General features: G+C 44.4%; 57 protein-coding genes and 3 tRNA genes (1 of these 60 running past the window's edge). 30 read left to right on the plus strand and 30 right to left on the minus strand.

The genetic code is table 11. The features are described 5' to 3' along the window. Positions 1 to 1056: the 3' portion of a serine--tRNA ligase gene (gene serS, locus GY843_RS02450; RefSeq protein ID WP_297306149.1), read on the plus strand. Its footprint begins 219 nt before the window's first position; the window shows 1056 of its 1275 coding nt (coding positions 220-1275); its start codon lies beyond the left edge, outside the window; the stop codon is at positions 1054 to 1056. Between the two features lie 53 nt (positions 1057 to 1109). On the opposite strand, the gene GY843_RS02455 is transcribed toward serS, so the two are convergent. Beyond that, positions 1110 to 2078 (minus strand): integron integrase, encoded by a 969-nt coding sequence (locus tag GY843_RS02455; protein ID WP_297306151.1) that lies wholly within the window; start codon positions 2076 to 2078, stop codon positions 1110 to 1112. Between the two features lie 241 nt (positions 2079 to 2319). Between GY843_RS02455 and GY843_RS02460 the strand changes: the two genes are divergently transcribed. The 8 genes from GY843_RS02460 to GY843_RS02495 all read left to right on the plus strand — a co-directional run bounded on the left by GY843_RS02460 (position 2320) and on the right by GY843_RS02495 (position 5975). Next, a complete protein-coding gene (locus GY843_RS02460; protein ID WP_297306153.1) occupies positions 2320 to 2682 on the plus strand; it encodes a hypothetical protein in 363 nt (120 codons plus the stop codon). 51 nt (positions 2683 to 2733) lie between these two features. Then, entirely contained in the window at positions 2734 to 3021 is a 288-nt protein-coding gene (locus GY843_RS02465; protein WP_297306155.1) for a hypothetical protein, read from the plus strand. 58 nt (positions 3022 to 3079) lie between these two features. Continuing rightward, a complete protein-coding gene (locus tag GY843_RS02470) occupies positions 3080 to 3847 on the plus strand; it encodes a hypothetical protein (protein WP_297306157.1) in 768 nt (255 codons plus the stop codon). 129 nt (positions 3848 to 3976) lie between these two features. After that, complete coding sequence (locus tag GY843_RS02475) at positions 3977 to 4174, plus strand: CPXCG motif-containing cysteine-rich protein (protein ID WP_297306159.1); 198 nt, start codon at positions 3977 to 3979, stop codon at positions 4172 to 4174. Positions 4175 to 4285: 111 nt separating this feature from the next. Continuing rightward, the gene (locus GY843_RS02480) at positions 4286 to 4441 is read left to right on the plus strand and encodes a hypothetical protein (protein ID WP_297306162.1); all 156 of its coding nucleotides are present in this window, start codon (positions 4286 to 4288) and stop codon (positions 4439 to 4441) included. A gap of 86 nt (positions 4442 to 4527) precedes the next feature. Next, on the plus strand, positions 4528 to 4944 hold the full coding sequence (locus GY843_RS02485) for a VOC family protein (RefSeq protein WP_297306164.1): 417 nt from the start codon (positions 4528 to 4530) through the stop codon (positions 4942 to 4944). Between the two features lie 176 nt (positions 4945 to 5120). After that, the gene (locus GY843_RS02490; protein ID WP_297306166.1) at positions 5121 to 5666 is read left to right on the plus strand and encodes a hypothetical protein; all 546 of its coding nucleotides are present in this window, start codon (positions 5121 to 5123) and stop codon (positions 5664 to 5666) included. Positions 5667 to 5681: 15 nt separating this feature from the next. Beyond that, on the plus strand, positions 5682 to 5975 hold the full coding sequence (locus GY843_RS02495; protein ID WP_297306168.1) for a DUF1330 domain-containing protein: 294 nt from the start codon (positions 5682 to 5684) through the stop codon (positions 5973 to 5975). Positions 5976 to 6108: 133 nt separating this feature from the next. Here the strand turns inward: GY843_RS02495 and purB are convergent, their stop codons facing one another. Further along, a complete protein-coding gene (gene purB, locus GY843_RS02500) occupies positions 6109 to 7473 on the minus strand; it encodes an adenylosuccinate lyase (protein WP_297306170.1) in 1365 nt (454 codons plus the stop codon). A gap of 175 nt (positions 7474 to 7648) precedes the next feature. Here purB and GY843_RS02505 point away from each other — a divergent pair, with 175 nt between their 5' ends. After that, on the plus strand, positions 7649 to 7882 hold the full coding sequence (locus GY843_RS02505) for a hypothetical protein (protein ID WP_297306172.1): 234 nt from the start codon (positions 7649 to 7651) through the stop codon (positions 7880 to 7882). Between the two features lie 38 nt (positions 7883 to 7920). Here the strand turns inward: GY843_RS02505 and hflD are convergent, their stop codons facing one another. The 3 genes from hflD to GY843_RS02520 form a co-directional block, all read right to left on the minus strand. Further along, positions 7921 to 8589: a high frequency lysogenization protein HflD gene (gene hflD, locus GY843_RS02510; RefSeq protein ID WP_297306174.1), complete on the minus strand. Its 669-nt coding sequence runs from the start codon at positions 8587 to 8589 to the stop codon at positions 7921 to 7923. Positions 8590 to 8651: 62 nt separating this feature from the next. Beyond that, a complete protein-coding gene (mnmA, locus tag GY843_RS02515; protein ID WP_297306176.1) occupies positions 8652 to 9764 on the minus strand; it encodes a tRNA 2-thiouridine(34) synthase MnmA in 1113 nt (370 codons plus the stop codon). Positions 9765 to 9778: 14 nt separating this feature from the next. Further along, positions 9779 to 10225, minus strand: coding sequence for an NUDIX hydrolase (locus tag GY843_RS02520; RefSeq protein ID WP_297306178.1), 447 nt, complete (start codon positions 10223 to 10225; stop codon positions 9779 to 9781). A gap of 155 nt (positions 10226 to 10380) precedes the next feature. Between GY843_RS02520 and moaE the strand changes: the two genes are divergently transcribed. After that, positions 10381 to 10839, plus strand: a complete 459-nt coding sequence (gene moaE / locus GY843_RS02525; RefSeq protein ID WP_297306269.1) for a molybdopterin synthase catalytic subunit MoaE — start codon at positions 10381 to 10383, stop codon at positions 10837 to 10839. Positions 10840 to 11073: 234 nt separating this feature from the next. Further along, the gene (locus GY843_RS02530) at positions 11074 to 11469 is read left to right on the plus strand and encodes a CBS domain-containing protein (protein WP_297306180.1); all 396 of its coding nucleotides are present in this window, start codon (positions 11074 to 11076) and stop codon (positions 11467 to 11469) included. Between the two features lie 81 nt (positions 11470 to 11550). Here GY843_RS02530 and GY843_RS02535 read toward each other — a convergent pair whose 3' ends face one another. From GY843_RS02535 to GY843_RS02550, 4 genes are read right to left on the minus strand one after another with little or no spacing between them, the layout of a single operon-like run. After that, positions 11551 to 12246 carry a response regulator transcription factor gene (locus GY843_RS02535; RefSeq protein WP_297306182.1) on the minus strand — a complete coding sequence of 232 codons (696 nt, stop codon included), beginning with the start codon at positions 12244 to 12246 and terminating at the stop codon, positions 11551 to 11553. After that, on the minus strand, positions 12243 to 13277 hold the full coding sequence (locus tag GY843_RS02540) for a HAMP domain-containing sensor histidine kinase (RefSeq protein WP_297306185.1): 1035 nt from the start codon (positions 13275 to 13277) through the stop codon (positions 12243 to 12245). Before GY843_RS02540 ends, GY843_RS02535 begins: the two co-directional genes overlap by 4 nt. After that, positions 13278 to 14066 carry a hypothetical protein gene (locus tag GY843_RS02545; RefSeq protein ID WP_297306186.1) on the minus strand — a complete coding sequence of 263 codons (789 nt, stop codon included), beginning with the start codon at positions 14064 to 14066 and terminating at the stop codon, positions 13278 to 13280. Between the two features lie 15 nt (positions 14067 to 14081). Beyond that, positions 14082 to 15431, minus strand: a complete 1350-nt coding sequence (locus GY843_RS02550; RefSeq protein WP_297306188.1) for a VWA domain-containing protein — start codon at positions 15429 to 15431, stop codon at positions 14082 to 14084. 204 nt (positions 15432 to 15635) lie between these two features. Here GY843_RS02550 and GY843_RS02555 point away from each other — a divergent pair, with 204 nt between their 5' ends. Beyond that, positions 15636 to 16001, plus strand: a complete 366-nt coding sequence (locus GY843_RS02555) for a hemerythrin family protein (RefSeq protein WP_297306190.1) — start codon at positions 15636 to 15638, stop codon at positions 15999 to 16001. Positions 16002 to 16110: 109 nt separating this feature from the next. Further along, a complete protein-coding gene (locus tag GY843_RS02560; RefSeq protein WP_297306192.1) occupies positions 16111 to 16497 on the plus strand; it encodes a hypothetical protein in 387 nt (128 codons plus the stop codon). A gap of 37 nt (positions 16498 to 16534) precedes the next feature. On the opposite strand, the gene GY843_RS02565 is transcribed toward GY843_RS02560, so the two are convergent. Both GY843_RS02565 and GY843_RS02570 read right to left on the minus strand, forming a co-directional pair. Next, positions 16535 to 17194: a TIGR02466 family protein gene (locus GY843_RS02565; RefSeq protein WP_297306194.1), complete on the minus strand. Its 660-nt coding sequence runs from the start codon at positions 17192 to 17194 to the stop codon at positions 16535 to 16537. A gap of 82 nt (positions 17195 to 17276) precedes the next feature. Further along, complete coding sequence (locus GY843_RS02570; RefSeq protein WP_297306196.1) at positions 17277 to 18071, minus strand: FRG domain-containing protein; 795 nt, start codon at positions 18069 to 18071, stop codon at positions 17277 to 17279. A gap of 334 nt (positions 18072 to 18405) precedes the next feature. Between GY843_RS02570 and GY843_RS02575 the strand changes: the two genes are divergently transcribed. After that, a complete protein-coding gene (locus GY843_RS02575) occupies positions 18406 to 19929 on the plus strand; it encodes an aldehyde dehydrogenase family protein (RefSeq protein ID WP_297306199.1) in 1524 nt (507 codons plus the stop codon). Between the two features lie 437 nt (positions 19930 to 20366). Here GY843_RS02575 and GY843_RS02580 read toward each other — a convergent pair whose 3' ends face one another. The 3 genes from GY843_RS02580 to GY843_RS02590 all read right to left on the minus strand — a co-directional run bounded on the left by GY843_RS02580 (position 20367) and on the right by GY843_RS02590 (position 24297). Next, positions 20367 to 21905, minus strand: a complete 1539-nt coding sequence (locus GY843_RS02580; RefSeq protein ID WP_297306201.1) for a lytic transglycosylase F — start codon at positions 21903 to 21905, stop codon at positions 20367 to 20369. Between the two features lie 11 nt (positions 21906 to 21916). Next, the gene (locus tag GY843_RS02585; RefSeq protein ID WP_297306203.1) at positions 21917 to 23344 is read right to left on the minus strand and encodes an FAD-linked oxidase C-terminal domain-containing protein; all 1428 of its coding nucleotides are present in this window, start codon (positions 23342 to 23344) and stop codon (positions 21917 to 21919) included. 212 nt (positions 23345 to 23556) lie between these two features. Continuing rightward, positions 23557 to 24297 (minus strand): hypothetical protein, encoded by a 741-nt coding sequence (locus tag GY843_RS02590; protein ID WP_297306205.1) that lies wholly within the window; start codon positions 24295 to 24297, stop codon positions 23557 to 23559. Positions 24298 to 24419: 122 nt separating this feature from the next. On the opposite strand from GY843_RS02590, the gene GY843_RS02595 reads away from it, so the two are divergent. The 4 genes from GY843_RS02595 to GY843_RS02610 all read left to right on the plus strand — a co-directional run bounded on the left by GY843_RS02595 (position 24420) and on the right by GY843_RS02610 (position 27198). After that, positions 24420 to 24809, plus strand: a complete 390-nt coding sequence (locus tag GY843_RS02595; protein ID WP_297306207.1) for a YkgJ family cysteine cluster protein — start codon at positions 24420 to 24422, stop codon at positions 24807 to 24809. A gap of 87 nt (positions 24810 to 24896) precedes the next feature. After that, positions 24897 to 25103, plus strand: coding sequence for a hypothetical protein (locus tag GY843_RS02600; protein WP_297306209.1), 207 nt, complete (start codon positions 24897 to 24899; stop codon positions 25101 to 25103). 233 nt (positions 25104 to 25336) lie between these two features. Next, a complete protein-coding gene (locus tag GY843_RS02605) occupies positions 25337 to 26404 on the plus strand; it encodes a substrate-binding domain-containing protein (protein WP_297306211.1) in 1068 nt (355 codons plus the stop codon). Between the two features lie 8 nt (positions 26405 to 26412). Next, positions 26413 to 27198, plus strand: coding sequence for a hypothetical protein (locus tag GY843_RS02610; protein ID WP_297306214.1), 786 nt, complete (start codon positions 26413 to 26415; stop codon positions 27196 to 27198). 71 nt (positions 27199 to 27269) lie between these two features. Here the strand turns inward: GY843_RS02610 and GY843_RS02615 are convergent, their stop codons facing one another. The 3 genes from GY843_RS02615 to GY843_RS02625 all read right to left on the minus strand — a co-directional run bounded on the left by GY843_RS02615 (position 27270) and on the right by GY843_RS02625 (position 30059). Continuing rightward, positions 27270 to 28079: an ion transporter gene (locus tag GY843_RS02615; protein WP_297306216.1), complete on the minus strand. Its 810-nt coding sequence runs from the start codon at positions 28077 to 28079 to the stop codon at positions 27270 to 27272. Between the two features lie 122 nt (positions 28080 to 28201). After that, positions 28202 to 29059 carry an EamA family transporter RarD gene (gene rarD, locus GY843_RS02620; protein ID WP_297306218.1) on the minus strand — a complete coding sequence of 286 codons (858 nt, stop codon included), beginning with the start codon at positions 29057 to 29059 and terminating at the stop codon, positions 28202 to 28204. After that, entirely contained in the window at positions 29049 to 30059 is a 1011-nt protein-coding gene (locus tag GY843_RS02625; RefSeq protein ID WP_297306220.1) for a hypothetical protein, read from the minus strand. The genes rarD and GY843_RS02625 overlap by 11 nt, the downstream gene beginning before the upstream one ends. Before the next feature lie 141 nt (positions 30060 to 30200). Between GY843_RS02625 and GY843_RS02630 the strand changes: the two genes are divergently transcribed. Together GY843_RS02630 and GY843_RS02635 are read left to right on the plus strand one after the other, a co-directional pair. Beyond that, on the plus strand, positions 30201 to 30692 hold the full coding sequence (locus GY843_RS02630) for an Lrp/AsnC family transcriptional regulator (protein ID WP_297306222.1): 492 nt from the start codon (positions 30201 to 30203) through the stop codon (positions 30690 to 30692). 118 nt (positions 30693 to 30810) lie between these two features. After that, positions 30811 to 31005, plus strand: a complete 195-nt coding sequence (locus tag GY843_RS02635; protein ID WP_297306225.1) for a hypothetical protein — start codon at positions 30811 to 30813, stop codon at positions 31003 to 31005. A gap of 65 nt (positions 31006 to 31070) precedes the next feature. On the opposite strand, the gene GY843_RS02640 is transcribed toward GY843_RS02635, so the two are convergent. Continuing rightward, positions 31071 to 32321 carry a DEAD/DEAH box helicase gene (locus GY843_RS02640; protein ID WP_297306227.1) on the minus strand — a complete coding sequence of 417 codons (1251 nt, stop codon included), beginning with the start codon at positions 32319 to 32321 and terminating at the stop codon, positions 31071 to 31073. A 200-nt stretch (positions 32322 to 32521) separates the two neighbouring features. On the opposite strand from GY843_RS02640, the gene GY843_RS02645 reads away from it, so the two are divergent. The 6 genes from GY843_RS02645 to GY843_RS02670 all read left to right on the plus strand — a co-directional run bounded on the left by GY843_RS02645 (position 32522) and on the right by GY843_RS02670 (position 37870). Further along, positions 32522 to 32848, plus strand: a complete 327-nt coding sequence (locus tag GY843_RS02645) for a hypothetical protein (RefSeq protein WP_297306229.1) — start codon at positions 32522 to 32524, stop codon at positions 32846 to 32848. 86 nt (positions 32849 to 32934) lie between these two features. After that, entirely contained in the window at positions 32935 to 33708 is a 774-nt protein-coding gene (locus tag GY843_RS02650) for an enoyl-CoA hydratase (RefSeq protein ID WP_297306231.1), read from the plus strand. A 24-nt stretch (positions 33709 to 33732) separates the two neighbouring features. Next, positions 33733 to 34911, plus strand: a complete 1179-nt coding sequence (locus tag GY843_RS02655; protein WP_297306233.1) for a thiolase family protein — start codon at positions 33733 to 33735, stop codon at positions 34909 to 34911. A gap of 4 nt (positions 34912 to 34915) precedes the next feature. Further along, on the plus strand, positions 34916 to 35659 hold the full coding sequence (locus GY843_RS02660) for an SDR family NAD(P)-dependent oxidoreductase (RefSeq protein ID WP_297306235.1): 744 nt from the start codon (positions 34916 to 34918) through the stop codon (positions 35657 to 35659). Positions 35660 to 35876: 217 nt separating this feature from the next. Beyond that, on the plus strand, positions 35877 to 36143 hold the full coding sequence (locus GY843_RS02665; RefSeq protein ID WP_297306237.1) for a hypothetical protein: 267 nt from the start codon (positions 35877 to 35879) through the stop codon (positions 36141 to 36143). 290 nt (positions 36144 to 36433) lie between these two features. After that, complete coding sequence (locus GY843_RS02670) at positions 36434 to 37870, plus strand: aldehyde dehydrogenase family protein (RefSeq protein WP_297306239.1); 1437 nt, start codon at positions 36434 to 36436, stop codon at positions 37868 to 37870. A gap of 271 nt (positions 37871 to 38141) precedes the next feature. On the opposite strand, the gene GY843_RS02675 is transcribed toward GY843_RS02670, so the two are convergent. The 4 genes from GY843_RS02675 to GY843_RS02690 all read right to left on the minus strand — a co-directional run bounded on the left by GY843_RS02675 (position 38142) and on the right by GY843_RS02690 (position 40405). Next, positions 38142 to 38426 carry a hypothetical protein gene (locus GY843_RS02675; protein WP_297306241.1) on the minus strand — a complete coding sequence of 95 codons (285 nt, stop codon included), beginning with the start codon at positions 38424 to 38426 and terminating at the stop codon, positions 38142 to 38144. A gap of 34 nt (positions 38427 to 38460) precedes the next feature. Next, a complete protein-coding gene (locus tag GY843_RS02680) occupies positions 38461 to 39132 on the minus strand; it encodes a response regulator transcription factor (protein WP_297306243.1) in 672 nt (223 codons plus the stop codon). A gap of 97 nt (positions 39133 to 39229) precedes the next feature. Continuing rightward, complete coding sequence (locus GY843_RS02685; protein WP_297306245.1) at positions 39230 to 39664, minus strand: response regulator; 435 nt, start codon at positions 39662 to 39664, stop codon at positions 39230 to 39232. 54 nt (positions 39665 to 39718) lie between these two features. Further along, positions 39719 to 40405: a DNA-binding protein gene (locus GY843_RS02690; RefSeq protein WP_297306247.1), complete on the minus strand. Its 687-nt coding sequence runs from the start codon at positions 40403 to 40405 to the stop codon at positions 39719 to 39721. A gap of 155 nt (positions 40406 to 40560) precedes the next feature. Between GY843_RS02690 and gap the strand changes: the two genes are divergently transcribed. Continuing rightward, a complete protein-coding gene (gene gap / locus GY843_RS02695) occupies positions 40561 to 41571 on the plus strand; it encodes a type I glyceraldehyde-3-phosphate dehydrogenase (protein ID WP_297306249.1) in 1011 nt (336 codons plus the stop codon). A 19-nt stretch (positions 41572 to 41590) separates the two neighbouring features. Here the strand turns inward: gap and GY843_RS02700 are convergent, their stop codons facing one another. Further along, positions 41591 to 42097: a hypothetical protein gene (locus GY843_RS02700; protein ID WP_297306251.1), complete on the minus strand. Its 507-nt coding sequence runs from the start codon at positions 42095 to 42097 to the stop codon at positions 41591 to 41593. Positions 42098 to 42498: 401 nt separating this feature from the next. Between GY843_RS02700 and GY843_RS02705 the strand changes: the two genes are divergently transcribed. Then, on the plus strand, positions 42499 to 42819 hold the full coding sequence (locus tag GY843_RS02705; protein ID WP_297306253.1) for a hypothetical protein: 321 nt from the start codon (positions 42499 to 42501) through the stop codon (positions 42817 to 42819). A 107-nt stretch (positions 42820 to 42926) separates the two neighbouring features. Here GY843_RS02705 and GY843_RS02710 read toward each other — a convergent pair whose 3' ends face one another. From GY843_RS02710 to GY843_RS02725, 4 genes are all read right to left on the minus strand, one after another. After that, complete coding sequence (locus GY843_RS02710; protein ID WP_297306255.1) at positions 42927 to 43052, minus strand: hypothetical protein; 126 nt, start codon at positions 43050 to 43052, stop codon at positions 42927 to 42929. 354 nt (positions 43053 to 43406) lie between these two features. Continuing rightward, positions 43407 to 44162 (minus strand): FkbM family methyltransferase, encoded by a 756-nt coding sequence (locus GY843_RS02715; protein ID WP_297306257.1) that lies wholly within the window; start codon positions 44160 to 44162, stop codon positions 43407 to 43409. 245 nt (positions 44163 to 44407) lie between these two features. Further along, positions 44408 to 44494, minus strand: a tRNA-Leu gene (locus GY843_RS02720). Positions 44495 to 44836: 342 nt separating this feature from the next. Next, complete coding sequence (locus tag GY843_RS02725) at positions 44837 to 45871, minus strand: nitronate monooxygenase (protein ID WP_297306259.1); 1035 nt, start codon at positions 45869 to 45871, stop codon at positions 44837 to 44839. Between the two features lie 219 nt (positions 45872 to 46090). Between GY843_RS02725 and GY843_RS02730 the strand changes: the two genes are divergently transcribed. After that, positions 46091 to 46951: a LysR family transcriptional regulator gene (locus GY843_RS02730; protein WP_297306261.1), complete on the plus strand. Its 861-nt coding sequence runs from the start codon at positions 46091 to 46093 to the stop codon at positions 46949 to 46951. 150 nt (positions 46952 to 47101) lie between these two features. Here the strand turns inward: GY843_RS02730 and GY843_RS02735 are convergent. From GY843_RS02735 to pgsA, 3 genes are all read right to left on the minus strand, one after another. Further along, positions 47102 to 47175, minus strand: a tRNA-Cys gene (locus GY843_RS02735). A gap of 24 nt (positions 47176 to 47199) precedes the next feature. Further along, positions 47200 to 47274: transfer RNA gene (locus GY843_RS02740), tRNA-Gly, on the minus strand. A 90-nt stretch (positions 47275 to 47364) separates the two neighbouring features. Continuing rightward, on the minus strand, positions 47365 to 47916 hold the full coding sequence (gene pgsA / locus GY843_RS02745; RefSeq protein ID WP_297306263.1) for a CDP-diacylglycerol--glycerol-3-phosphate 3-phosphatidyltransferase: 552 nt from the start codon (positions 47914 to 47916) through the stop codon (positions 47365 to 47367). Between the last annotated feature and the right edge of the window lie 97 nt (positions 47917 to 48013).

Below are 48013 nucleotides of genomic sequence, written 5' to 3' on the forward strand. Positions count from 1 at the left end.
GAAGTTGCAGATTTGGGTAGCAAGCTGGATGCAGCTAAAGCTGAGCTCTCATCAGTACAGGACAACCTGGAAGATCTGCTGTCTGGCGTACCTAACATTCCTCACGAAGAAGTCCCTGAAGGTGCAGACGAAGAAGATAACGTTGAAGTACGCCGCTGGGGTACGCCACGTGTGTTTGATTTTGAGCCACAGGACCATGTTGCTCTGGGTGAGAACAGTGGCGAGCTGGACTTTGAAACTGCGGCGAAGTTAACTGGCGCTCGTTTCTCTGTAATGACTGGCAAGCTAGCTAAAATGCACCGTGCCCTGATCCAGCTTATGCTGGATGTCCAGACTGAAGAACATGGCTACACGGAAGCTTACGTTCCTTACATGGTTAACGAAGACAGCCTGCGTGGCACGGGTCAGCTACCTAAATTCGGTGAAGACCTGTTTAAAGTACCGTTCGGTGATCGCCAGTATTACCTGATCCCAACTGCAGAAGTGCCAGTAACTAACGTTGTTCGTGACGAGATCGTTGAAGCTGACCAGCTACCGATCAAATTTACTGCACACACGCCTTGTTTCCGCTCTGAAGCAGGCTCCTCTGGTAAAGACACTCGCGGCATGATTCGTCAGCACCAGTTCGAAAAGGTTGAGATGGTTCAGGTAGTAGAGCCTTCTAAATCTTGGGATGCACTGGAGCAGATGACTAACAATGCAGAAGCTATCCTGCAGAAACTGAACCTGCCATACCGTGTAGTAACGCTGTGTGGTGGCGATCTGGGCTTCAGCTCAGCAAAAACCTACGATATCGAAGTGTGGTTGCCAGGCCAGGATAAATACCGTGAGATCTCTTCTATCTCCAACATGACCGACTTCCAGGCGCGCCGCTTGAAAGCTCGCTGGAGAAACCCAGAAACCGGCAAGCCAGAACTGGTTCACACACTGAACGGCTCAGGCCTGGCGGTAGGCCGTACACTGCTAGCAGTAATGGAAAACTACCAGACTGCTGACGGTAAGATTCAGGTGCCGGAAGCACTGCAGCCTTACATGGGCGGCAAAACAGAGATCTGATCTAAAGCCTGTCTTACATAAAAAACACGCTTTCGGGCGTGTTTTTTTTATGTTTATAAATCCTCAAGTGGGCTTTTAACTGCATGTCCTCCCCGATTGAGAACATGGGTATAGATCTCCGTAGTTTGCACATCAGAATGTCCCAGCTGCTCTTGAACAGTTCTAATGTCTGCGCCTCGCTCTAATAGGTGAGTTGCAAAGCTATGCCGAAAGCTATGGCAAGTGGCCGGTTTGTTTATTCCTGCCTCTAATGCCGCCTTTTTCACCGCTCGCTGAAGGGTGCGGTCATAGATATGGTGACGCCTAACTTTTCCCTCACGATTATCAAGCGTACGCTGTCGGGCAGGGAATAGGTATTGCCATGAAAATTCAAAAGGGGCATTAGGGTATTTCTTTGCCAGTGCATAAGGCAGATATACTCCATCCCATCGCTCTGCTTGATTATCTTCCTGAAAATAAGCCCTGCATATATCTAGCTGCCTTCTAAGATCAGCCACACAAGACTCGGACAATGTAGTGATCCTGTTTTTTCTGCCTTTGCCGTCATTTACTGCAACAGTCAGTCTTTCAAAATCTATATCCTTAACCCTGAGGCGACATACTTCCATTACGCGAAGGCCAGATCCATACATCATATTTTCGCAAGATAGGTATTCACCCTGAAGCAGGGCAAACACTGATTTGATTTCCTCTTTACTAAGGACAACCGGAATTTTCTTAGGAGTCTTCGCGCGATGAAAATCACCCAATTCAAGCAACGCCTGATCCCAGTTAAGAAACCTCTTATACAAATACATCAATGCGTTTAAAGCGGTCTTCTGAGTCGAAGGGGTAACTTTCTGAGTAATTGCTAAATGCTCGAGGTATTGAACAATATGGTCAGCCGATAGATTGCTTGGGTGAGCTCGGTTGTGGAAGCGGATATATCCTAAAATCCAATATATGTATGTTTGCTCTGTACGCTTGCTGTAATGACGGGCTCGAAGATGCTCACGAATAGCCTGCATAAAGGGAGAAGACATAGTACATCCTTATGCTGTTTTTTTATCCAGCATTTTATCTGTGAATGGGTTGTGCAAGGATAGCAGGACAAAAGTGTAATTTTCTCCATGAAGGAGAAAACCTCAGGCAAGGAAAGCTTATGAATTTCAAATACCTAAAGCTCTCTCTTAATTTTTCTCTACGGAGATATATGTCAAATTGTCGTAATTAATTGCGTCAATCTGTCATATATTTAGCTGTTAAATGTCCAGGGATGGTTAGATGCCAGTTTCAATCTTACTTTGTTTATATGGTTGGCCTTTTCTTGTTGGACTGGGGTGTTACTTGGGGATCGCCTCCGCAAAGGTTAGATCAGGTTTCCTAGGCTTATTAAAGAGCTATTTTTGTCTGCTGGTGGCAATCTCTCTTTCGTGGTTGGCAACTTTATTCATTGAGGTGTGGGTCATACCTCACTCAATTAGCGCAGAGTGCGTAAGTCGTCTGGATAGCTGCAATATTACACTGCTAGAATTTGGAGACTGGCTCGAAACATGGAATTTTATAGTTTTAGAAATTTCTGCTGTTATGGCGTCCATTGTTTTAGCAGTGAAACAGGTAAAAAATTTAACAAAAACAGGCAGTTGACGCGCAATGCGCTCAACTGCTGTAAGCGTTATGTTTCTTTAGGTCCTTACTATGTTGGCTTTTAATTGTGATCCATTGATAGAGCAAGTTTTTACGGTAGGTTTTGTTTTATCAATCCTTGTAGTCATCGTTACAGGTTTTGTTGTTTTCTCAAATGAAACAAAACCAGAGAAAGGTAAATGGGTTCTTTTAGAAATACTGGGACCACTTCATCCATTAGTAACAAATCGTTATTTGAATGAAAAAGGCAGGAAATGGAAAGCCTATGCTGGAATTGCAATTCTTTGTTTGGTTGCAAGCATACTAGTTTTGGAGTTATTGCCGTCATGCCAACCTTAAAACATAACAAAAAACATCAAAAGTCGCCCTACAGGCTTGGGCGTTATGGTATTACACGATGAAAGATCGGCAGTTAATTTATAAGGTTATCCTCAAGGAAAACACAGAAATCGCCTGGAACAAAGCTGAAGAGACTTTAGAGTTTCGGAATTCTTCTGGAGAACTTTCAAGTAAAAATCAGATAAGTATTGGGGCAGGTTACACCCGAGAAGGAAAACAACCTAAGATATTGCGTGAAACGAATCATCCTGGTGGAACTGTCAGTTTTACACCCAAGGAGACTGTGTATGATCGATATTTGGCGATCGATACAAGCCATGAAAAATTTGGCGAGAATCTCATATGTGTTACGGCCTGCTTGAGTATCGAGCAAGATATCGATAGTAGTGGTGAACTTAAAAAAGGAGAGTCAATAAGTATTCTCCAATGGCCCCGCCTTGTCTTTTTGACAAATGACAAGTTCAATCCAGAAAGATATGGCTGGTTTCGATTTATTGAGGCGCTAGAAAAAAGTGATGGCTTTTCGAAAGAGCGCACATATGGAGTTATAGTTGACAGCGATTTGGATCGACTTCCGGATATAAATTACAGAGCAGAATCCGTGTTCGAGGAATACTATTTACCTGAATGCCTATCTCTAATATATGCGAGTGCAGACACAGGGATGGAAAACATGAAAAACAAGCTTATCAAGCAAACTGATAAAGTTGCGGCGATTACCTTAAAACAAGCCCAAAAAGAGTTTGCTTCTTTTGAAAACTACGACTTAGAAGCAGATATTCACGTGCTGGGGTGCCCAAACGACCCAATCAAAGTGCATTTTTAGAGGTTTCTACCGTCGTATAAACCATAACAAGGCGGTCAATTAGCCGAAAAAGCGTGGTTGCGTAAGCGAATCACGCTTTTGGAGGTCCAATTGCCTTGGCGTTATGAGCACGAGGCAGAACGAAAGCTAATGGAGTCACTAGAAGAACACACAGTCTTATGCCCCTATTGCGGCGAAGCAATTGACGTACTTATAGATATACAGGAAGTCGGGGACGAATATATTGAAGACTGCCAAGTGTGCTGTAAGCCCATCATATTCAATGTAGCAACCGATTCAGCTGGCAATTTAACTGTAACAGTGCGAGATGAAAATGAATCACAATGATTCAATATATAACAAGTAAAACAAGCCGCCCTATTAATGAGCGGCTGCTAGGCGTTAGAGGGTTAGAGCCCTTTAACTAGCACAAAAAACATCTTTAAACAGGGATAGTAAATGATGAGTAGAGCCGAACTAGGTAAAGCATGGCGAGAGGGGTATTCTGCTGGTAAAGAGGGGAAACTTAGAGCTTCGAATCCATATTCTGGTATAGAACCCTCTTTAGCAAAAGAGTGGGACTTAGGCTGGAAAGAAGGGATGAATATCCATTAAGAGAGGATATAAAGGGCATAGAACCCTGGAACCCTTATCTTCAATCCAGTTTCAAATGTTGATGTTAGCTGAAAATGGAGTTGCACATGATCGAACCAATAAGCTCATTTCCTGTATTTACGGTTGAGAACCTAGATGCAGCCAAGTCATTCTATACAGAGAATCTTGGCTTTGACGTTATCTTTGCGGGTGATTGGTATATCCACTTGATTTCAAAATCGGGAGTTCAGGTAGGATTCCTATTGCCTGATCAACCTACCCAGCCTCCAATATTCCAAAAACCATACAGTGGTGAAGGTGTTATTTTTAGCTTGGAAGTTACAGACGCAGATGCGGCTTTCAATGAAGCAAAATCTAAATCACTAAATATTGTGCTTGAGCTGCGCTCCGAGGATTGGGGGCAACGTCATTTCTGTCTCCAGGACCCTAACGGTGTAAATATAGATATTGTTCAGTCCTTCGAGCCGACCGAAGAGTATCAGACTGATTATGTATCCTCATAACATGATGCAGAGCTCTTTGGCACATCAGGGATAATCATATGAAGCGAAACGTGCTGATTGTAGGTGCCAGTCGCTTAAGTGGATTTATTCAGCTTCGCTTCATCCTTAAAGGTTGAAAATCTCCTGCTAATCGCTGGACGCTCCAGGCGACTTATTTCACAAGGCTCACGAAAATCATGAAAAACCTACATAGCACCGTGCTTTTTACCATTCTTGCAGTTCAGACTAGTTTTGTTTCAGCTGGTAGCAATCATGATCATCCACATACCCATGCAGACGGTCAGAGTCATTCACATAAGCATGACTATAAAACACCGCATGCAGGAATAGAGAAGCCGCTCTGGGGGCTCGACGGGATTGAGGCTTATGTTGAGCTTAAACTTCATGATGACAAAGGCGATCTGGAGCTTTGGTTAACAAATTGGAAAGAGATAACGCCCTATGATCTTCCTTTAGGCACCCAAATCACTGTGACATTTACAGAGCTAGAAAATAAAACAGTGGAATTAAATGTGCGTAATAAGGCGAAGAATGAAGATGAAGATGGTCAGGTGAATATTCGCGATAATAAGACAAACTATTTCATTTTCCCTGGCGATACCGGAGTTGATGCATCTTTCTTGATCGGCAAAGGCTTTTCTTCAGATGTTATCGTTTCGTTTGAAATTGATGGCGTGCGATATGCAACCAGCTCATTTACATTAACCCCGCATACTCACTAGCACACTAGGCATCCAATGAAAAAAGCATACTGCATCGTCAATATTGTTAAGATTCACCATCCAGAAAAATTCAAAGAATATGTCATTGGGCATGTGCCGACAGTAGATCAGTACGGCGGAAAATTTCTGGTTAAAGGTGATCTAGGCGAGGTATTGGAAGGGGAGTGGCCAAATAACCTGATGGTGCTGCATGAGTTTCCGAGTATTGAGCAGTTTAAGCGTTGGTATGAGTCGGAAGAGTATAAACCCTGGAAAGAGCTAAGACAGAGCTGCGCTGATGTGAATGTGATACTGACAGAGGGCGCATAGGATGTGCGCATTGTAAGTAGATTAAATTTGGCGGCTTTCGAGGCAAGCAGCCACACTGTTTCTGACTACGGATTCGAATAAGGCTGAAATAAAAAAACGGGGCATATAGCCCCGTTTTTCATGATCCAATTACTTAGATCTTTTTAGCTTGTGCTACTGCATTACCAATGTAGCTATGTGGCGTTAGCTCTTTTAGAGCCTGCTTAGCTTCTTCTGGCATATCCAGTGTATCAACGAAAGCCATGATCGTTTCTTTGCTCATATCCTGACCGCGGGTCAGCGCTTTCAGCTTCTCATATGGCTCTTCGATAGCGTAACGGCGCATCACTGTCTGAATCGGTTCAGCCAATACTTCCCAAGCATTCTCCAGATCTTCATTTAGCTGACCTGGGTTGAGCTCCAGCTTGCTGATACCTTTCAGTGTAGATTGGTAAGCAATCATGCTGTAACCGAAACCTACACCCATGTTACGTAGAACAGTGGAGTCAGTCAGGTCACGCTGCCAGCGAGAGATCGGCAGCTTCTGAGCCAGGTGACCCATAATCGCATTAGCAATACCCAGGTTTCCTTCGGAGTTTTCGAAGTCGATTGGGTTAACTTTGTGAGGCATTGTAGAAGAGCCTACTTCACCAGCGATAGTCTTCTGCTTGAAGTATGCCTGTGAGATGTAGCCCCAAACGTCACGATCAAAGTCGATCAGGATTGTGTTGAAGCGTGCAACTGCATCGAATAGCTCAGCGATGTAATCGTGTGGTTCGATCTGAGTTGTGTATGGGTTCCAGTTAAGGCCCAGGCTTTCAACGAAATCTTTTGCGTTTACTTCCCAGTCGATATCAGCATAAGCAGACAGGTGAGCGTTGTAGTTACCTACAGCACCGTTGATTTTACCCAGAAGCTCTACATTTTCCAGCTGCTTGATCTGACGCTGCATACGGTAAGCAACGTTAGCCATCTCTTTACCTACGGTAGTAGGAGAGGCTGTCTGACCGTGCGTACGTGACAGCATTGGTTGTTCGGCGAACTCACGACCCATCTGGGCGATTTCGTCAGTTACCTGCTGCATAAGTGGCAGAACCACCTGCAGACCATGCTTAAGCATCAGGGCGTGAGACAGGTTGTTGATGTCTTCAGAAGTACAAGCAAAATGAACAAATTCATTAATCGCCATTAGCTCGGCGTTATCTTTGAATTTGTCTTTGATGAAGTACTCAACCGCTTTAACGTCGTGGTTAGTTGTACGCTCAATATCTTTAACTGCCTGTGCATCTTCAGCACAGAAGTCGTCTACGATAGAGTTCAGCAGAGCGTTAGCATCGGCACTCAGTGGTGGTACTTCTGAAATCTCAGGGTGTGCAGCCAGTTTCTGCAGCCAGCGTACTTCTACTTCAACGCGGAAGCGAATCAGGCCATATTCACTAAATACATCACGCAGGTCAGCAGTTTTGCTGCCATAGCGACCATCAACCGGAGAAACGGCAGTCAGTGCGGAAAGCTCCATGAATCGATCTCTACCATAGTTAAGAAATGAAGGCGCGAATTATACCTGAGTCGAATGCCGATTCGTAGTGCATGTTGAAGTTATTCTGGACACATCCCAAGTCCGTTTCTATTCTAGAGGTATCGACTTTAGTTTAATGCCGTGTTTTTGAGTTAATCTTTCGAGAGGATCAGAAATGACTATCACAGTAACCGGCTCCTATGCCTCAAGTGACCAGATCAAAATGGTCTTTGACGACCTAATAGCGAAAGGTATTCCCAGGGAGCAAGTTTTTATAGACACATACGAAAATGCTGTAAAAGTAATGACTGCAGACAATATGGAGTGGGATATTGAGCGGATCTTACGAACGCATGGTGTGAGAAGGTACAAAATAAGGCGAAAGAGCATTTATACGCTGCTGGGATAAAAAAATGGATAACGATTGTCGTTATCCATTTTTATATTTTACTGATCCAGCAACTTTCTAAGAGAAGGGCGTAGACGGGACTTAAAGAACAACAGATGCCAACGTTTACCCCCTTTCTGCCGCCAGAGCATTGCGCTGCGAATACCGGCTAGGAGCAGAGCACGAATCTTAGCTGCATTCTCACTATTCTGAAGATGTCGCGGATCGCCTGTCACCTGAATACGAAAACTGAAACTGCTGATTGTATCCTGGTAAAGATTTGCGATATTGGCAATCACATTCGGATGGCAGTAGGCGCTTGGGTTATCGGTCGCTTCCTGATCTTCCGAGTTAAAATAACGCGCTTGCTCTGAAACCTGTGACAGGCGCTGCCCAACCGTTTTCATCATCTCAGGATCGGCGCTCAGCTTGCGCTCAAGGTGCATCATGCTCAGCGCGTAACGAATAACATCTTTGTTGTGTTCAGCGCGCGGCTTTTCAACCAGATCTCTAAGGTTTTGCAGACCAAGATGAAGATTATAGGCTAACTCTTCTTTACCACCGAAGATATCTTCACTGCTTTCTGGATTAAGCTGCATGATGCTGTAAACGGAGGTTTCCAAACTGTTTTGGGCAACCATGCCTCGTGTGGCGATTTGTTCCACTAAAGCGGCGGCCTGAAATAGCCCGGCCAATCCTAACGCTTGCTCATCGTGAACGCGTGACACTACTAAAACCTCTACTTACTCGTCTTTTTTTATAAATATTGTTCTTATTAATACGGTGCTTATTAATTCTGTTCTGAATTTTTGCCGGTATGTTCAATCACGCCGCCGCCCAGACAGACATCTTCAGCATAGATAACGACTGATTGCCCTGGTGTAATCGCACGTTGCGCTTCATTGAACAGAATTTTATAGCCCGATTCACCGTGACGTTCGATAATACATTCCTGATCGGACTGGCGATAGCGGACTTTAGCTTTACAGTGATAGGGCAGCGCAGGCTCTTCATCGTTGATCCAGAACAGGTCGTCAGCAGTGAGCCAGTCTGTAAACAAGAGATCATTCTGCTTACCCTGAACAGCAATCAATACATTGCGCTCAAGATCCTTACCCGCTACAAACCAAGGCTCTTCAGGGTAGTTTTTCAAACCACCAATCTGTAAACCCTGACGCTGACCGATTGTGTAATACATCAAACCCGCATGTTCGCCGATCACATCACCCGTAGGGGTTTCGATTTTTCCAGGCTGTGCTGGCAGGTACTGCTTGAGGAAGTCACTGAAGCGACGTTCTCCGATAAAGCAAATGCCCGTACTATCTTTCTTATTATGGGTAACCAGATCATGTTCTTCAGCTAGCTTGCGGACTTCTGGCTTCTCCAGCTCACCAACAGGAAAGAGTGTCTTTTCGATCTCTTTCTGGCCAACCTGATGCAGGAAGTAGCTTTGATCTTTGTTGTCATCCAAGCCTTTTAACAACCGGGTTTTACCATCCCGCTCGCCGCGACGCACATAATGGCCAGTAGCGATTAGATCAGCGCCTAGCTCAATTGCATACTCAAGAAAGGCTTTAAACTTGATTTCCCGATTACACAGGATGTCTGGATTTGGCGTGCGTCCAGCTTTGTACTCTTCAAGAAAATGCTCGAAGACGTTATCCCAGTATTCTGCTGCGAAGTTGGCTGTATGAAGATGAATGCCCAGCTTGTCGCATACCGCCTGAGCATCAGCCAGATCTTCTTTGGCTGTACAGTATTCAGTACCGTCATCTTCGTCCCAGTTTTTCATAAACAGGCCTTCGACCTGATAGCCTTGCTGCATTAATAGCAGAGCAGAAACGGATGAATCGACACCGCCGGACATGCCGACGATCACTTTTGTATTGCTGTGATCAGTCATGAAAACGTATTAACTTAGTTGCTGTATTCGTAAATCAGGTCAAGAGGGTATTCTTTGCCTGCCAGATAATCATCAATGCATTTAAGTACCATCGGGCTGCGAAGTTTTTCTGCGCTGGCTTCTATCTCATCCCGGCTCATCCAGACCTCCCGGATAATACCTTCATCCAGCTCTCGCTCAGACTCATGTTCCAGAGCCTCAGCATAAAAGCAGGCGCGATGGTAGGTGATATTGTTTTCACCTTTATAGACGTAAAAACCGATCAGGTATTTGGGCTCAACATGCCAGGCAGATTCTTCCAGGGTTTCCCGCTTTGCTGCTTCGATGAAGGTTTCTCCTTCATCAATATGTCCGGCGGGCTGATTAAGAACAACTTTGCCTGACGAGACCTCTTCGACCAGTAGGAATTTTCCATTTTTCTCTACAATAACCGCAACGGTAGCGTGTGGATACCAAGCCATCCTGGTCCTCAGTTTCTAATGCATATAAAGCGGCACACGATACCACTAAATCGGTCTATTTGCAGTTAAATCTACAGATCCAAAAAACAGGTTTTTGCAGAAAATATGTTAATAATAGTGATAGTATTCGTGACTGATTAACCGAGGACTGAATGATGGCATCAACTGAAATATTCGTACAAACAGAAAACTTTGATATTGGCGATCTGTCTGAGCGGGTTAGGGCTAACGATGCCACCAGCGGTGCAATCGTAACGTTTACAGGAATTGTCCGCGAACTAGAGGTTTCAGACAATTCTCTGGATGCTCTTTATCTTGAACATTATCCAGGGATGACAGAGAAAGCCCTTGAGAAAATCGGCGCACAGGCCCGTGAGCGCTGGGAGCTTGGCAATATTATTATTGGCCATCGAGTGGGGCGTTTAAACCTGAATGAAAATATTGTTTTCGTTGGTGTAGGTAGCGCACACCGGGTTAATGCTTTTGAGGCCGCTCAATTCATCATGGATTACCTGAAGAAAGATGCCCCGTTCTGGAAAAAAGAGATCACTAATGAAGGCGAAGAATGGGTTGAACAGAAGAAGAGCGACCTTGATGCTGCTGATAACTGGTAGCCAATTCTTCCCACACCTTAATCCTGACCCACCAACCGAATGTTATAAGCCTTTAGCCGAACAGGCTTAATCCATGGCTTAGTTATTGCTCAAACTCTGTATCTCACGCGGATTCAGGCTGCTTTTAGCCTGGACCGCCCAAATAAAAGCGTTATCTGTATGCTGCTGTAATTATTGCACCCAAACAGTGCTTTATTCAGTGGTACTAGCGCATGATTAGATACGGGAGTTGAAATGGATTTACCTAAAATCTCTGATTGTATGAGCACAGACTTTGCAAAGATCAAAGCTGACATGCCTGTTGCCGAGGCATCCAAAAATCTTATTAAGAAAGTATTGTTGGGCGGCCCGGTTGTTGATGACCATGGAGGTCTGATCAGATGGATTTCAGAGCAGGATTGCCTGAAAGTTACAGTGCAGGTTGTTTATCTTAACCAACGCGTTGCTACTGTGCAGGAAATTATGAGTAGTGACGTGCTGGTGGTGAAAGAAAGTGATGATCTTCTTTCCGTAGCTCAGCAGATGCTAGACGCAAAACCCAAGGCTTACCCTGTGGTAAATGAGCAGAATAAGGTTTTAGGGGTTATTACACGTCGCCATATACTTGATCAGCTAGCGACTCGTATTTAGTGCATTTATTGAGGTGTGGCTAATCGGTGTAGCTAATCAGAGTAAAGAAGGGGAATGAATTATTCCCTTTCTGCCCTCGCATCATTCATGATCATATCGATAACCCAAACCATGTACGGTTTTAATGATTTTTGGGGTCTTAGGGTCGATCTCAATTAGCTTTCTTAATTTGGAAATATGCTGATCCAGTGTTCGGCTGCTGGGTAGATAGTCACGTCCCCAGCAATGATTGAACAACATGTCTCGATCAACTACTTTTCCTTTGTTTTCAAAGAGTAACTGAAGAGTCTTAATATCTCTCAAACTAAGCTCCATTACCATTTCTTCCCGTTTGGCACGGAGCTGTTCCGGATGAACCTCAAGATCGTCCAGCTGAAAACATACCTCAGCAGAAGAAGTTGTTAGTTTCTCTGATTGCAGGCAGCGACGAGTGACCGCTCTTATTCTGGCAATGACCTCGCGTGTCCCAAAAGGCTTTTTAATATAGTCGTCAGCCCCCAGCTCAAGCCCTAGAACTTGATCTATTTCCTCAGATTTCGCCGTAATAAAAACAACTGGAACCTGCTCATTCAACTGACGTATCTTACGACAAACAGCGTAACCATCCATTTTCGGCATCATGATATCCAAAAGAACCAGTGCAGGTTGCTGCTCAGAGAATAACTTTAGCGCGGCCTCTCCATCCGCTGCTTCAATGCAGTCATAACCCTCGGCCTCTAACAGATCAACAAGGCCAAGGCGGATATTAATATCGTCCTCTGCGATTAATACTCTCACTCCTCGCCCTCCAGTTCATTTTCCTTGATTGATATACTCACAAGGAAACTTGCCCCACGTTGGGTAGATTCAAGTACGAGATCCCCGCTGTGCGCACGGGCCAGCTCACGTGCGATACTCAGACCTATTCCTGTGCCACTTACACCGTCAGTCAATTTGTTACTCGCTCTATAGAATGGTGTGAATATTTTCGCGGCTGCATTTTTATCTATACCTGGGCCATCATCTTCCACACGGATAAAGCAGAAATGCTTCCCATCCTCCCAGCATGACACCTGAACCTGACCACTATCGGCGGCGTATTTTTCACAATTACTTAAAAGATTATTGAGAATCTGCTCAACCGCGTTTGGGTCAAAATATGCCGTGCTATCGCATCTGTTATCAAACTGGATGCTCATAGCTTTCTGTTTAAAAGCGGGCTCAAAATTCCCAATGACTTTTTCAATGGTGTGACAGATTCGATCTTGCTGACGGCAGATCTTGTTATTGCTACGACCGATGCGGGAGAAACTCAGAACGTTATCGATTAAGCGTGAGAGTCTCTGGCTTTCGTTATTGATCACATCAAGGTAGCGTTTCTGCTTTACCTCAGATTCATCTACTTGGTTATCCAACATCTCTGCATACATGCGCACATTGGTGAGCGGTGTCTTAAGCTCGTGAGATACCTGATTTACAAAATTGACACGCTGTTCAGCTATTCGCGCAGCTTGAGTCTGTTCTCTGTATAGCATCCAGGCCAAAAGCGACAATCCCAAAAAAGTAAGCATTACAGTGCTATAGGTTTCAAGCCAACTGTTGGATGGCGACTGAAGGGCAGGTGAGTAATACTCAAGATGCCAACTAGCAAGCGGATGACTGAGGGATAAGGTTTGTAACGGTTCTGCGTTCTTTGCTATCTGGCTAAGTTGTCCCCACTCGTAAACTATCTCCCTCTGACTGTTAAGCATACGAATGGCAGCGTTTTTCAATTGATCAATCGATTGGCTCTCTGCTTCGTCTGGAAGCATATTGATAAGATCTGACATCTAACGTGCATTATTAAGGCTGAAACCAATGACTTCCCCGCTAGGGGTTTCCTTCCAGTAAAGCTGTTCCAGTTCCGCTCCTCTATACCAAGCGATCCACCCCGATGGAGAGCTCTCTATATTTGAAACTACAATTTGATCGTTCTCTGCATCAGCAAACGTCTCAGATGCGGGTTCTTGTGCTAAATCAGCAGAACTAATATAGGGCGCTGATTGCACTGGCTTTTGTGTCGATATATTTATCTCCGGAGCAGCAGGAGCAGACCTTAATTGAGCACTGATAGTTTTAGATACTTGGCGCGCTTCAGCCAAAACACTACTTTCTGCAGGTATTGAATACTTTTCAGAAGGTTCTGCTGTGTTGCTTACTTCATTCCTGACATGAAAAAGATCACGATTATCCAGCAACTCTTTATAACCATTTATGAAAGCGCGCTCACTTCGAGTCAGATTGCCAGAGCCAGGATAGATTGTTTCCCGATCTGCATTAAGGATAAACACTTGATCAATATAAGGACTGGATTTGGTCAGATTACGGATACTTGGCAAGCTGTACTCTGAATCTTTTTCCGCGTACTGCTTGGCCACTTCTTGATTCAATGCCCCTTCAAGGCGGCGAAAATGCCCCTGAAATGATTGATCGATCTTTGCTAATTGCGACTCGACTAACGCTTCTAATTGATGATTAACCAGCTGCTGTTGCTGCTCCTCGACGCGCGCTGAAAACCAGGCCAACACCAACAGGGGCATTAGGATTATGCAAATCAGTAACAGGGGCGTTTTTTTCATCTAATAATTCTGCTGCTAATAACTCTGCTGTGTGGCACGCTTATATTGACGCTCTTTAAGTTCCTTGCGTTTCTTATTCCATTCTTGCTCATCATCCAGCTCTTCAGCATCTTTTAGTGCCTCTTCTTTCTGCTCAATAAGCTTCGGCGAAGCCAGTGTTTGACCCAGATTATCTAGGTAATCTGCACTTTTCTGCAAAATACTCTTGGCTGCGTTAATGTCACCTTTATCGCGTAATTCTACAGCTTCCCGGTTCAGCTCATTTGCAACCTGCTCAGCTGCTGCCTCATAGGTTTTCGTATCAACAGCATCCTCAATTTCCTGTTGTGAACGCGTAAAAGCGGCAGTCACATTGCTGTTAAGGCGCTCGGTACGTTTATTGAACAGGTCTGTATAACTGATGTTTACATCAACGAGGTTTATCTCTGCATGTTCCTTTTGCTCTGGCACCTCAACTTCCAGAATCATGAACTTTTCCTGTTCACTGTATAGCTGATTAAGCCGAGTTTGTACGGTATTACCTATTATGTCCGCTTCACGACCCAGTATGCGGAGTGGCTTCACTCCATTGCGACAGTGAATTTCTATTTCAACCCCTTGAGCTACAACAGAAAGCACATCACCAAATTCATATTGGAATATTCGAGCCAGATCACCTGCATTCTCGACAAATGCATGATTGCCATCACTAAAGCCAGCTAGTTGTGTCATAAGGTCTTCGTTATAGCCAAGTCCTAACCCTATCGTAGTTACACTCATCCCTTCTTTAGCTAATGACAAGCCAAGTTTGCCAAGATCATTGGGGGAGCTGGGGCCTACATTAGCAAGGCCGTCAGAGAGAAGAATGACTCGATTTACCTTATTAAGATCCAGAAACTTTCTTAACTCTTGCGCGCCTTTGCTGACACCAGCAAAGAGAGCAGTATTACCATTGGCCTGTATATCGCTGATAGCACTGGCTATAAGCTTCTTGTCACTGACTTTGGTTGCAGGAACAACCACCTGAACACGAGAATCGTAGCTAACCACAGAAACAATATCGTGCTTATCAAGGCGTTTGATTGCCATAATTGCAGCTTCTTTAGCCCGCAAAAGCTTTTCGCCCTGCATGGAGCCTGATTTATCGAGCACTACAGCTATGTTGGCAGGAATACGTTGCTGCTCCTGTTCCTGCTTAATACCCTCTAAAGAAATTTTAATGAACGCTTTATGGCGCTGCTCAGCCTCCATGACAGGAGTAGCCAGATTGATATTTAGGTCGACCTGTTTTGCTTGCACTAAAGACACAAAGGAGGGGGAGAGAGCCAAGGCAGCGGATGCTAATAGGCTCAGACTTACTTTTCTTATTTGACGAAGACTGTTCATGGTTCTATTCCTCAATCTAGTATCGATAGCTCCAATGTAAGCCAGCCCCGCTTTCAAAAAGTCAGACAGATTTATAAATGTTGTAAAAGATTTGTAAAAAAGGATCAAGGCCGCCCTGAATCTGATTCAGGTCAGTTACATATTGCTGCCGCTGTTACAGAATGAGCAGTCGGTAAATCTAAAAATAAGACGCAAGGAGCCCAAATGACTAAAACAAGTGAGCTAATCTGGCAAGATCAGCAGCATCAAGTGCTATTTGAGCTTATCGATGAGATCAAGGCAGACCATGTGGACTCATCAACTTTTGAGCGTCTTAACGATTACGCCGAGCATCATTTCTTGCTGGAAGAAGCCTACATGAAGGCGCTGAACTATCCTGGATTTGAAGATCACCTCCAAGCCCACAATAAGTTTCGGGTTGAGCTGGGCAAGATGCTTGATGACCACCACACTTATAACTCTCAACTAAGAGACATGCTGTCTGATTTCCTTTCTGAATGGCTTAAACGCCACATTTTCGGTGTAGATAAGAAGCTTGAAGAGTTTATTCTGAACTCGGAATGTAAATAACGTTCACGGAAATATCACAACCTTAATATTTCATTGTTTTTTAACGCTTGTTTTTGGAGTTTAGTTGATCTAATTTCAATCTTTTCTTGATGCTACTGAGAAACGATAAATGCCGCTGATCTGTATTAAGTCTTTACCGTTTGAAGATGAAGTTGATGTGCCTGGTATGATCAAGAGCATCACTGAAGATTTTGCTCATGGTACCGAAGTGAGCATTGAGCATATTACAGTGACCTGGGAGTATATTTCGGCCCGTCACTACTCAGTTGCAGGCCTTATGCCCGCAACCCAGCCGCAGAGCGATAGCCATCCAATTCTAGTTGAGCTTCATGCTCCCAGCTTTCATAACCAAAGCAGTGTTGAAACGATGATGCAATGTATTGCATTTTCGGTTTCAAAGCGCAGCGGTGTGTCTTACGGCAACATTTTTATTAATTACCACAAAGTCAGCTCAGGCCATATTTTCGACCGTGGCGATGTAGTGCACTGGAAGTGATTTTGAAGGGGCAGACTAAGTCTTACCCACTTGCATGTCAGGCGAGCTCGACGATTGAGTTGAAAGCAATAATCACTCTATCTTTTTTCCCAAAATAGGGCAGAGCTGAGTGCTTTAGATACGAAGGAAAAATAACAACCTGTCCTTCAACTGGCTCGAAATCCCAGAAGCCCTGTTGATTGATATAGGCGGAACCCGCATCAGCATAATGATCTGCATTAACGCGAGGATCATAAAAACGGTTCACGCCATTACGGGATCCCAATTCACATTCGCCTGGATCAAGGTAGTAGATCCCACACCATGAGCAGTTTGGATGGGAATGCACATCGTGATAACCACCATCCTGAGTAACATGAAACCAGGATTCAATGATTGTCGCATCACCTTCAGCGTCTTCAGGCCAGTACTCATGATTCACTTCAGTCGCTATTGCCGAGATCAACTCTTCCAGCATGCGACGAAGTTCCATGATGGCTGGATTATCTGCTTCCAAGAAACACAGTTTACTTTCAAACAGCTGATGCTTAGCAGTAACGGCAACCTCGCTGGCTACAGCTTGTTCCTGTGACTTTTGATAGTTGTAAATATATTGCAGCAGATCTTCTTTTAGGAACTCATGATCAGGATTAGAAGTAACGAACAGAGGAGAAGACCAGGCCTGAATCGGCTCAATCACAGGTGATTCTGAATACATAAAGCAACTACCTAAGCGAGTGTTTCCCATATTTTACTCTGACAAGAGAAAACACAAAATGGCGAAGATCAACCTAAACTGTTTACTTTGATTGGCCAGAAGTTCCCACCCAACTAACTTCAAGCTCATAAGAGATGGAGCGAGCCAAACCATCCAGATCAGGGAATAGGGTGGCATTACTAATGTTCATTCGATACAAAGCTTCCATCGCTTCTTTACGAATATCTGGAGATAGAACAATTTTGGCAAGTATTGGTCTGTCATAGACGTAGTTACTTAAAAGCTCTTCTACGGTTACATCAATTTTCCCAGGAATCATAAATGTTCCGGCCTGAGCAACAATACGGCGATCCATGGTCCATGGCTCACCAGGCCAGACAACAGGGTAATTATTTGACAGGTAATAACGGTTTAGCGAATCAGAATTACGTGGATCTATAGCATCACGATTAAGCTCTGGAAAACCTGGTGGTGTAGCCTCGTGCCAGAGGGCAGGGGTGTTTACAGCAAAGACCGCAGCAGGCGTTGTACAAGACTGCAAAGCAAAGTAACTGGCCACATAAGGTGATTTAGTAAAATCTAGTAAACGAGTTGGTGCTCCATGATGCTGCATAAGGGCGAGGCAGCGAAAATCGTCTTTTAGTGAAGAGGTATCGTTAAGGAAGTAGTGAGCCTTGCGTTTAAAAACGCGGATTGCCCGATCTTCTTGTTCCGCCCATTTATCCTGAGGCACAAACTGTTTTAAGCGACGAGTGAGAGAGCTTTCCAGCCCCCATTCAGCATCTCGTTGACCACGAAATGCCCAACCACGAAGCTCTTCTGACTCTACCAATAGAAGAAAATCCTTCCAGCTTTCCACTTCATAGAGCTGTGTCATCACGTTTTCCTTTGCACCAAAACAGGCCGTTTAATAGAAATTGTAGTGCTTATTTGCGGCTCATTCACCTTGTAAACAGAGATAAAGCAGCAAGTCACTCTGCGTTAATTATCATCTAATCAAGAGGTTATGTTTACTGGACCAAAGGCATGGAGAGCCATGTGACGAAATTAGCAGGAATGGCGGGGCCTCGATATGTAGTACTAAATGAGTAATTTTTCAATGCCAAGGAATGATACCTGCTTTTCGGGCAGGGTAGCTAATATTGATTTGTAAAGTAACCAGCACTGCCGCCAGTAGAGAGGCAGTTGATAAAAATTATAGAGGCACTTAGATGACGATTTACGCTAAGCCGGGTACAGAAGGCTCTGTTGTTACATTTAAAGAACGTTATGGTAACTTCATCAACGGCGAGTGGGTTGCACCTGTTAATGGTCAGTACTTCACTAACCACACTCCAGTAACTGGTGAAGCTGTATGTGAGATTCCACGCTCTGATTCAGCAGATATCGAAAAAGCTCTGGACGCTGCGCACGCGGCTCAGATGACTTGGGGCAAAACATCTACGATCGAGCGTCAGAACATCCTTCTGAAAGTTGCTGACCTGATCGAAGCTAACCTGGAAAAACTGGCTGTAGCTGAGACTTGGGATAACGGTAAAGCTGTTCGTGAAACGCTGGCTGCTGACGTTCCACTATCTGCTGACCACTTCCGTTACTTCGCTGGCTGCATCCGTGCACAGGAAGGTTCTATCGGTGAAATCGACGAAACTACAGTTGCTTACCACTTCCACGAGCCACTAGGTGTTGTTGGTCAGATCATTCCTTGGAACTTCCCACTGCTGATGGCAGCATGGAAGATCGCTCCAGCACTGGCAGCAGGTAACTCTATTGTCCTGAAACCAGCTGAAGCAACTCCACTATCTATTCTTATCCTGCTTGAGTGCATCGCTGAAGCACTTCCACCAGGTGTACTGAACGTTGTTAACGGTTTCGGTGGCGAAGCAGGTCAGGCTCTGGCTTCTAGCACTCGTATCGCTAAGATCGCGTTCACAGGTTCTACTCCAGTAGGTTCTCACATCATGAAATGTGCTGCTGAGAACATCATCCCATCTACAACTGAGCTGGGTGGTAAGTCTCCAAACGTTTACTTCAATGACGTTATGGATCAGGACGACGAGTTCGTAAGCAAAGCAGTAGAAGGTGCGGTACTGGCATTCTTCAACCAGGGTGAAGTTTGTACTTGTCCTTCACGTCTACTGGTTCAGGAAGATATCGCTGATGCATTCCTGGCTAAAGTTGTTGAGCGCGTAGGCATGATCAAGCGTGGCAACCCACTGGATACTGATACAATGGTTGGTGCTCAGGCGTCTCAGGAACAGTTCGATAAGATCCTGGGTTACATCGACATCGGTCGTGACGAAGGTGCTGAAGTCCTGACAGGTGGCGGCATCGAGAAACTGGAAGGCGATTACGGTAACGGTTACTACATCAAGCCTACTCTTCTGAAAGGCACAAACGACATGCGCGTTTTCCAGGAAGAGATCTTCGGCCCAGTAGTTTCTGTAACTACATTTAAAGACGAAGCTGAAGCGCTGGCTATCGCGAACGACACTGAGTTCGGTCTGGGCGCAGGCGTATGGTCTCGCGACACTAACATCGCTTACCGCATGGGTCGTGGCATCCAGGCTGGTCGTGTATGGATGAACTGCTACCACCTGTACCCAGCACACGCTGCGTTCGGCGGTTACAAGAAGTCCGGTGTAGGTCGTGAAACTCACAAGATGATTCTGGACCACTACCAGCAGACTAAAAACATGCTGGTTAGCTACAGCGAAAGCCCACTGGGCTTCTTCTAAGGGAGCTGGCATAGAAGCCCACTGCAAACAGCGGGCTTCTACCCTAAAGCTATTTCATGTAGCTTCTTGCGTTTATTGCGGCCCTTTATGGGCCGCTTTTTTATGCCTCATATAATCACACCCGCACGGAAAGCATGACTCATTAAGAGCCCCTAACTCCAAATTCCAGCACTTAAATCCTCTATAGACGGCATCATTCCTTTTAATTCTTGAATGCCCGGTAATGTATTCATATCTGACCAAGTTGGAGCGGTGTCCTCACCGCGAAAGTGGGCAGGTAGCTTTCACGATTAAACCCACAAAGGGCAACTGCTCAAACTATATTCTTATCTGAGTAGTGCGAGAAACTGGAATAGAAATTATTGGCAACCATGGCCGGCAAAGCCCAAACTGATGGAAGCCAGCTATCTAATAGGTAGTTTAGAACTGAAAAACTCTTAGTTAATGACCTTATCTAAAAGCTGAACCCTTTCGGTATAAAGAGATTTGGATAGGTTGTAAGCAGTGTAATATTTATAGATATTTGAAACGTATTGAACAGTTTCATTGCCGATTATTTTGGCTGCAGCCAGCTCCACGTTACCAAACCATTGGTTGCGATCAAGCCCCATCTCATCGGCAAGTTTTCGCATTTTTCTTAGATTTCCAGGTCCTGCATTGTACGCAGCCAATGACAAAAGCATCTGATCAAGAGCAGAGACATTATCATCAGAAACATAGCGCTTACGCAGGAAAGCCATATATTTAGCGCCAGCATGAATGTTGTGTTCAATATCATCGATCTGTTCGATAGCAACATTCTTATCACTCGCAGTGCTTGGCAGAAGCTGCATCACCCCTACAGCGCCGCGGTGACTTTTAGTTGCCTGTTTAAGGCCTGATTCCTGGAAGGCCTGAGCGGCCAGCGCAATAGGATCCAGCTGGTACTTTTCTGCATATTTAGTGAAGAGAGGCATTAAGCGAACAAGGCGATCTTTGTCCGTATGGAGTAGGGGGTTCGTTATCCATTTTTCACTTATTAGATAACGCTTGATCAGGATATTACCCAGAAGGGAGCCTTTCTTAACCCGTTTGGCTATGAACCGATTTAAGCTCTTTTGTAACTGAGGCGTATTTTTCCGTATCGCCCAACCGACACTATTACCCTCTGTGAGTCGTACCGCCCTTTCAATTTGTAGCTGAGGCAATACACCTGCCCATAACTCAGCTTTGTAGTCATCTACTATGGTGTAGTTAAAGATACCCGCGTTAACAATTTCGAGGATATCCTCACTTAGAAGCTTTGATTCAGCCTCCACAACATCGACAGGAGGAAGCCCTTGCGGCAAGCGCTCATTAAAGCCCCTCAAGTGCTCTGCATAGCTACTGTTTCGTAGAACATAAACTGTTTTGCCTGACAGGCCCTCTAACGAACTGATAGGGGCTGCGCTTTTATTTCTGACCAGAACTTCTGAAACATCTGCCTTCTCATTAGAGGTAAAATCAACCTTTTCTAAACGTTCGGGCGTTTTGGTTAGTAGCGCAGCAGCAATATCTCCGTAACCTGCTTGCAAGGCGGGAATTAATTGATCAAATGTCACAGGAATATAAGTAATCCGAATTTTTTCAGACTCTTTCTTAATCCCTTCGTTGATTTCATCCTCATAAGCCTGCAGAAGCTCTGCCTGCAGACCTTTTATCTGCCCATTATGAATAAAGAAGTCTGTTTTACTGTATGTAACAAGCGCACGGATAGACCTTTTGCGCTTCATCTCAGAAAAATCACCAAAGAAAGGACCTTCATTCTCAGACTTCAACAAGCCCTTCAGGGGTGATTCGACTATGAATTCATTTGGTTTTACTTCTGATTGCTTGTGCTCAGCAGAAGAGGGAGGCTCTGTTTTACTTTGAATCGGCTGCTCAGCGCACTGATCGCAGCCAACAATAACCGGCAGAAAAAAAGCGAGTACAATTATAATCTTTATAAATGAGCGCACCGAATAAGCCTTTATAAATCAAATACCTTTCCAGGATTCATGATGTTATTTGGATCTAAGCTTTTCTTAATGCAACGCATCATTTCTACGGCGTCACCATGCTCACTAAGCAGGTATTCCTTTTTACCAAAACCGATCCCGTGTTCACCCGTACATGTGCCACTCAGCTGCAGGGCTCTATGAACAATCTTCTCAGATAGCTGTTTGGCGGCTTTGCTTTGTTCACTATTTTCAGGATCAAAAACAATCAGCACATGGTAATTTCCATCACCCACATGACCGACAACTGGACAGGAAAGCCCTGCTTCTTCAGCAAGTCTTTCTGAGTCAGCGATACTAACAGCCAATGCTGAAATGGGGACGCAAACATCAGTCGTTAATACTTTGCTGTTTGGTTTGAGCAGATGAGCAGCTGGGTAAGCATTATGCCTGGCTTTCCATAAGGCATTTCGTTGCTCGGTCGTTTCAGCCCATTGAAACTCTTTTCCACTGAAAGCCTGACAGATATCCTGCAGCTGCTCTATCTGCTCATTAACAGCGCTTTCTGTACCATGAAATTCGATAAAGAGGGTGGGTTGCGCAGTAAAGCCTTCCAGCTTGGAATAGGCGATACAGGCCTCCATTTGAAGCGCATTTAGCAACTCTATACGAGCTAACGGTAATGCCATCTGCATGGCATTAATAACCGTATTCACCGCGCCATCAACAGTTTCAAAGCTGCATACTGCGGATTTGATAATCTCAGGAACTGGATGAAGCCGGAGCTGTATCTCGGTGATAACTCCCAGAGTGCCTTCTGAGCCGACATAGAGCTGGGTTAGATCATAACCCGCAGAGCTTTTTCTGGCCCGGGTACCGGTTTTCACTATTTCGCCTTCAGGAGTAACAATTGTCAAACCAATCACAGCTTCTCGCATGGTTCCATAACGCACTGCATTAGTGCCTGATGCCTGAGTTGCAGCCATCCCACCAATGCTTGCGTTAGCGCCCGGATCCACAGGAAAAAACAGGCCGTCATAACGCAGAGCTTTATTGAGTTCTTCGCGGGTAACGCCGGCCTGAACACGACAGTCCATATCTGCAGCGTTAATCTCGATAATCTGATCCATCTCTGAGAGATCAAGAGAGATGCCACCGTGAACCGCTAGCAGGTGACCTTCCACAGAAGTCCCCGTCCCAAAAGGAATAACAGGTATTTTGTAGCGATTACACAGCTGAACAATCTGTGCGACCTCTTCATTGCTAAAAGGGTAGATAACCGCATCTGGAGCAATACAGCCATAGCTATCTTCGCCTCTTCCGTGCTGCTCCCTTATCGATTGGGAAAGGTGTATGCGATCGCTTAAAGTGGGTGCGAGCTCATTGATGACTTTTTTAAGGTCGGCCTGTGAATATGGCTTTGTAACTCTCTTATGGTGTAACTGCATAAACTCTGTCACTGTCTGGGTGCCACAGTATTGGATCTGGGCTTTTTTATATTTTTTCTTATTAAAGCAGTTGGCGGGCTTGCTGGGTAGCAGATATTAAAGAGATTCTTAGAGGGAGAGGGTGGCGATCCGTCGCCTATCCATGTATTCGTTTCCGTGAACTAAGCGTCATTCTATATAACGAATATGTCACTAATATTGCATTTATTGCATAGGCACGATCATCACCTTGTTAGCTGAATAAACGCCTGCTGCAATAGATCTCTCATCATTAGTGTTATATCTGTATCTGAATCACTGTCATCCCACAGGTCTTTGATAGAGGTAGAAACATCGGGGTCAAAACGCCTATCATTTCCTGCCAGTTCATAAAATCGATTAACCCAATGCGTCCCTCCTGCAGCATCAGCATCAACCATTAACATAGCCTGAGCTAATACGGCTTGTTTTATCCCTTTATCATTAGGTGGCGATACCATTATTTTTTGTGCAGTACCTGTAATTTTCAGCCCCCTAACATTTAGATTGTATCGTCCATCACAATAGGAACCTTTGGTTTCTCCATACTCGGCATCGAGATTCAGTGTCTTCAGAGCAAGCCTGATTGGCTCACATAGAGCCATGTACACGGTATCCAGATCGAAATGGATATCGGGATATTGAGGGAAAATCAGACTAAAATTCAAAATCCCCGGGTGATGAGGAACTGTTGTACCACCACTTTCTCGAACAATAACAGGCCAACCTTCGTTTGGTAGCTGCTCTCTGGCTTCAGAAAAGCCAGGAAAACGGGTTTCTTTCCTTGTTACAACAAGACATTGAGGGTTTTCCCAGAGCCTGGCAGTAGCCCCACGCTTTCCTGACGCAACCTCTTTTAGTAAATACGTGTCTCGCTCTAACGCTTGAAGGGGATCCGCCGCGAGCGGCTCATCAATAAAGCGCCAGCGAGGTGGTCTATGAAACAACTCTAACACTTGTTCGGGTAACTGCTTTGACAAAACCACTTACTCAAATTAACTGAAAACATGAAAATAATGCTATTATCGCCGCCCGATTTCCACCGTCTTAGATCTACTTAATAGTTTTTATGAGCAAGCAAATTCCCGCCGCCAATGTTGATAATCTTTCAACCTGGGCCAAGTACAAAGCAAGTTTATGTCAGAGCTGCAGAGGCACCTGCTGCAGCCTACCCGTAGAAGTAAAGTTCTCAGATCTTGTGCGAATGGGCGTCGTGGACGAGTTTGAAGAATCTGAACCTGCTAAGCGCTTAGCCAAACGCTTAATGAAAGAGGGTATCGTTGGGCACTTCAATCATAAAAGAGAGATATACACACTATCACGATATTCGAATGATGATTGTATCTATCTAAACCAGAAAACTCGCCTTTGCGACATCTACCATAACAGGCCAAACACTTGCCGTAATCATCCCCAAATAGGCCCTAAACCTGGGTATTGTGCTTACCAACCTAAATAAAAGGTTCTTTTCACCATTTTGAAAACAAATATGCATAACATCTAATAAAAAGGTAAAATAACACTAATTCATATCAGGGATTGCGAAATGAGCAAAGGGAATAAGGAAGCTAATTGCAGTGAATGCAGTGAGGCTCTCATAGCACAAAACAAGGAGCTTTGGGCGAAAGCACTGCAACAGATAGGCGATAGCAATAACGCAGAATGGTGCGCGATCTGCGATCAGTTGTTTGTGCAAAACAATTCTATTTCTCCGCATCACGATGAGATTGAAATCACCTTCATCGATCCTTAAGCGCTCTTAATCGCACCAAGAACGAATTAATCATTCGTCACCCTCACAAAGCCCTACTTAAATTCCCTGCTATATTTATTCATATACCGCATATGGCAATCAAATCTTCTGATACAACGTCCTGAGCAGTGGTTATTGTCAGGAAGACCGACCCCGCCTGTTGTACCAAAAAACGTACCAATACATGTACCAAGGCATGTGACAAAGCACGAGCAAATATAGTGAGAGTAACTATGAATAACAGGTTCAATGGTGCTCACAAAGCATCCTATCTACATCATTTTAATTTCTTACTCCTTCTGGTTAGCGCAGTGTTTATTATGCCCCTACAAGCAGAAGAATCCCCTGTAGAGAAAAGAGTGGGGGTACTGTATTGGTCTTCAACAATAGAGGGGCAAGTGGCGATGCGCAAAGGGATTGAAGAAGTGTTAGAAGGATCCGAAGTCCCTATAAGATACGAACCTCTTGTTGCTGGTGATGGCGCTCAGGGCATTCGCAATCAAATCAAACAGATGAAAGCCATGGTTCAAAGCAAACCGGATATCATCATTGTCCAGCCCACGAATAATGCAGTTCTCAAAGATTCACTCATCGAAGCCAATCAGCATGGTATTCCTGTAGTCGCTTATGATCAGTACATACTTGGAGGCACGCTAGCGAGCTTTGTGACATCGGATAATTTTCAGGCAGGTTATCTGAATGGCGAATATGTCGCATCCAGCTTCGATCAGGAATATGAAGTAAAAATTGTCATGGTCGAGTATCCAAGTGTTTCTTCGACGATCGATCGAGTGGAAGGCTTTCTCGCCGCATTAAAAAACAATTCACAACGTTACAAAATACTAAAAACTTATGAGGCCGTAGAGCCCGTAGCTGGGAAAATAGCAGGGGAAACTATCATCAAGGATTTCCCAAAGAGAGGCAGTATAGATGTGGTTTTTAGTGTGAATGATGGCGGAGGCCTAAGCATGGTTACAGAGCTGCAAAAAGCAAAACGCTTTGAAATCCTGCACGCCACGGTAGATGGAGATCCCATCTCTATCAAAAACATCACAAAAGACAAAGGCATTACACAAATTGACAGCGCCCAGTTTTGCGCAGAATTAGGTCGAGTGACCGCACGGACAGCTCTGCAAATCTTAAATGGAGAAAAGGTCCCCTATCAAATCCTGGTCCCAACCTTCCCGGTAACCAAAGAAACATTACAGAGCTATTCAGGTTGGTACGGCATACCCATCAACAAGCTTGAGTTGCCATGGAATCAAAAAAACTGGGAGTACAAATTAAAGGCCAAACACTAAGGTCCAAAATGGATATTAGAACGCTTCTTCTGTGCCTCCTTTTAATTCCTGCGAGTGTTCAGGCGATAACTCGCGTGGGAATTGTTCTTGAGTGTCCTTACTTCTGCGAAGGGGATGACAAAAAAGGTTACATCAGAGAGTTGGTCGAAGAGTTTTTTCAGCTGCACGCAAAATCAGAACCGGATGTTCAGTTTTTTGCCTTACCACCATTTCGCATTTCACAAATGGTAGAAACGGGCCAGCTCGAATTTGGAGTTCTGAATTCCAAGGATATTCGTTATAACAGCAGGCTACAGAGCTTTAATTCTGTACTTGGTGTGAGTTATTCCGGTATCGCGAGTAGCGTCAAAAGCGATTTCTTAGTATTAAGTGAGGCCGACCTTGTCGGGGAGGAGGTGTGCTTTATAAATCTTCCCCCTTCATTACGAGAAACTTTCCTGAACCTTCACTCCAAGTCTCCGTCGCACGTAATATCAATCAAAGGGGTGAATTCGGTTAGCAGGGGCTTTGAAATGCTTCGTACTGGAAGAACCAAGATTCTGGTCGGGGAGTTCAACAGCCTGAAAAACCACCTGGGTAACAATCCTCGTTTAGCTAAAGACTATAAAGTTTCGGCCAGCTCTTTTACCGGCTATAACTCGCTGGTTTTGTTCACCTCGGACAGTCAAAAAAACTATAGCGGGCTGAATGAAGCGTTTACCAAATACCTCCACCAGAAAAGGGAGAGCGGTGAACTGAAGAGGTTGATGGAATCCTATTTCATCGAAGATTGGTCGCAACAGGTAACCTATTAAAGCAATGGTTTCTGCTTCAGAGGGCGGCTACAACTGAAGCAGAAGTGTTCAACAAGTACATCTCAGAGCTACTATTTATCTCTGTGCTTTTCTTCGATTAGGGCTTTCAGCTCTTCAATCTGATTTGAAAGATCTTCAATCGTGAGCTGACCTTCTGCCAACGCTTTCTCTTTCTCTTCTTGAGCGTGCTCATTTTCCATAACATTCACGACGATACCAATCACCATATTCAAGAAAGCAAAGGTAGTGAGGAAGATGAAAGTGAGATAAAAGAGCCAGCTGAACGGATACACCGCCATTGTCTCGTACATCACATCGGTCCAGTCCTCAAATGTCATCACCCGGAATAGGGTCAGCATAGCGATAGATATATCACCCCAGAGGCTTTCATTGATATTGGCGAAGAAAGACGCTCCGATCGCTGCGTAGATGTAAAAAATGATAAACATCAGCAGGATAACGTAGCCCAATTGAGGCAAGGCTTTTATTAATGAGTTCAGCAACAAGCGTAATTCAGGAACAATAGACACCATACGCAGGACCCTGAAGATACGAATCAAGCGGCCTACCAACGCCATTTCACTGTCCTGAATTGGAATCAAACTGACAACCACAATCAATGTATCGAACAGGTTCCAGGGATTTTTAAAGAAATGCTTTTTATCCGGCTCACCGATAAAACGGATAGTGATCTCAACTAGGAAAAACAGGGTTATACCTGTATCCAACCAACTGATCGCAGTAAGTACGTTTTCTGGTATATCGTAGGTTTTAGCGCCGATTACCAGTGCAGAAAAAAGAATTACAGAGACAACAAACAACTCAAAAAAACGATTGCTACGCAATTCAAAGAAACGGGTTTGCAGGGATTCCATACTCATATGTCAAAGCCACTAATCTATCTAACTAAATTTCGGGCAGAACTTTACTGTGATTTTGAGACAAAGGGTAGGGCTAGAGCTCTTCGGACATCTTTTTCAGATGCCGCTGTCGGTGAATACCCTCAACACTGAAAACGATTAAAGCTACCCAAATAAAGATAAAGGTCACCAAACGCTGCATATCCATGGGTTCTCCAAAGTAGAAAACCGCAATCATGAAAGCAATACTTGGCCCTATATACTGAATCAATCACTGTCAAAGTGAGGCTGATTCTTCTTGCGCCTGCAGCAAATGCGAGCAACGGCAGACTGGTTACCAGCCCCGCCGATATCAGCAACCAGAAAGTTGAGCTGTCTTCTGTAACAAGCTGCAGACTTCCTTCCTGATATAGCCAAAACATGTATATCAACGCCATTGGCAGTAGCCATAATGTTTCAATAAAAAGACCGCTGATAGCATCTACCGGGATCTTTTTCCGTAATACGCTGTATAGCGAGAAACTTACTGCCAGTGTGATCGCTATCCAAGGTAGTTCACCCAATAGCAATAGCTGATATCCCACACCAATTCCGGCCAGAGCTACCGCAACCCATTGCAAGGGGCGTAACCGCTCACCAAAAATAAACATAGCAAAGACTATATTTATCAACGGGTTAATAAAATATCCCAAGGTTGTTTCAACAACTCTTTCTTGAGCAACTGCCCAGATAAACACCAACCAATTTATAGAGATAACTAGTGCAGACAGCGATAAACCCAATAGCAATTTTGGCTGCTTAAAAATAGAAATAATCTGTTTGCCACCTGCGCTAATCAGAACAACCAGGCCTAAAAAAACACAGGACCAGACCACTCGGTGTGAGATCACTTCCAGGGCCGAGACATGATCAACCGCTTTGAAATAGATCGGCACCAGCCCCCACATCACAAATGACGCGATGGCGAAATAAACGCCCTTGGCATATTCCTTATCCGGCATCAACTGACTCCCTTTTTTTCAGCGAAACATCCTGATAGAGGAATCGGTGTTGTTGCTCGATGCTTAGCTTTGTCAGCAGGCGTGTGATTATGGCCACCAGCATGAGACTGAAACATAATCGAGCCCAGAGAACGCCCGATAGATCCGCACCTAATGTCAATACAAGCAGGGTATCTTCAATGATGCTATGACATAAGCTCAGTAGGCAAAGAGCTGAGAAGCAGTCTTTAGCACTGATACGCCCACTCTCTGCCTCTTTGATAAGTAACCCGCCACCAAAAGAGAGCCCGAGGGTTACCCCGATTATGGTTAATGATGTTGCCTGTGGGCCAATTCCCATCAACTTAAGAAGTGGCTGTAACAACCAGATCATAAAGCGTTCAACGTGCAACCAACGCAGCAGACGGAGCAGGGCAAGCAGCACACTGACAATAAGTATGATCATTAAAAGGCTCTGCCCCTGGGTAATTAGCCAAGTAGAAAAACGGTCATCAGGGATTTCTGGCTGCCAAAGCAGTTGAGCCGGTTCCTGCAGCCAACATCCCCATTGATAGGAGTAGTGAAGAAACACTCCTAGCACCAGAGCACAGATAAACCGCAGAGCAAAGGCCGCTGGCAGCCGCATGCCAGCTTTTTGGGTGATGCGAAGCTCAAGAGGAAGGCTGTGAGCGATTAGCATCATGCTACTCAAGACAGTCACCTGAGCGATTGTCAGGTTTTCCTGAGGCGCAGCCTGAAAGAAGATCAACATACCGCCATACATATTAGTCAGCAGAGTTGTTGCCCAGACCAGTCCCATACTCTCAGGCAGCCCAACGAGCGACATAAGCGGCTCTAATACGGCGCTGATATAAGGAATAGCCCCAAGCTCATCCAGAATTTTGACAGCGATGACTACTGGGATTGTCAGCTTGAAGAGTAGAGCGCACACATCATAGATCTCCCGCCCTAACTCTGGGAGAGTGGTAGTCATAATATGATTGACGCTTAACCTGTTCATTCTGAAAACCGAGATAGACGAAAAAAGAGGTACAGTTTAGATGAGTTATTCTGCTTATGATTTTAAATAACCCTCTGAAAGCAAATATAGATTTTATTTTTTCTAGTTTTTTGCAATAAAATTAATAAATATTGACTAAATATGAAATCTTTAGATATGAACGTAGACCGCATAGATCGCCATATCCTTAAATGCCTGCAACTTGATAACAGGATTAGCAACCAGGCTTTAGCTGAAGAGGTAGGCCTTTCGCCTCCAGCGTGCCTGCGGCGTGTTCGACGCTTAAGAGAAGAGGGGATCATCATGGCAGATGTAGCCCTGCTAAACCCTAAACTACTTGGGCGCACTATAAATATCATCGTCGAAGTAGAGATGAACCGCGATCAGCTTGATGTTCATGATACTTTTATGCGTAAGATGCAGGCCGCCCATGAAGTTACGCAGTGCTACCAAGTCACAGGCGATGTTGATTTTGTATTAGTGGTTCTTGTTTCAGATATGGAAGCTTATGAAGCCTTTGCTCGCCGCGATCTGGCTAGTGATCCTAATCTACGTAAATTTCGCTCATTAATATCTCTGCGCCGTAATAAGTTCGAGACGGCCATCAACCTTGACCAGATCACAACTGAATAGAAATTGTCATAACCCGGTAATTGAATAGTCATCAAAACAGGTTTTTATGGGTGCTTATTGATTACTGGCGACATAGCGTTCGCCACAAGTTTATAAGCAATAGAGACCGGAAAAGACTATGAGCAGTAAACTTCGATTGGGCGATCTACCGTTCAATCATGATGACATGGACGATGAGCTTTTGGATTTTGAGTCGGATGCTCGACCACGAAAGAAAACAACAAAAACAAAGCGAAACAAACAGGATTCAGACAACTACATGCACGAACGCTCCATGAAACGACGTTCCTACGAGAGCCATGATTTTATGTAGTGTAACTTGATGTAATGTGGATGAGAGCGTGTAGCACAGAACTACAGGCTCTCATTTTTTTAGGTTTATTTATTTTTTTTCTTAGCTGCAGACTTCTTACCGATAATTTGTGTACGAGTTGCTTTGTTAGTACGTTTTTTCGGACCTTTCTTATGGATTCGTTTGCGCAACCCATCACGGCTACCCACTTCAAAACCCGGCATAAAAATACGCTTTATCGATGAGCCTATAAGGCGCTCTATATTAGCCAACGCGGTTTCTTCTTCTCGACTAACGAAAGAGATTGCCTGACCTTTCTGCCCAGCACGACCAGTACGGCCGATGCGATGCACGTAATCCTCAGCCAAATAGGGCAGATTGTAGTTAACTACATGCTCAAGGCCTTTGATATCCAAACCGCGTGCTGCTACCTCCGTAGCGACTAAAACCTGGACTTTACCAGCCTTGAAATCAGCAACGGCTCTGCGACGCGCACCCTGGCTTTTGTCTCCATGACAGATCACTGCATCAATACCGTCGTATTTAAGATCCATCATTAGCTCATTGGCTTGAGCCTTTGTGCTGGTAAACACAAGCACCTGGAACCAGTTATGTTTTTTAATCAGCTCAGCAAACAGATCGGCTTTACGTTTTTCCTCTACCGGATAAACCACATGCTCAACTGTATCCGCAGTAACGTTTTGCGGTGCTGCTTTAATCTGTTCGTGACGGGTTAGAATCTGTCGAGAAAGCTTATGAACCGCATCAGACAGGGTGGCAGAAAAAAGCATTGTCTGGCGCTTATCAGGAGTTTGCTTAAGTATCGTAAGCACATCAGTGACAAAGCCCATATCTAACATGCGATCAGCCTCATCGAGCACAACAAACTCAGTTTTAGCCAGATTCACATTACAGGCAGACACGTGTTCCAATAATCGACCTGGTGTAGCGATCAGAATATCTGCGCCATGGCGTAGCTTTTTCTGCTGCGTATCCAGATTAACACCACCATAAACCGCCAGCATTCGCAGATTTAGGTGTTTATTGTAACGACCAATGGTTTCTGCCAACTGCTGGGCTAACTCACGCGTAGGCGTAAGGATTATTGCTCGCACAAAGCCTGACTCAATTGTTTTCGGTCTATCCGCCATCTGTTGCAGGATAGGCAATGAAAAAGCTGCCGTTTTACCTGTTCCAGTCTGCGCATTGGCCAGAATATCTTTACCACGGCGCGCCGGAACAATAGCTTTCTGCTGAATAGGCGTCATGTCAGAGTAGTCACACTCATCCAGAGCTTGTTGAATCTCTGGTGACAAATCTAATGCGGAAAATTTCATAGCGGACCTTTTATGTGACTTTTAATATGACATCAATATGTTGGCGGACGCGGATTATAAATCAATTTACATCATATAGTTAGAAAGCAAAGCATGCTCCTGTTAGAGTATGAGGCCAGTTCCTTCTAAAGTAGACCAGAAAGCTGTCGGTTTCTTATGTAAACTTGTTGAAATAATTAGAATTTTTAGACACAGAAACAATGCAAATCCCTGAAGACAAAAGAATAACAGTCATCTTCCGTATTGAACCCGGTTGCCTTGGCCCTCAAGGTGTTGAGCATGTCGATAAGTTTTGTAATGGCGCGAATAAAAAATTAAGTCAGCTCCATCCAGGTTTTGTAAATTGGCAGGTTGTCCCTCGCCATGACAAAACTCTTCCAGAGCTGGACTATGCATTACGAAAACGTCCGCTATCCAGAGAACATGCTTCACGTTACTTCGCCCATTTCGATATGGAGATCGACAAGTTTGAAATGAGTGTATTTGACGATCTCCCTGAAATGATCGACCAGTTTTTCGGGCGCTAATCAACCTAATAACTCACCAGCAAACCCGCATAGACGATTCTTTACCTATAATTTCAATAATAGCTTCCACAGTTACCAGGTAGCCTATGACTGAGAAATTACAGGTAAAGCTTTCGGCTCATACAGCCCTAATCACAATCAACAACCCACCTGCCAACACCTGGGATTTAGAGTCCCTGGATCAGTTGTATAGAACAGTTACCAGCCTTAACCAAAACAGTCAGATTCAAAGTTTGATTATTACAGGTCAAGGCAAAAAGTTTTTCTCAGCAGGTGCCAATCTCAAAATGTTCGCTTCTGCCAATCCTTCTAATGCACAAGAAATAACTGACAGTTTCGGTAAAGCATTTGAGGCACTTAGCAACTTCAAAGGAGTATCCATTGCCGCTATCAATGGTATCGCCATGGGAGGCGGGCTTGAGTGCGCTCTGGCATGCGACATACGAATAGGTGAAGCGCATTGCTCACTTGGGCTACCGGAGGCCAAAGTCGGCCTACTGCCTTGCGCGGGAGGAACGCAACGACTTTTAAGCTTAGCCGGGGAGGGCTGGGTTAAACGTCTGATCCTCTGCGGCGAAACACTTGTTGCCGATAAAGCGCTGGAGCTAGGCATTATTGAAGAGATAGTAGAACCGGGAAATTCATTGCAAAGAGCGTTTCAATTTGCCGATCAAGTCGCAGAGCAAAGCCCTACAAGTATTGCGCTTTGTAAAGAGCTGATACAACAGTCCAGAACTATTCTTACACCCGGTTTGAACATGGAGCGTGAGTATTTTGTCAAACTGTTTAGCACTAAAGATCAGAAAGAAGGAATTCAGGCGTTTTTAGAGAAACGTAAACCTGAGTGGAAAAACGCCTGATCCTGATATTAGAAGGAGAATAATATGCCTTCGAACAGCGATGCAGTTGCTATCCTATCCGCCACCAGAACCTCCATTGGAAAATATTTGGGGGCGTTAAGCCAGTACAGCGCTCCACAGCTTGGGGGTGCCGCGATTAAATCATGCCTACAACAGTCAGGCTTGTCTGCAAATGAAGTTGATCAGCTGATAATGGGATGCGTATTAACGGCAGGTTTGGGTCAGGCACCTGCTAGACAGGCCGCGCTTAACGCAGGTCTGAGCACCAATACGCCTTGCACCACCATCAATAAAGTTTGCGGCTCTGGCATGAAGTCCATTATGGATGCTTACGACCAAATAATTGCCGGAAGCTCACAGGTGATTGTCGCTGGCGGCATGGAAAGCATGAGCAACGCTCCTTATCTTATCGCAGATATGCGCAAAGGAAAGCGTATCGGTCATGGCTGCACAAAGGACTCAATGTTTACTGACGGCCTTGAAGACGCTTTTGAAAGTAAGCTGATGGGTGTTTATGCACAGGAGATAGCCGATCGCCTTTCTATCAGTCGACAAGAGATGGATGACTATGCGATTGAATCACAGAAGCGAGCAATCCATGCCACCCAGAGCAATGGTTTTACTTCTGAGATATATCCGGTTGGTACAGTGTGTGACGACGAAATAAATACAGAGATCGACCTTGAGCGAATCAGCAGGCTAAGGCCAGTTTTCAAGGAAGATGGAACAATAACTGCGGCCAACTCCAGTTCCATATCCGATGGGGCGGCAGCGGTCTGTTTAAGCACATTAACAGCAGTTAATCAAAATAGCCTCATCCCTATTGCTCTTATCAGAGCACATACTAGTTATGCCTGTAAGCCCGGCGATTATCCGCTTGCCCCTGCACAAGCGATAGAACAACTGCTCAGCAAAATTGACTGGCAAACTGATGAAGTAGATCTTTATGAGATTAATGAAGCTTTTGCTGTAGTACCGATTATTACAATGAGGCAACTCGATATCGATCATAAAAGAGTCAATATCCATGGAGGTGCCTGTGCTTTGGGGCACCCATTAGGCTGTTCTGGAGCGCGTATCATTGTCACCCTGCTGCATGCTTTACAGCAGAAAGGACTAAGCAAAGGAGTAGCAGCAATATGCATTGGTGGCGGTGAAGCGACAGCAATAGCGCTAGAAGCACTTCAAGTCAAAGGAGGATAGGGTCATGCAAATACAAGGGAAAGTTGCTGTAGTCACAGGTGGTGGTTCTGGTTTAGGTAAAGCAACCTGTTATCACCTTAGCGCTCTAGGCGCCAAATTAGCCATATTTGATTTGAATAGCAGCGGTCTGAGCTCAGATTCAAACATACTTAGTTACGCAATAGATATTACTGACGAGCAACCAGTCGCAATGGCGATAGAAGAGGTTATGAATCTGTTTGGCGCTATCCATATCTGCGTTAACTGTGCAGGCATCGCCCCTGCAGAGAAAATTCTGAGTAGCCATGGCCCTTTGCCTTTGGCTCATTTTCATGAAGTTATAAACACTAATCTTATCGGAAGCTTTAATGTAATGAGCAAATGTGCCGAACAGATGGCTCACAACGCACCAGAACATGACGAGAGGGGAGTTATCATCAATACCGCATCCATTGCCGCTTACGAAGGCCAGAAAGGGCAAGCGGCCTATTCAGCCAGTAAAGCGGGGATTGTTGGGATAACTTTACCTGCAGCCAGAGAGCTTTCTGAATATGGGATACGTGTTAACGCAATTGCTCCAGGTGTTTTTGATACCGAAATGATGCAGCACATGCCGGATAAAGTCCGGCATACATTGCAACAACAGATAGAGCATCCTAAGCGTTTTGGGGAACCACTGGAGTTCGCACAGCTGGTAGAGCATCTTATTCAGAACCCATATCTCAACGGGGAAGTGATACGACTTGACGGCGGACTTCGAATGTCCTGAGTAAGCATTTAGTGACTGACCCGTAATTCACCTCCCACCCAAAGCAAGAAGAAAGCAAAACACGAGCCCAACAAAAACAACATATTAAATCCACTTTCTAACCCACTACTTTAATCAGTGAAATGCCAATTTAGGGATAAAATTGGTTGATTTCTGTGACTGTCACTTATATAATTACAAGCAGTTAAAGTTAATAAATCGCAGGCAGGGTAGAAAAATGATTGATCGTTTAGATAGGCATACGCAGACTCTTCCAGGCATCAAAGAGCCAGTTAAGCGAGGCAGAAAAACTATATTTTCTAAATCAATGACTGCAGCTGAAAGAAAGGCGCGCTCCAGAAAATTGCAGATCGAACGCGTATCGCTATCTGAGCCTTATGAATGGTCTGAGCAGGACTGCCTAATGGTTCTTGCTAATAAAAAACTACAAAACCTTCAAAAAATGGCTTGGGAAAGGTTAGGGCAGTTGAGGGAATATGCATAACGACTAGCCCTTGAAGCAAAAAAGGAAATATTGACGCGATAAGCTTAAGCACCTCTATTGGCGCAATACCAAGCCTTAAACTCCCAGCTCTTCGACGCAATAGGTTTAACTGACTCAGCTTAACTGTCCAACCTTCCTGCCTAAGCCCTAACACACCTCCCAAAACCCGCTCAAAAACCATTCCCGACCCCTTTCTTGATTCAAATAATGACTAATAGCGTGACTTTTAGTCTGGCGCAGCTAGGATATTAGAATTAGTTAATACGACAGCTCTGATAAGGATTACAAGAATGCTAGATAAGCGCGCTTTTTACATAAACGGCCAATGGGTTTCTCCAATCCAGACAAATGACTTAGAGGTTATCAATCCTTCTAACGAAGCGGCTTGCGCTGTAATTTCACTTGGCGGCCAAGCAGATACCGATACAGCAGTATCTGCAGCAAAAAACGCTTTTAATGCCTGGAGCGAGACAAGCAAAGAAGAGCGTGTCGCGCTTTTGGAAAAGCTACTGGAAATCTATATGGCGCGCTCAGAAGAGATGGCCGAAGCTATCTCAACTGAAATGGGAGCTCCAATTGCGCTAGCAAAAACAGCTCAGTGCGGAGCCGGAGTCGCTCATATTAAAAATATTATTCGCGCCCTTAAGGCCTTTGAGTTTGAGCGTCCATTGGGTAAGCATGCGCCAGATAACATGATTCTCCATGAGCCAATTGGTGTTTGCGGACTGATTACGCCATGGAACTGGCCAATGAACCAGGTTGCATTGAAGGTGATTGCAGCGCTGGCGGCCGGCTGCACTATGATCTTAAAACCTTCAGAAATCTCGCCTCTGTCTTCCATGCTGTTTGCCAAGATGATTGACGAAGCCGGTTTTCCCGCTGGTGTATTTAACTTAGTTAATGGAGACGGACTAGGAGTGGGCAGTCAACTATCAGGGCACCCTGATATAGATATGATCTCATTCACTGGCTCAACGCGAGCAGGAATCGCCATCTCAAAAAATGCTGCTGACACAGTAAAGCGAGTTAGCCTAGAGCTTGGCGGGAAAGGAGCAAATCTTGTATTTGCGGATGCTGATGATAAGGCCATTACTCGTGGCGTTCGCCACTGTTTTAACAACTCAGGACAATCCTGTAATGCTCCTACACGCATGCTTGTAGAGCGCCCCATCTATGACAAAGCAGTTCAGACAGCAGCGAAGGTCGCAGAACAAACAACTGCTGACATCGCGTCTAAAGAGGGACGTCATATCGGACCTGTGGTATCTGAGCTTCAATATCAAAAGATCCAGACTCTTATCAACAAAGGGATAGAAGAGGGCGCAAAACTCGTTGCTGGCGGCCTGGGTAAACCTGAAGGGCTAAATAAGGGCTATTTTGTACGACCTACCGTATTTGCCGATGCAAACAACCAGATGACCATAGCTCAGGAAGAGATTTTTGGCCCCGTGCTTACGATTATTCCGTTCGATAGCGAAGAAGAAGCAATTGCTATAGCCAATGACACACCCTACGGCTTAACCAACTATATTCAGACTCAAGATGGAGAGAAAGCAAATCGCGTGGCTCGCCAACTTCGTTCTGGCATGGTCCAGATCAACGGGCAGCCTATGGGAGCTGGATCACCATTTGGTGGCTACAAACAATCCGGCAATGGCCGCGAAGGCGGAATTTGGGGGCTTGAAGATTTTCTAGAAGTTAAAGCAGTAACTGGCTGGTCATCTTGATAATCAACTTATCATAGCAACAGAAAAGAACAGCGTGAGCTACGTTGTTCTTTTTGATACTTTCCCCGCAAAACACAATTCTTCGACGCTCTCCGCGCGATAATTTCAACTGCCCATATAAGGTTATATGTTCAATTACCATCTTCACAAAGCAGGAGGTAGTCATACCTACATATTCAAATACTGTATTTAACATAATATATATTATGCGAATATATAAAAATCAACAAAAGCCCATACACTAAGACTGTTAGCCATAGTAAGAACTTACTTATTGGGACGGAAATGCAGGATTATCAGCAGACTGATAGCTACACAAAAGCGCAGGATGGAGATTTATAAGCTCACCTGTGACATCGGATTCAACTACAAGCATAGACGCTTCAGGAGCAATATTGTGGAGCTTGGCCACAACCTCGTAAGGCTGATATTTGTGAAGCTTAAAGGTATTTGATTCGTAGAGATCAGCGTCCAGCATTACACTGTCGCCTACAGAGATTTCATTCCAGAGAAGCTCGGTTTCAAGATGCAATTCAGTGAAGTCTAAGCAATCCATAAGATCACGCCTCTACGCACAGAATAGATATATCTTAAGCTTGGACGATATTGTGACGAATTGCGAGGTGAACTAGCTCAGAATTATTGCTAATTTTTAATTTACGGAAAATATTTGTTCTATGAGCATGAACAGTCTTAGGACTAAGACACTCAGCTTCCGCTACCTGCGAAACGGTTTTGCCCTCAGCTAGAAGCGAGAAAACCTGAAGTTCTCGCCGAGTTAGCCCCGCCAGAGAAATCTCATCGGAAGAGCTGTTACCGCTAATTCTGGAGCGAATCTCTTCAGTTATATACTCTTCTCCGCCATGAATCGCCTTAACAGCCTGAAGCAGCTCATCTGGCGAACACCGCTTAGTAAGAAAGCCTTTTGCGCCAGCGTTTACGACATGCGCTGGAAATGGATCTATCTCCATAGCCGTGAGAACAAGCACTTTTGCTTTAGGATCATGAGAGATAATTCTCCTTATCGCCCCTAGCCCGCCATTTAGACTCACCTCAACCTCAGCTGATTCATTATCCGCTGGCATATTTAAATCCATGATCACTACGTCAGGCTCATGACTTGCATACATTTCGCAAGCAGATTGACCATTGTCAGCCTCACCCACGATCTCAATGCTTTCATCAGAAATAAGAAGGCGCTGAAATCCCGCCCTCACAAGAGGATGATCATCGACCAAAAGAACCTTAATTGGATTGCCCATCGACTTTATTCCCGAGAGTTTTAGGAAATGCTTTTATTCTGAGTCAGCCTGATACTACTTTAAAAACATGAAGTTAAAATTACTACTTTAGAGTCTATCACTGCCCAGTTTCAGGAAGTATAGCATCAGCACCCTTGTAGACACCGTGACAATTGATATCCAAAGCACCCGAACTGGATACATCCTCGGGGGAAATATGCCCAGGCAGCGCAACAAGCTCATCACTATACCCAACAAGCTGCACACCTTCCTTTTTGCAATGAAGAAAAACCTTCTCAAGAGCACTAACAACCGCTCTCTGCCGCGCATTAAGCTGATCGCTATTTTTCTTTTTAGGCTTGCTTGTCACCTGACGAATCGCATAACCATCATCATCAAGCAACTGAATTGTCACGTTTTTTAGCTTTTCCTTCACCAGTAGCAGCTTAGCCTGCTTAAAGGATCGCTCATTCTGACAGCAGACAGCATCATCAAGACCGCACTTATGCAGCGCCTCAATTATTTCTGCCTCATCAGCCTCAGAGCTCAGCATTATATCCATCTATGATCGCTACCCGTAGTTCGATTCAGAGAATCAAGTCATTAGTCATACGCTTTTAGAGTCTTGATTCTGCTGCTCTAGACGTGCAATTTCAAGCTGCAATGATGATTTTTCAGTTACCAGTGTATCTATTTGTTTAGAAAGACGTTTGTTTTCCTCCTTCAACGTCCTGTTACTTACCTGAAGCTCAATATATTCATCTATTCCGCCGCCCTTACCTGCCGCATTTAGCTGCTTCAACTCCCTCTCGAGCGACTCATTTTTTAGTCGCACCGACATAATTCCATTTTCACTCTCAGCTAACTTCAATTGCAGTTCAAGCTTTCCATCATTAAGCCGCTCATTATCCTGCAGCAACCTTAAGCATTGCGAACGAAGCTCTTTCAACTCCTGCTGATCTTCTTTGCTACCTTCAGACGCATCCCTCATTCGCTTGCGATAATCAGACTCAAGCTTATGCCGTCTTTCTTCAAGGCTTTGCTCCGCATACGCCAGGGCCTGCACCCACAGTTTGCTTGCGCTCTCAGCCACTGGGTCAGGAATCATTGGGTGAGAACTGTTTGCCTTTAGCCTCTCTCCAAGCTCCAGCCACCATGCACTAAGCGCCTTGTTTATCGTTGTGATTGACCCGCTACCCAGCCTATCCCTTACATTCTGCTGAGTAGGTCTAACGCCTTCCATCAGTAGCTCATCAGCAGCCTTTTTGGCCAGCTCCTGCGTATTGATCGCCATATAAAATATCCAATATGTATTATATGGTACATATTATATATCTAAATCTTACTTTATTCCTCCTGAATTGAGCTTTTAGAAAATGATTCCAGCTATTTCATCTATGCTGATTATTAACGTCAGGATTTTGTAAGCAGATAGCCAGGAGGCTCTTTATGTCTATTCGAGTAGCAATAAATGGATACGGGCGTATTGGTAGAAACATCCTCAAGGCGCTATACGAGTCAGATAAGCAAAACGAACTAAAGATTGTTGCAATTAACGATCTTTGCGATCCAGAGATTAATGCACATTTAACAGAATATGACAGCGTGCACGGTAGATTCAGCCACTCCATTACCGTCTCTAACGGCTATATGATGATTAATAACGACAAAATTCGAGTTCTGAGCGAAACAGATATCAGCGCCCTACCCTGGAAAGAACTCGATGTAGACCTTGTGATGGAATGCACTGGAAGGTTCACTGATAAAGACTCAGCATCCCTGCACTTAGAAGCTGGAGCACAAAAAGTTCTTATTTCCGCCCCAGCAACAAATGCGGATGCGACTGTTGTGTATGGAGTAAATCATCAAAAGCTTGCTAATGAGCACCGCATCATTTCTAACGCTTCTTGCACGACAAACTGCCTAGCTCCGCTTGCCAAAATTTTACATGAAGGGATTGGCATCAAATCAGGCATAATGACCACAATACATGCCTATACCAATGATCAGCACTTAACGGATGCTTACACTGGCGATCTGTATCGCGCCAGATCAGCCGCATTATCCATGATCCCTACCAAAACAGGCGCAGCCAGTGCTGTAGGCCTCGTACTGCCAGAATTAGAAGGAAAACTGAGCGGACTAGCTGTGCGCGTCCCAACATCCAATGTTTCCTTGGTTGATTTAACAATCGAAACCACAAACCCAGCAGATGCCGAAAGAATCAATCAGTTGGTCAAAGATGCTGCATACGGAAAGCTGCGTAACATTCTAGAATATAGCGATAAGCCATTGGTTTCAGTGGACTTTAACCACAACCCCTCGTCCTGTATTTTTGACAGCACGCAAACAATAGTCAGCGGAAACCAAGCCAAGGTTTTTGCCTGGTACGATAACGAGTGGGGGTTTTCTAATAGAATGATCGATACAGCTATCTTTATAGGAAATCTATCTAGCTGAATTCAGGAGAGCCAGTTAATCAATCCAAGTAGCTAATTTTGGACAGGTAGAGGTCATGCTCACTGCATCCTACTGGATTGCTAATGGCCTCCTCTAGCCTCCGCTTCACATCCTGAGGCACCTCGGAAACCTCAGTAGCAGAAACAGTCTGATATTTTTCCTGCACCAAGTATGAAGGCGAATAATGAGATATCTGGATATAGGTAAGATCACCAGCATCTACAGATGCATAGCTGATTTTTGAGAACTTATTAGCGTCCAAATCACCAGCAATAAATCCTGTATCACAAAGATAATTTATTTTTTTACCAGCAGCTGTTGGCTCAAAAACATCAGTAGGGTCAGCGCCAGCCAGAATTGCCTGAATCTGCTCTGCTGAGCTATCTGCTTTTTTGGGGGAGGAGCTTTGACTAGGCGTATTAGGGCTCTGCGCAAGATAATCGATATCAAGCGCATTCATAGCCTGGCTGCCAATAACACCGGCAACGACCAGAATAAGAATACCTTTCGGTAGATCGCCAACCATCTTTCTCAAATTCCTTCTTGCTGCTATCTAGCTAAATTCCTAACACTGCAAGTATAGCAACAGATTCAAACACCTTTCCCTGTGTTGCTTGTCTATCAGAGCCACGGATTTAGCAACCCATAACTTTTTTCATAAAGCCTGCATTAAGCTTAGACCACTTTTTAACCTTCTTTTTCAAACAGATCTATTGTACCGAAGTACAGTAAATAAGGGCTTTGAGGAACGTTTTAAAATAAGATAATATAATTCCTTTCAAAACATAGCGTTATAGCAACAATTATTTAAGGGCGTATTTATCTGATACAGTCACAAAAAAATTGAAAATAATTCATATAAATTCAAACACGCCTCTTACATCGTAAACTACAGTAAATATTGGTATGGCTTGCACGACACACTCTATGAAATTAGTTAAAGATCTTAGTGATTCTGGCTCGATTGTCTTTTACTGGACCAGCGACGAGACTGGAGAGGCAATTAGCCCGGAGCTTAAAACTCTACAGCTCGCTGATGAATGGCGAAAAAACTACCTATTCTCGCAATATGATGGCGTGGAGCGGAGAAAATCCATAATAGACCGCAGAAAGAACAGCGATAAGCGAAAGCAGATGGAGAAGAACTACAAATCTTCCCGGCAAAACCCCCAGGGGCGTAGAGAGTCCGACCAAACTGCGAATGTGGATATTGATCTCTTTCAGGAAAAGATAAAAGCTTTTCTGTAAGCCTTCAGTTTGAAGTTTTGGCCCACTCGCCAATTCTGAATAAATAAGAGGAGCAGGAAAAGCAGCCACAATCTAAGCCGCTCCTACCTCATCTATCGCTTTACCCCTCACACTAAAAATATGTCAGTGTTATCAATCTGGCTCTGACGATTCACTTCATCAACAATGACTGGATGCTCTATAACAAGATCTGATTTCGGTTCGCCGTCTTCCTCTGGAGCGTATGAAAGCATAGTTTACTTACTAGAAACACCTCATTAACACTCTCAAAGCTTAACAAATCGTCCCAAATAATTAGATTATTGGCTGTAGACCCATGTATAGATACGTAGCCACTAATTAGTGAAGCAAAGTCTCTGCCTAGCCTTTCATCGGTTTCAATCAGTAAAATTGCCTTAATAGTATTCGCCTGCTCTGAACCTTGATATTCTGCAAGACTTTGAGAAAGACTATCTGTCATTAGCCTTAGTACACTCCTCTTTTGGGGCAATTTTGTAATCAGTACAAATAGTTATGAAGGGCTGATTAGCTTGAGAACTGAAGCGATGCACTCCTGCTTGGAGGAAGCCAGTGTCATATTTTAAATGTTATCTTCTTCTAGAATTACGGATCATTTCCTCTGAAATAAATACTATATTAGAGCGGCGAAGATGAGGTTCTCTTTTAGGCCATTCGTTAACTTGCTCATAAATACCAAAGATGAAATAGCTATTCTCTTCAAGAAATGCCTTTAGGATTTCAAGTGGGACGTGGTGCTTATTATTGGGGTTCATTCCTGCTTCTACTTCAACAATATCGACGCCCTTTGTATTAAGCAGCTCCTCTGAACCTTTTAATACATCGAGATCTCCACCTTCAGTGTCAATTTTTAAATAGCTTATTTTGCTAATCTGATTAGCCTTACAGAATTCATCTAGCGTTGAGATATTGACTGATTCAGTCTTCTTTAAATTTGCGGCATGAGTCCTGCTCTCATTGACCAAGTAGTTCATTGTCGAAACACCGTCAGAAACCATGGTTCCAGTCCCCTCGGAAGCTCCCAGCGCCATGTTGAAGCATTGAACCTGGCCTTTATGGTCCTTCCTTTCAATATTACGCAGAAGTCGCTCATGAGTTGCTTTGATCGGTTCGAAGCAATAAATGGCAGAAGATGGGTATGTTGATGCATATCTCAAAGCTGATTGGCCTACATTGGCACCTACATCGAAAATAACATTAAGCTGGAAGTCAGGGAATCGCTGTGCAATATCGTGATCGATACTGACTCCAAACGGCATTTCACGAAAGACATATTGCTTTGCCGCCTTCCCTGCTTTTATCTTAGATGTTCTCCTTACTCGCATTCCAGAAAGCTCCTAATTCATATTCTGTTGATATATATAACAAGAACGCTGTAACCATACATAAAAACGTTTTGAATTGTGCTTTATTACTCTAAAAAATGTATCGAAACACGTAATTTCTGTTTTTGTCGAGTAATGTAACTATTGGCTGTAAAGCTACCGCAATGTCCAAGCAATGTTATGACAGCTGAAGCTGTTTAACTGGTACTAATGAGAAAGCTAAACATGAGATAAGTCGGAAAAAATGGTGCCCGAGACCGGAATCGAACCGGTACGATCTTTCGATCGGGAGATTTTAAGTCTCCTGTGTCTACCAATTTCACCACCCGGGCGGGGAAGGAATGGAAATCAAAGCTTTAATTCAACCAATACCGCTAGAAATGCAGTCCGTTGAAAAACCTTTATCCATCAAATTGATGGAGCGTATTTTCCGAATATTGAGGCAAATTGCAACCCTTTTATTTCAGTAATTTACAAACATATCATTACTGTATAATCGGTAGCCAATATACACCCAATTACTTTCCAGTAGGCCTTACCAGGACCTACAATAATGACACCAGGCAGGCGCAGTAGCCTCCAGAAGCTATGCTCATTAAACCGCACAGAACCGATAACCACTGCGCGCTTCTTTCGGCTTACATCACGCGTCGCAAATATCACCAATTCGAAAATTATAATCCAAACAAAGCTCGGGTTAGATCCGCGGCTGGAATTTCACGACACCCGGAGGTATCTGTTCCAGACCATAGCGGAGTAAAGTCTCCACTGCCTAAGCTTTCAGCTTTGAACCTAAGCGGCGCTACAGCCGCAGTAGCCAACGGAAACTGCGGTGCATAACAGCTTATTGGGCCTTGCTCTTTAATCAGCCTGTTAACGATTCCTCGAGCAGGGCGACCTGAGAAAACATTAGTGAGTACAGTAACTTTCGATTCTTCACTTTTAAGCGCAGCTCTGTGAATAGCGCTTGTTTTTGCTTCGAGGCATAGTAAATATGCTGTACCCACTTGTACGCCGGCAGCACCAAGCTTTATAGCCTTATTAACACAGCTAGCATCTACAATCCCACCAGCAGCAATAACAGGCAGGTCTACCGCATTGATGATCTGTTGTAGCAAGGCAAAAGTGCTGGTTTGAGTTTCCAGATTATCTGTAAGAAACATCCCCCTATGCCCTCCAGCCTCTACGCCCTGAGCGATAATTGCGTCGACTCCATTACCCTCAAGCCAAATGGCCTCCTCTACTGTTGTTGCAGAAGAGATGATTTTTGAACCTGCCTCCCGAACCATTTCCAACAGATCCTTTGCAGGTAACCCAAAGTGAAAACTAACAACAGCAGGTCTAATTTCCTTAACAATCTCAGCCATTTCCTTGTTAAATGGCGTCCTGGCCGGGCCTGCAGGCACATTATCTGGATCAATATCTAATTCAGCGTAATAAGGTGATAGCTGTTCACGCCACCTCTGTTGTGCAGCTTCATCATTATCCGGTGCATCATGAGCAAAAAAATTAAAATTAAAAGGACGGTCTGTTTGGCTCTGAATAGCCTCCGCTTCTTTTCTCAAAGCATCAGCACTCAGCATGGCGCAAGGTAGTGATCCTACCCCACCAGCATTAGAAACAGCGATAGCGAGCTCACTACCCTGCACTCCAGCCATAGGCGCCTGAATGATAGGTAAATCAATACCTAAAAGTTGTTGAAGTGTCATATCTGAATATTCCTCACAAAACCTTTGATACGCCTGTAAGAAGCCCCTAATTGACTGCAGCGCTAGCTAAATAGGCAAGACAATGCCCCGGCGAGCAGCCTGTCACTGGATTCTCAAAACTAAGCAAAAGCTTACAGTCAAAACAAGATCACTAGAAATGATTTATAAAGATTAGAATTATCACTTATATTGAACTCATTGATTAGTTGGAGAAGTAAGATGCAACTGAAATCGCTAAGGCTATTTATTGATGTGGTAGAAACTGGAAGTTTTATTGCCGCAGCAGAAAAACAGCACACGGTTCAATCAAATGTGACAGCTCACATCAAGAAGCTTGAAGGCGAACTGGGTACGCAGCTCTTTCTACGCAGAGGCGGTGCAACAATAACGCCCGCAGGCAAAACCCTCGCCACTTATGCAAAACGCATTCTAAGAGACCATGATGACGTTTTAGGTCTGTTTCAAGGGAATAACAATGCTCCAAGCAATCTGTACTTAGGCGCAATGGAGACGACGACCGCCGTCCGATTACCTCCTATTCTGGCAGACTTCCACAAAAATAACCCCACAGTTGAACTTAGCGTCGATACCGGACCTACGGCAGAGCTGATAGCTAAGCTCATTGAAGGCAGCGTGGATGGGATCTTTATCGCCGGTTGCCCAGAGCATCACGATTTCCATCTAATTAAAGCATTCACGGAACGCTTGGTACTGGTAGGACCTAAGCCACTTAATAAATTCCCCACCTCCGAGGAACTTATAGAAACATCATTTATAGCCTTCAGGCAGGGCTGTAGCTATCGACAACGAATAGAGCTATTCCTCTCTTCTGAAGGTATCACTTCTACAAGGATTTTTGAGTTCGGTAGTATCGATGGGATATTGGGCTGCGTAGCTGCAGGCATGGGCTATACACTAATGCCCCTCTCCACCGCTCGGGCTCATAGCCAGCGTTTCGATATAGATTATTTAGAGCTAACACCAGAGATTAGCGAGCTTGATACTTACTTCGCCACGTCTTCTCCTTCCACCTGGAATCCAGCGATGAAAAGCTTTGTAGCTATGTTAGTGGGAAGCTAATGTTGATCAATGCTGCTTAATGAATATTCCTACAGCGTGCAGGCAAACAATTAAGAATCAGGTCTAACTTACTACTTGGACTGAGTACGAAAGAAAGCTGTCGTGATTTGCGGGCATAAAAAAAGCACCTAAAAAAGTGCTTAATTTAAATGGAGGCGCGGGTCGGAATCGAACCGGCGTACACGGAGTTGCAGTCCGCTGCATGACCACTCTGCCACCGCGCCTCTTTGAACTTGCTTTACAGAATTTGGAGCGGGAAACGAGGTTCGAACTCGCGACCCCAACCTTGGCAAGGTTGTGCTCTACCACTGAGCTATTCCCGCTCTGCCGTAGCAAGTGGTGCGTATTATAGAGCCCCGCTCCTTTATGTCAACACCGTAACAAGAAAAAATTTTTGCTTAAAGATTAACCACTTACATATCTTCTGACAGGTGCGGCCAAGCAGCTCTAAGGTACTGATACATAGACCATAATGTAAGAATCGCCGCTAGATAAAGCGCTACAATTCCAGCCCATGAAATGGTTGAGCTGTAAGGCTCAGTCACAATCATTAACATAATTGCCAACATCTGCAGTGCAGTTTTCACTTTTCCTATGTAAGAAACAGCCACACTCGCCCTTTTTCCTACCTCAGCCATCCACTCTCGTAACGCTGATATGACGATTTCACGTCCAATAATCACTACAGCAGGAATTGTCACCCAAAGGTTGCCGTAGCTTTCTACAAGCAGAGCCAGTGAGATCGCTACCATCAGCTTATCTGCCACGGGATCAAGAAACGCCCCAAAAGGTGAGCTTTGATCAAGTTTGCGAGCAAGATAACCGTCAAGCCAATCAGTAAAACCGGCAATGGCAAATACAATGCCGGTAGCCATAGGCGCCCATTCGTACGGCAGATAGAAAACAACTACGAAAATAGGGATTAAAGCAATGCGCAGTAGTGTAAGAATATTGGGTATTTTCATCTAAGTCTTATGCATCAGGATGAAGTGCCGCATAGATTTCCTCGGCAATGGTTTGGCTTATGGTAGAGACTTTTGCAATTTCTTCAATACTGGCGCG

Origin of the sequence: Neptuniibacter sp. (assembly GCF_024231755.1) — a bacterium.
Taxonomy (GTDB): domain Bacteria; phylum Pseudomonadota; class Gammaproteobacteria; order Pseudomonadales; family Balneatricaceae; genus Neptuniibacter.

What these genes read in the sequence shown, in the direction of transcription:
- GY843_RS02455 (WP_297306151.1), bottom strand. Translation starts at nt 2,078, where the DNA reads ATGTCTTCTCCCTTTATGCAGGCTATTCGTGAGCATCTTCGAGCCCGT.
- GY843_RS02460 (WP_297306153.1), top strand. Translation starts at nt 2,320, where the DNA reads ATGCCAGTTTCAATCTTACTTTGTTTATATGGTTGGCCTTTTCTTGTT.
- GY843_RS02465 (WP_297306155.1), top strand. Translation starts at nt 2,734, where the DNA reads ATGTTGGCTTTTAATTGTGATCCATTGATAGAGCAAGTTTTTACGGTA.
- GY843_RS02470 (WP_297306157.1), top strand. Translation starts at nt 3,080, where the DNA reads ATGAAAGATCGGCAGTTAATTTATAAGGTTATCCTCAAGGAAAACACA.
- GY843_RS02475 (WP_297306159.1), top strand. Translation starts at nt 3,977, where the DNA reads ATGGAGTCACTAGAAGAACACACAGTCTTATGCCCCTATTGCGGCGAA.
- GY843_RS02480 (WP_297306162.1), top strand. Translation starts at nt 4,286, where the DNA reads ATGATGAGTAGAGCCGAACTAGGTAAAGCATGGCGAGAGGGGTATTCT.
- GY843_RS02485 (WP_297306164.1), top strand. Translation starts at nt 4,528, where the DNA reads ATGATCGAACCAATAAGCTCATTTCCTGTATTTACGGTTGAGAACCTA.
- GY843_RS02490 (WP_297306166.1), top strand. Translation starts at nt 5,121, where the DNA reads ATGAAAAACCTACATAGCACCGTGCTTTTTACCATTCTTGCAGTTCAG.
- GY843_RS02495 (WP_297306168.1), top strand. Translation starts at nt 5,682, where the DNA reads ATGAAAAAAGCATACTGCATCGTCAATATTGTTAAGATTCACCATCCA.
- purB (WP_297306170.1), bottom strand. Translation starts at nt 7,473, where the DNA reads ATGGAGCTTTCCGCACTGACTGCCGTTTCTCCGGTTGATGGTCGCTAT.
- GY843_RS02505 (WP_297306172.1), top strand. Translation starts at nt 7,649, where the DNA reads ATGACTATCACAGTAACCGGCTCCTATGCCTCAAGTGACCAGATCAAA.
- mnmA (WP_297306176.1), bottom strand. Translation starts at nt 9,764, where the DNA reads ATGACTGATCACAGCAATACAAAAGTGATCGTCGGCATGTCCGGCGGT.
- GY843_RS02520 (WP_297306178.1), bottom strand. Translation starts at nt 10,225, where the DNA reads ATGGCTTGGTATCCACACGCTACCGTTGCGGTTATTGTAGAGAAAAAT.
- moaE (WP_297306269.1), top strand. Translation starts at nt 10,381, where the DNA reads ATGGCATCAACTGAAATATTCGTACAAACAGAAAACTTTGATATTGGC.
- GY843_RS02530 (WP_297306180.1), top strand. Translation starts at nt 11,074, where the DNA reads ATGGATTTACCTAAAATCTCTGATTGTATGAGCACAGACTTTGCAAAG.
- GY843_RS02540 (WP_297306185.1), bottom strand. Translation starts at nt 13,277, where the DNA reads ATGTCAGATCTTATCAATATGCTTCCAGACGAAGCAGAGAGCCAATCG.
- GY843_RS02545 (WP_297306186.1), bottom strand. Translation starts at nt 14,066, where the DNA reads ATGAAAAAAACGCCCCTGTTACTGATTTGCATAATCCTAATGCCCCTG.
- GY843_RS02550 (WP_297306188.1), bottom strand. Translation starts at nt 15,431, where the DNA reads ATGAACAGTCTTCGTCAAATAAGAAAAGTAAGTCTGAGCCTATTAGCA.
- GY843_RS02555 (WP_297306190.1), top strand. Translation starts at nt 15,636, where the DNA reads ATGACTAAAACAAGTGAGCTAATCTGGCAAGATCAGCAGCATCAAGTG.
- GY843_RS02560 (WP_297306192.1), top strand. Translation starts at nt 16,111, where the DNA reads ATGCCGCTGATCTGTATTAAGTCTTTACCGTTTGAAGATGAAGTTGAT.
- GY843_RS02565 (WP_297306194.1), bottom strand. Translation starts at nt 17,194, where the DNA reads ATGTATTCAGAATCACCTGTGATTGAGCCGATTCAGGCCTGGTCTTCT.
- GY843_RS02570 (WP_297306196.1), bottom strand. Translation starts at nt 18,071, where the DNA reads ATGACACAGCTCTATGAAGTGGAAAGCTGGAAGGATTTTCTTCTATTG.
- GY843_RS02575 (WP_297306199.1), top strand. Translation starts at nt 18,406, where the DNA reads ATGACGATTTACGCTAAGCCGGGTACAGAAGGCTCTGTTGTTACATTT.
- GY843_RS02595 (WP_297306207.1), top strand. Translation starts at nt 24,420, where the DNA reads ATGAGCAAGCAAATTCCCGCCGCCAATGTTGATAATCTTTCAACCTGG.
- GY843_RS02600 (WP_297306209.1), top strand. Translation starts at nt 24,897, where the DNA reads ATGAGCAAAGGGAATAAGGAAGCTAATTGCAGTGAATGCAGTGAGGCT.
- GY843_RS02605 (WP_297306211.1), top strand. Translation starts at nt 25,337, where the DNA reads ATGAATAACAGGTTCAATGGTGCTCACAAAGCATCCTATCTACATCAT.
- GY843_RS02610 (WP_297306214.1), top strand. Translation starts at nt 26,413, where the DNA reads ATGGATATTAGAACGCTTCTTCTGTGCCTCCTTTTAATTCCTGCGAGT.
- GY843_RS02615 (WP_297306216.1), bottom strand. Translation starts at nt 28,079, where the DNA reads ATGAGTATGGAATCCCTGCAAACCCGTTTCTTTGAATTGCGTAGCAAT.
- rarD (WP_297306218.1), bottom strand. Translation starts at nt 29,059, where the DNA reads ATGCCGGATAAGGAATATGCCAAGGGCGTTTATTTCGCCATCGCGTCA.
- GY843_RS02625 (WP_297306220.1), bottom strand. Translation starts at nt 30,059, where the DNA reads ATGAACAGGTTAAGCGTCAATCATATTATGACTACCACTCTCCCAGAG.
- GY843_RS02630 (WP_297306222.1), top strand. Translation starts at nt 30,201, where the DNA reads ATGAAATCTTTAGATATGAACGTAGACCGCATAGATCGCCATATCCTT.
- GY843_RS02635 (WP_297306225.1), top strand. Translation starts at nt 30,811, where the DNA reads ATGAGCAGTAAACTTCGATTGGGCGATCTACCGTTCAATCATGATGAC.
- GY843_RS02640 (WP_297306227.1), bottom strand. Translation starts at nt 32,321, where the DNA reads ATGAAATTTTCCGCATTAGATTTGTCACCAGAGATTCAACAAGCTCTG.
- GY843_RS02645 (WP_297306229.1), top strand. Translation starts at nt 32,522, where the DNA reads ATGCAAATCCCTGAAGACAAAAGAATAACAGTCATCTTCCGTATTGAA.
- GY843_RS02650 (WP_297306231.1), top strand. Translation starts at nt 32,935, where the DNA reads ATGACTGAGAAATTACAGGTAAAGCTTTCGGCTCATACAGCCCTAATC.
- GY843_RS02655 (WP_297306233.1), top strand. Translation starts at nt 33,733, where the DNA reads ATGCCTTCGAACAGCGATGCAGTTGCTATCCTATCCGCCACCAGAACC.
- GY843_RS02660 (WP_297306235.1), top strand. Translation starts at nt 34,916, where the DNA reads ATGCAAATACAAGGGAAAGTTGCTGTAGTCACAGGTGGTGGTTCTGGT.
- GY843_RS02665 (WP_297306237.1), top strand. Translation starts at nt 35,877, where the DNA reads ATGATTGATCGTTTAGATAGGCATACGCAGACTCTTCCAGGCATCAAA.
- GY843_RS02670 (WP_297306239.1), top strand. Translation starts at nt 36,434, where the DNA reads ATGCTAGATAAGCGCGCTTTTTACATAAACGGCCAATGGGTTTCTCCA.
- GY843_RS02675 (WP_297306241.1), bottom strand. Translation starts at nt 38,426, where the DNA reads ATGGATTGCTTAGACTTCACTGAATTGCATCTTGAAACCGAGCTTCTC.
- GY843_RS02680 (WP_297306243.1), bottom strand. Translation starts at nt 39,132, where the DNA reads ATGGGCAATCCAATTAAGGTTCTTTTGGTCGATGATCATCCTCTTGTG.
- GY843_RS02685 (WP_297306245.1), bottom strand. Translation starts at nt 39,664, where the DNA reads ATGCTGAGCTCTGAGGCTGATGAGGCAGAAATAATTGAGGCGCTGCAT.
- GY843_RS02690 (WP_297306247.1), bottom strand. Translation starts at nt 40,405, where the DNA reads ATGGCGATCAATACGCAGGAGCTGGCCAAAAAGGCTGCTGATGAGCTA.
- gap (WP_297306249.1), top strand. Translation starts at nt 40,561, where the DNA reads ATGTCTATTCGAGTAGCAATAAATGGATACGGGCGTATTGGTAGAAAC.
- GY843_RS02700 (WP_297306251.1), bottom strand. Translation starts at nt 42,097, where the DNA reads ATGGTTGGCGATCTACCGAAAGGTATTCTTATTCTGGTCGTTGCCGGT.
- GY843_RS02705 (WP_297306253.1), top strand. Translation starts at nt 42,499, where the DNA reads ATGAAATTAGTTAAAGATCTTAGTGATTCTGGCTCGATTGTCTTTTAC.
- GY843_RS02710 (WP_297306255.1), bottom strand. Translation starts at nt 43,052, where the DNA reads ATGCTTTCATACGCTCCAGAGGAAGACGGCGAACCGAAATCAGATCTT.
- GY843_RS02715 (WP_297306257.1), bottom strand. Translation starts at nt 44,162, where the DNA reads ATGCGAGTAAGGAGAACATCTAAGATAAAAGCAGGGAAGGCGGCAAAG.
- GY843_RS02725 (WP_297306259.1), bottom strand. Translation starts at nt 45,871, where the DNA reads ATGACACTTCAACAACTTTTAGGTATTGATTTACCTATCATTCAGGCG.
- GY843_RS02730 (WP_297306261.1), top strand. Translation starts at nt 46,091, where the DNA reads ATGCAACTGAAATCGCTAAGGCTATTTATTGATGTGGTAGAAACTGGA.
- pgsA (WP_297306263.1), bottom strand. Translation starts at nt 47,916, where the DNA reads ATGAAAATACCCAATATTCTTACACTACTGCGCATTGCTTTAATCCCT.